At 71.3% G+C, this 57281-nt stretch carries 67 protein-coding genes and 1 pseudogene (1 of these 68 running past the window's edge); 52 read left to right on the forward strand and 16 right to left on the reverse strand.

Going from position 1 to position 57281, the window contains the following annotated elements; genetic code table 11:
• From KV557_RS00005 to KV557_RS00025, 5 genes and pseudogenes are all read right to left on the reverse strand, one after another.
• Positions 1-204: pseudogene (locus KV557_RS00005) on the reverse strand (tyrosine-type recombinase/integrase); the annotation flags it as partial.
• A complete protein-coding gene (locus tag KV557_RS00010) occupies positions 201-671 on the reverse strand; it encodes a hypothetical protein (RefSeq protein ID WP_218197449.1) in 471 nt (156 codons plus the stop codon). The gene KV557_RS00010 and the pseudogene KV557_RS00005, both read right to left, overlap by 4 nt.
• Before the next feature lie 783 nt (positions 672-1454).
• Positions 1455-1637 (reverse strand): hypothetical protein, encoded by a 183-nt coding sequence (locus KV557_RS00015; RefSeq protein ID WP_218197450.1) that lies wholly within the window; start codon positions 1635-1637, stop codon positions 1455-1457.
• Between the two features lie 495 nt (positions 1638-2132).
• The gene (locus KV557_RS00020; RefSeq protein ID WP_218197451.1) at positions 2133-2633 is read right to left on the reverse strand and encodes a hypothetical protein; all 501 of its coding nucleotides are present in this window, start codon (positions 2631-2633) and stop codon (positions 2133-2135) included.
• 25 nt (positions 2634-2658) lie between these two features.
• Complete coding sequence (locus KV557_RS00025; protein ID WP_218197452.1) at positions 2659-3924, reverse strand: S1 family peptidase; 1266 nt, start codon at positions 3922-3924, stop codon at positions 2659-2661.
• Positions 3925-4488: 564 nt separating this feature from the next.
• Here KV557_RS00025 and KV557_RS00030 point away from each other — a divergent pair.
• Positions 4489-5040, forward strand: coding sequence for a hypothetical protein (locus tag KV557_RS00030; RefSeq protein ID WP_218197453.1), 552 nt, complete (start codon positions 4489-4491; stop codon positions 5038-5040).
• Positions 5041-5131: 91 nt separating this feature from the next.
• Positions 5132-5860, forward strand: coding sequence for an HAD family hydrolase (locus KV557_RS00035; protein WP_218197454.1), 729 nt, complete (start codon positions 5132-5134; stop codon positions 5858-5860).
• Positions 5861-6391: 531 nt separating this feature from the next.
• On the opposite strand, the gene KV557_RS00040 is transcribed toward KV557_RS00035, so the two are convergent.
• Entirely contained in the window at positions 6392-8062 is a 1671-nt protein-coding gene (locus tag KV557_RS00040; RefSeq protein WP_218197455.1) for a beta-1,3-glucanase family protein, read from the reverse strand.
• Between the two features lie 267 nt (positions 8063-8329).
• Positions 8330-9205, reverse strand: a complete 876-nt coding sequence (locus tag KV557_RS00045; RefSeq protein ID WP_218197456.1) for an NAD(P)H-binding protein — start codon at positions 9203-9205, stop codon at positions 8330-8332.
• Between the two features lie 93 nt (positions 9206-9298).
• Here KV557_RS00045 and KV557_RS00050 point away from each other — a divergent pair, with 93 nt between their 5' ends.
• On the forward strand, positions 9299-10147 hold the full coding sequence (locus KV557_RS00050) for a LysR family transcriptional regulator (RefSeq protein WP_218197457.1): 849 nt from the start codon (positions 9299-9301) through the stop codon (positions 10145-10147).
• A gap of 201 nt (positions 10148-10348) precedes the next feature.
• Here the strand turns inward: KV557_RS00050 and KV557_RS00055 are convergent, their stop codons facing one another.
• Positions 10349-10522, reverse strand: a complete 174-nt coding sequence (locus tag KV557_RS00055; protein ID WP_218197458.1) for a hypothetical protein — start codon at positions 10520-10522, stop codon at positions 10349-10351.
• Positions 10523-11089: 567 nt separating this feature from the next.
• On the opposite strand from KV557_RS00055, the gene KV557_RS00060 reads away from it, so the two are divergent.
• From KV557_RS00060 to KV557_RS00075, 4 genes are all read left to right on the forward strand, one after another.
• Complete coding sequence (locus KV557_RS00060) at positions 11090-11656, forward strand: hypothetical protein (RefSeq protein ID WP_218197459.1); 567 nt, start codon at positions 11090-11092, stop codon at positions 11654-11656.
• Positions 11657-11784: 128 nt separating this feature from the next.
• On the forward strand, positions 11785-11964 hold the full coding sequence (locus KV557_RS00065; RefSeq protein ID WP_218197460.1) for a hypothetical protein: 180 nt from the start codon (positions 11785-11787) through the stop codon (positions 11962-11964).
• Between the two features lie 109 nt (positions 11965-12073).
• Positions 12074-12214 (forward strand): hypothetical protein, encoded by a 141-nt coding sequence (locus KV557_RS00070; RefSeq protein ID WP_218197461.1) that lies wholly within the window; start codon positions 12074-12076, stop codon positions 12212-12214.
• Between the two features lie 246 nt (positions 12215-12460).
• On the forward strand, positions 12461-13393 hold the full coding sequence (locus KV557_RS00075; protein ID WP_218197462.1) for a DUF6615 family protein: 933 nt from the start codon (positions 12461-12463) through the stop codon (positions 13391-13393).
• Here KV557_RS00075 and KV557_RS00080 read toward each other — a convergent pair.
• The 8 genes from KV557_RS00080 to KV557_RS00110 form a co-directional block, all read right to left on the reverse strand.
• On the reverse strand, positions 13342-13866 hold the full coding sequence (locus KV557_RS00080; protein ID WP_218197463.1) for a hypothetical protein: 525 nt from the start codon (positions 13864-13866) through the stop codon (positions 13342-13344). The two genes, KV557_RS00075 and KV557_RS00080, sit on opposite strands and share 52 nt — an antisense overlap.
• Positions 13867-14635: 769 nt before the next feature.
• Entirely contained in the window at positions 14636-14773 is a 138-nt protein-coding gene (locus tag KV557_RS00085; protein ID WP_218197464.1) for a hypothetical protein, read from the reverse strand.
• 19 nt (positions 14774-14792) lie between these two features.
• Positions 14793-15758 (reverse strand): DUF317 domain-containing protein, encoded by a 966-nt coding sequence (locus KV557_RS00090; RefSeq protein ID WP_218197465.1) that lies wholly within the window; start codon positions 15756-15758, stop codon positions 14793-14795.
• Entirely contained in the window at positions 15692-16105 is a 414-nt protein-coding gene (locus KV557_RS42045) for a DUF317 domain-containing protein (protein ID WP_256176735.1), read from the reverse strand. The genes KV557_RS00090 and KV557_RS42045 overlap by 67 nt, the downstream gene beginning before the upstream one ends.
• A 199-nt stretch (positions 16106-16304) precedes the next feature.
• Positions 16305-16583, reverse strand: coding sequence for a hypothetical protein (locus tag KV557_RS42050; RefSeq protein ID WP_256176736.1), 279 nt, complete (start codon positions 16581-16583; stop codon positions 16305-16307).
• Positions 16573-17340 carry a hypothetical protein gene (locus KV557_RS00100; RefSeq protein WP_218197467.1) on the reverse strand — a complete coding sequence of 256 codons (768 nt, stop codon included), beginning with the start codon at positions 17338-17340 and terminating at the stop codon, positions 16573-16575. Before KV557_RS00100 ends, KV557_RS42050 begins: the two co-directional genes overlap by 11 nt.
• A 62-nt stretch (positions 17341-17402) precedes the next feature.
• Positions 17403-18131 carry a hypothetical protein gene (locus KV557_RS00105; RefSeq protein WP_218197468.1) on the reverse strand — a complete coding sequence of 243 codons (729 nt, stop codon included), beginning with the start codon at positions 18129-18131 and terminating at the stop codon, positions 17403-17405.
• A gap of 170 nt (positions 18132-18301) precedes the next feature.
• Complete coding sequence (locus tag KV557_RS00110; protein WP_256176737.1) at positions 18302-19057, reverse strand: DNA-methyltransferase; 756 nt, start codon at positions 19055-19057, stop codon at positions 18302-18304.
• A gap of 460 nt (positions 19058-19517) precedes the next feature.
• On the opposite strand from KV557_RS00110, the gene KV557_RS00115 reads away from it, so the two are divergent.
• From KV557_RS00115 to KV557_RS00335, 45 genes are all read left to right on the forward strand, one after another.
• Positions 19518-20654, forward strand: coding sequence for a C40 family peptidase (locus KV557_RS00115; RefSeq protein WP_374106573.1), 1137 nt, complete (start codon positions 19518-19520; stop codon positions 20652-20654).
• A 75-nt stretch (positions 20655-20729) separates the two neighbouring features.
• On the forward strand, positions 20730-21047 hold the full coding sequence (locus KV557_RS00120; protein WP_256176738.1) for a DUF6112 family protein: 318 nt from the start codon (positions 20730-20732) through the stop codon (positions 21045-21047).
• The gene (locus KV557_RS00125) at positions 21048-21740 is read left to right on the forward strand and encodes a hypothetical protein (protein WP_218197469.1); all 693 of its coding nucleotides are present in this window, start codon (positions 21048-21050) and stop codon (positions 21738-21740) included. It begins immediately after the preceding gene.
• Between the two features lie 66 nt (positions 21741-21806).
• Positions 21807-23240 (forward strand): SCO6881 family protein, encoded by a 1434-nt coding sequence (locus KV557_RS00130; protein WP_308129694.1) that lies wholly within the window; start codon positions 21807-21809, stop codon positions 23238-23240.
• A gap of 158 nt (positions 23241-23398) precedes the next feature.
• Positions 23399-24859 carry a PrgI family protein gene (locus KV557_RS00135; protein ID WP_218197795.1) on the forward strand — a complete coding sequence of 487 codons (1461 nt, stop codon included), beginning with the start codon at positions 23399-23401 and terminating at the stop codon, positions 24857-24859.
• A gap of 17 nt (positions 24860-24876) precedes the next feature.
• Positions 24877-25311, forward strand: a complete 435-nt coding sequence (locus KV557_RS00140) for a DUF6238 family protein (protein ID WP_218197470.1) — start codon at positions 24877-24879, stop codon at positions 25309-25311.
• A 28-nt stretch (positions 25312-25339) separates the two neighbouring features.
• A complete protein-coding gene (locus KV557_RS00145; protein ID WP_256176739.1) occupies positions 25340-26842 on the forward strand; it encodes an ATP-binding protein in 1503 nt (500 codons plus the stop codon).
• A 104-nt stretch (positions 26843-26946) separates the two neighbouring features.
• Positions 26947-27396, forward strand: coding sequence for a hypothetical protein (locus KV557_RS00150; RefSeq protein WP_218197471.1), 450 nt, complete (start codon positions 26947-26949; stop codon positions 27394-27396).
• Between the two features lie 47 nt (positions 27397-27443).
• A complete protein-coding gene (locus KV557_RS00155; RefSeq protein WP_256176740.1) occupies positions 27444-28289 on the forward strand; it encodes a ParB N-terminal domain-containing protein in 846 nt (281 codons plus the stop codon).
• Positions 28286-28795: a hypothetical protein gene (locus KV557_RS00160; RefSeq protein WP_218197472.1), complete on the forward strand. Its 510-nt coding sequence runs from the start codon at positions 28286-28288 to the stop codon at positions 28793-28795. The genes KV557_RS00155 and KV557_RS00160 overlap by 4 nt, the downstream gene beginning before the upstream one ends.
• Before the next feature lie 48 nt (positions 28796-28843).
• Entirely contained in the window at positions 28844-29500 is a 657-nt protein-coding gene (locus KV557_RS00165) for a hypothetical protein (protein ID WP_218197473.1), read from the forward strand.
• 422 nt (positions 29501-29922) lie between these two features.
• A complete protein-coding gene (locus KV557_RS00170) occupies positions 29923-30192 on the forward strand; it encodes a hypothetical protein (protein WP_218197474.1) in 270 nt (89 codons plus the stop codon).
• Positions 30193-30288: 96 nt separating this feature from the next.
• Positions 30289-30666 (forward strand): hypothetical protein, encoded by a 378-nt coding sequence (locus tag KV557_RS00175; protein ID WP_218197475.1) that lies wholly within the window; start codon positions 30289-30291, stop codon positions 30664-30666.
• Positions 30663-31409, forward strand: coding sequence for a hypothetical protein (locus tag KV557_RS00180; protein ID WP_218197476.1), 747 nt, complete (start codon positions 30663-30665; stop codon positions 31407-31409). The genes KV557_RS00175 and KV557_RS00180 overlap by 4 nt, the downstream gene beginning before the upstream one ends.
• A 40-nt stretch (positions 31410-31449) precedes the next feature.
• Positions 31450-32388 carry a hypothetical protein gene (locus tag KV557_RS00185; RefSeq protein ID WP_218197477.1) on the forward strand — a complete coding sequence of 313 codons (939 nt, stop codon included), beginning with the start codon at positions 31450-31452 and terminating at the stop codon, positions 32386-32388.
• A 198-nt stretch (positions 32389-32586) separates the two neighbouring features.
• Positions 32587-33657, forward strand: a complete 1071-nt coding sequence (locus KV557_RS00190; RefSeq protein WP_218197478.1) for a hypothetical protein — start codon at positions 32587-32589, stop codon at positions 33655-33657.
• Positions 33658-33675: 18 nt separating this feature from the next.
• A complete protein-coding gene (locus KV557_RS00195; protein ID WP_218197479.1) occupies positions 33676-34173 on the forward strand; it encodes a hypothetical protein in 498 nt (165 codons plus the stop codon).
• A gap of 160 nt (positions 34174-34333) precedes the next feature.
• A complete protein-coding gene (locus KV557_RS00200; RefSeq protein WP_218197480.1) occupies positions 34334-34753 on the forward strand; it encodes a hypothetical protein in 420 nt (139 codons plus the stop codon).
• 191 nt (positions 34754-34944) lie between these two features.
• Positions 34945-35238 carry a hypothetical protein gene (locus KV557_RS00205; RefSeq protein WP_218197481.1) on the forward strand — a complete coding sequence of 98 codons (294 nt, stop codon included), beginning with the start codon at positions 34945-34947 and terminating at the stop codon, positions 35236-35238.
• A 186-nt stretch (positions 35239-35424) separates the two neighbouring features.
• The gene (locus KV557_RS00210) at positions 35425-35874 is read left to right on the forward strand and encodes a hypothetical protein (RefSeq protein ID WP_218197482.1); all 450 of its coding nucleotides are present in this window, start codon (positions 35425-35427) and stop codon (positions 35872-35874) included.
• Between the two features lie 117 nt (positions 35875-35991).
• A complete protein-coding gene (locus KV557_RS00215; RefSeq protein WP_218197798.1) occupies positions 35992-37767 on the forward strand; it encodes a type IV secretory system conjugative DNA transfer family protein in 1776 nt (591 codons plus the stop codon).
• Positions 37764-38738: a hypothetical protein gene (locus KV557_RS00220; protein ID WP_256176741.1), complete on the forward strand. Its 975-nt coding sequence runs from the start codon at positions 37764-37766 to the stop codon at positions 38736-38738. Before KV557_RS00215 ends, KV557_RS00220 begins: the two co-directional genes overlap by 4 nt.
• Positions 38739-39074: 336 nt before the next feature.
• Positions 39075-40442, forward strand: a complete 1368-nt coding sequence (locus KV557_RS00225) for a DNA cytosine methyltransferase (protein WP_218197483.1) — start codon at positions 39075-39077, stop codon at positions 40440-40442.
• Between the two features lie 84 nt (positions 40443-40526).
• Positions 40527-41354 carry a hypothetical protein gene (locus tag KV557_RS00230; RefSeq protein ID WP_218197484.1) on the forward strand — a complete coding sequence of 276 codons (828 nt, stop codon included), beginning with the start codon at positions 40527-40529 and terminating at the stop codon, positions 41352-41354.
• Complete coding sequence (locus KV557_RS00235) at positions 41354-42523, forward strand: DnaB-like helicase N-terminal domain-containing protein (protein ID WP_218197485.1); 1170 nt, start codon at positions 41354-41356, stop codon at positions 42521-42523. Before KV557_RS00230 ends, KV557_RS00235 begins: the two co-directional genes overlap by 1 nt.
• 143 nt (positions 42524-42666) lie before the next feature.
• On the forward strand, positions 42667-43482 hold the full coding sequence (locus KV557_RS00240; protein ID WP_218197486.1) for a hypothetical protein: 816 nt from the start codon (positions 42667-42669) through the stop codon (positions 43480-43482).
• A gap of 28 nt (positions 43483-43510) precedes the next feature.
• A complete protein-coding gene (locus KV557_RS00245; protein ID WP_218197487.1) occupies positions 43511-44719 on the forward strand; it encodes a hypothetical protein in 1209 nt (402 codons plus the stop codon).
• Entirely contained in the window at positions 44716-45414 is a 699-nt protein-coding gene (locus KV557_RS00250) for a hypothetical protein (RefSeq protein ID WP_218197488.1), read from the forward strand. The genes KV557_RS00245 and KV557_RS00250 overlap by 4 nt, the downstream gene beginning before the upstream one ends.
• A gap of 63 nt (positions 45415-45477) precedes the next feature.
• Positions 45478-46014, forward strand: a complete 537-nt coding sequence (locus KV557_RS00255; protein ID WP_218197489.1) for a hypothetical protein — start codon at positions 45478-45480, stop codon at positions 46012-46014.
• A gap of 91 nt (positions 46015-46105) precedes the next feature.
• Positions 46106-46624: a hypothetical protein gene (locus KV557_RS00260; protein ID WP_218197490.1), complete on the forward strand. Its 519-nt coding sequence runs from the start codon at positions 46106-46108 to the stop codon at positions 46622-46624.
• A 261-nt stretch (positions 46625-46885) separates the two neighbouring features.
• The gene (locus KV557_RS00265; RefSeq protein WP_218197491.1) at positions 46886-47212 is read left to right on the forward strand and encodes a hypothetical protein; all 327 of its coding nucleotides are present in this window, start codon (positions 46886-46888) and stop codon (positions 47210-47212) included.
• Positions 47213-47265: 53 nt separating this feature from the next.
• Positions 47266-48351: a DNA cytosine methyltransferase gene (locus KV557_RS00270; RefSeq protein WP_308129725.1), complete on the forward strand. Its 1086-nt coding sequence runs from the start codon at positions 47266-47268 to the stop codon at positions 48349-48351.
• A gap of 103 nt (positions 48352-48454) precedes the next feature.
• Entirely contained in the window at positions 48455-49084 is a 630-nt protein-coding gene (locus KV557_RS00275) for a DUF4913 domain-containing protein (protein WP_218197493.1), read from the forward strand.
• A 16-nt stretch (positions 49085-49100) separates the two neighbouring features.
• Positions 49101-49460 carry a hypothetical protein gene (locus KV557_RS00280; RefSeq protein WP_218197494.1) on the forward strand — a complete coding sequence of 120 codons (360 nt, stop codon included), beginning with the start codon at positions 49101-49103 and terminating at the stop codon, positions 49458-49460.
• A 48-nt stretch (positions 49461-49508) separates the two neighbouring features.
• Positions 49509-50444, forward strand: a complete 936-nt coding sequence (locus KV557_RS00285) for a winged helix-turn-helix transcriptional regulator (RefSeq protein ID WP_218197495.1) — start codon at positions 49509-49511, stop codon at positions 50442-50444.
• An 8-nt stretch (positions 50445-50452) separates the two neighbouring features.
• On the forward strand, positions 50453-51310 hold the full coding sequence (locus KV557_RS00290; RefSeq protein ID WP_218197496.1) for a hypothetical protein: 858 nt from the start codon (positions 50453-50455) through the stop codon (positions 51308-51310).
• Complete coding sequence (locus KV557_RS00295; RefSeq protein ID WP_218197497.1) at positions 51307-51756, forward strand: hypothetical protein; 450 nt, start codon at positions 51307-51309, stop codon at positions 51754-51756. Before KV557_RS00290 ends, KV557_RS00295 begins: the two co-directional genes overlap by 4 nt.
• Positions 51757-51834: 78 nt before the next feature.
• A complete protein-coding gene (locus tag KV557_RS00300; protein ID WP_218197498.1) occupies positions 51835-53034 on the forward strand; it encodes an MFS transporter in 1200 nt (399 codons plus the stop codon).
• A complete protein-coding gene (locus KV557_RS00305) occupies positions 53031-53720 on the forward strand; it encodes an HAD family hydrolase (RefSeq protein WP_256176742.1) in 690 nt (229 codons plus the stop codon). The genes KV557_RS00300 and KV557_RS00305 overlap by 4 nt, the downstream gene beginning before the upstream one ends.
• Positions 53717-54487 (forward strand): hypothetical protein, encoded by a 771-nt coding sequence (locus KV557_RS00310; protein ID WP_218197499.1) that lies wholly within the window; start codon positions 53717-53719, stop codon positions 54485-54487. The genes KV557_RS00305 and KV557_RS00310 overlap by 4 nt, the downstream gene beginning before the upstream one ends.
• Positions 54484-55041 (forward strand): hypothetical protein, encoded by a 558-nt coding sequence (locus tag KV557_RS00315; RefSeq protein WP_218197500.1) that lies wholly within the window; start codon positions 54484-54486, stop codon positions 55039-55041. Before KV557_RS00310 ends, KV557_RS00315 begins: the two co-directional genes overlap by 4 nt.
• The gene (locus KV557_RS00320; RefSeq protein WP_218197501.1) at positions 55038-55457 is read left to right on the forward strand and encodes a hypothetical protein; all 420 of its coding nucleotides are present in this window, start codon (positions 55038-55040) and stop codon (positions 55455-55457) included. Before KV557_RS00315 ends, KV557_RS00320 begins: the two co-directional genes overlap by 4 nt.
• Positions 55458-55621: 164 nt before the next feature.
• Entirely contained in the window at positions 55622-56236 is a 615-nt protein-coding gene (locus tag KV557_RS00325) for a hypothetical protein (protein WP_218197502.1), read from the forward strand.
• A gap of 93 nt (positions 56237-56329) precedes the next feature.
• Positions 56330-57115, forward strand: coding sequence for a DUF317 domain-containing protein (locus KV557_RS00330; RefSeq protein ID WP_218197503.1), 786 nt, complete (start codon positions 56330-56332; stop codon positions 57113-57115).
• A 162-nt stretch (positions 57116-57277) separates the two neighbouring features.
• On the forward strand, positions 57278-57281 hold the start of the coding sequence (locus tag KV557_RS00335; protein WP_218197504.1) for a hypothetical protein. It continues 218 nt past the right edge of the window; 4 of the gene's 222 nt are visible here — the first part of the coding sequence; the start codon lies at positions 57278-57280; the stop codon falls past the right edge of the window.

The raw sequence follows: 57281 nt of genomic DNA on the forward strand, positions 1-57281 counted from the left end.
CCGAGCGGTCTCCTCGCTGATGACGAAGTCCCGTGCACTGTAGACCGGTTGAACGAACGGGGAGGGCAGCTCCTGGCCCGCGACCAGCACGGTGTCACGGTTGAAGCCGCTGACGTTCAGGCCCCGGGGCCTGCCGGCGGGGCCCGGCAGGCCCCGGTCGGGGTCGACCAGTTCGCCGTCGAGGACCTCCAGTTCGGTGCTCACCGGATGCCTTCCGTCGCGGTAGGGATATGGGGGTGAGGGCTGTAGGGCACTCGGTGTGGGCCACGGTCGACCTCCCAGCCTCTGCCGTGGTTCACCATCGGCCGGCCGCCGGGGATCGAGGTGTCGGCGAGCCCAGGTTCGGTGGCATGCCCGGCGACGATCAAAGTCAGGCCGGTCGCCGAACTCCGGCCGTACCACGGCGAGTTGTCGGAGGGACCGGGTTCGCCTGGTGCGCTGTGACTGGCGGCCTGCCGTTCGCGCCGGTCCGCCGCCGCCTGGGCGGCGAGTTCGGTGCCCAGCTCATCGATCCGTTTGCCGTACCTGCGCAGTTCGGCGGAGAGCCGTTCGGCCGCTCGCTCGGCCAACTCGGCGCGCGCCTCGGCGCTGGTGACGCGCTGCACAGGTGGGGGGAGGTCGCGGTCGGCGCCGCCGGCGGCGGCGTCCGGAGTCTCGGAGTGCTGGGTCACGCGCTGAACCCCTTCTCGGGAGGATCGCTCTGACAGCTGTTACCTCGTATATCGCAGTTTATACGAGGCTAACGCCCGTTAACGCATGACAGAAGGGCCTGCGGGCGGGTAGCGCGCCTCAAAATCCGGACGCACCATCACAAACCATTCCATAGCACCTACCAATTCTGGTAGGTGCTCCCCACTCCGACGGGGCAGGGGGCGCCAAGGAACGGACATACCATTACGCAAGGCCCATACCACCACCTACGAAATTTCGCATGTGCCCGCGCTGGCCGGAGTGGGCGGCAGGCCGCGGCGAGGACGGTTAGGAGCAGTTGGTCCCAACCGCGTCGGGCCGATGCTTAGCCGGCCGACGCCCGGAAGACTTTCCCGGCATTGCTCCGCGTCGATAATGGCTAAAGTTCCTCAATAGCTATGCGGAAGAATCCTGCTGACGGGATGTTTGCTCCGCGACGTTCGCGGAAGGTACAATCTAACAGCCACCACGAAACAGCTTTCTTTGATCGCCACCATCAAAGCAATCGGGAACAACCACGACGTAAGCGATTGTCAACGTCAGCAGTGTGGAACTGATGATAGATTGATTATCGCGAGTCGATTTCCGATCGAAAGTGAACGGATCTCACCCCATACTCCGGCGCTTCCGCGCCGGACAACGGTGAAGGCCCGCCCGGATCCGAGATGACGCACGGGTTCCGAGCGGGCACTACGGGCCGCGCGAGCGCAGCTGAATCACCGTGGCGGCGCAGCAGGTCTAGCCACCTGCTGCGCCGCGCCTAGTCAGTCCCCGAACGCCCTGACAAGGGCAGTCGCGAACTTCAGGCCTTCGATGAGCAGCTGAACCTTGTCGCCGCGGCGCTCCCCGTCCTCGGGATCGGGTGTCCGGTCGGAACCGCCGTCGCCAGCACGGTCGCGCTGGGGCGACTCGTCGTCCTCACCGGGCCTCCTCATCCACCTGAACATGGAACGCCTCCTTCCAATTTGATTCCGCCCAAACGGGCGCCCGGACGCCGGGGTGCGCCCAGTGCACGGGGAAGGAGCCCAGGAAACCTCCTGGAATGCCGCGAGCGAAAGTCTAACGGCCCATTAGTAGCGATGACAAACGTGCACCCAGGGCCGGGCAAAACATATCGCAGCGATATCGCCAAGCGGCTTCCTGTTCGATGCGGTATCGAATCTAAATTACCGTCGAGTAGTGCGGACTTTTGGCGCGGTTTTAAACCGGCCTTGTGCGCGCGACATCGGCGCGAGACGGGCCGGGGAGTGTGTCTCCGGGTGAGCGTGTCCCTCCACGGACCTGACCGTCAGCCGATGGCTGACGCAGGGGTCGTCGAGCGGGGCCTCGAGGCCGTGGGGTGTGGAAGCCGTACCGGTCGGCCGTCGGCCCCGAGGGTGGCTGGGGGCGGCGGCCGCCGCGTTCGGCTTTCGGGTGAGCCTAGCGGTCGGGGCCCGGGCCGGTCAGCGGGTGTTGCCGTGGACGATCGTGCGACCGGGGTAGTGGGTGGACATGTAGGCGCGGGCGGCCTGGAGGTCACCGACGACACCGACCGTGGTGGTGTGGCCGTCCGGCGCGAGGCCGGTCTGGAACACCTGGAAGCCCGGCTGGTCGATGCCCTGCAGTTCGCCTTCGAGCTGGTAGTCGTGGCCACGCCGGTAGACCAGGTCCGAGGTGATGTGGCCGCGCACGACCTGGGTCTGGCCGGGAAAGCGCTGGTCGAGGGCACGCCGGGCGTCGCCGAGGTCGCCGATGACCTCGACCCTCTGCACCCGGTCGCCGGGGTTGGCCCCGACGGTGTCCACGTGCCAGGTGGCCGGGCCGACGCCGGCCTGGTAGATGGCCTGCTGGAGGTCGGCCAGCTCCTGCCCCCGGGGCCCGCCGGGCTGGGCGGCGGCCGCGCCGCACGCGACGGCCAGAACTCCGAGGGTGGCCAAGAGCCGGCCGGTGAGCGCGACGTCCACGGGGGCGTCCCTTTCTTTCGTGCTGTCAGGCGAGGGAGAGGCCGAACCGGTCGACGACCGGCGAGATCGGGGTGTACAGGACGGTGTCGTAGCAGGTGGTCCTGGTCGACGTGGGGCTGCAGACGGCCTTCTGGCCGCCGCCGGCGACGATGCTTCCTCTGGCCTGCATGTCTTCGCCACCGGTGACGCTGGCGAAGACCGGCCCGCCGCGGTCGCCCTGGGCCACCGCGATGGTGCTGCCATCGGTGCGCTCGGCGACGTCCATGTCCTTGTGCCAGGTTCCCTCGACGCTGGCGGCGTACTCGGTCTTGGTGACCTTCAGGCCGCAATGCACCCCGGACATCGCCCCGCTGTCGCACACCAGTCCGCCGACGGAGTTGTGCCCGGCGCCGACGACGCGCTTGGAGTAGCCGGACGGGTTGTCCCACGCTCCGTCGTAGAAGCGGCCGCTGGGACCGCCGTTGGTGTTGATCACGGTGATGTCGAGCCCGATGTCGGAGTCGGAGGCCGCTCCGATCTCGGTGCCGGTGCCGGTCTTGTAGGTGCCGGAGGTCCCGCAGTGGGCGGCGGTGAGCAGGACGGCGGTCCTGCCGCGCCAGGGGCCGAATCCCGAGGTGCAGAAGGCGTTGCCCGGGGCGGTGAGTTCGGCGCCGGCGCTCCAGGGGCTGGCGTCGCTGTGGCGGGTCGCGGTAGCCATCAGGGCGACCGAGGGGGCGGCGTCGACCGGGACACCGGCGAGCTCGGCTGCGTGCGTGGCGACCTGCTCGCCGGTGAGCGAACGGTGCCGCCGGTCGGTGCCGGGGGTGTAGCTATCGGGGGTATAGGTGACGGATAGCCCGGTGCCGTCCGCGGCGGGTCCGGCCGCGTTCCAGACGGCATCCGCGTCGCCGCGTATGGCGGCCTCGACGAGCCGGTCCCGCGCCTCGCGCAGCTGCCACAGGGTGTAGGGCGTCTGACGGACGGTCGCGGTGATCCCCGGCGGGGTGTGTTCCAGGAGGTCGGTGATGCGCTTGGGCACGTCGCCGTGCCAGTACAGCGTCAGGAGGCCCTGCTGCGGGTCGATGGTGTGCCCGGCGTAGCCGGGCACCGTCGCGCGCCGGTGCCCGGGTACGCCGGTGATGGCGTCGGCGAGCCGCTCCAGCGCCGCCTGACGCCGGAGCACCCCGGGATCCACCACGCCGTCCGGGCGGTGGGCACCGCGTACCGGCGGTGCCGCAGCCGCGTGGGCGGGCACCGCCGTCAGCAGCGCGAGCATGGCGGCCCCGACCAGGGCCGTCCTCCTGATATGCACCCGCCCAGTACCCCACGGCGCGGGCCGCCGCCGCCAGCACACGGCCGCCCTGTCACCCGCCCGGGCGACGACACGGGGGTGGCACTGCGTCGGCGGGTTGCGGCCGTCGTCCCCGGACAAGCGCCGGGGACGACGGCCGCGGTCCATCCTTCGGGCGCAGGGCGCGCCGCTGGGTCAGGTCCGATTGTCCTCGGCTGGGCCTTCGACGTCGGGCCGCTGCTCCTGGTCCCGGTCGGCTGGGCGGTACGGCTGGTCGCCCTGGGCATCGAGGTCGACGATGCGGATCCGGATGTCCGCCGCTACGCCGTCGTGCCGTTGTCGGCGTGGCGGGGCCGAAATGGGCTGCCCGTCGCAACGTGCCGCACCGGGCTTGTCAGCGGCGGGGCTTGGCGGTGACGATCCGCAGCCAGGACTCGGCGCCAGCGGCCTTAGCGGTGTCCCGGTTGGGGTAAGAAGCCGTTGTCGTACCGAACTTGATCGGCGGGTTTCCGCAGTTCAGGCATGATGCCGGCATGGCGAGGCATGCTCGGGCCGTTGGGTTGTCTCGTTGGTGGAGGTGCCGGGATGGCGTCGGTGGTGGGTCTCCTGGAGGAGCGGGAGCTGGCCGCGCGTGAGCGCGTGGAGGAGCTTCGGGAGGTGGCGGACCGGGTACTCGCTGAGCTCGCCGAAGCGGAGACGGCCTGGCACGAGTGGCTGATCGCCCGGCAGCGCGTTGGCGAGGTTCTGTCCGGGCCGCGGCCCGGACAGGCAGGTGAAGCTGGCCAGGGAGCCGGTGAGTCTTCCGGGTCGGGGCCCGCGACGAACGCGCCCGCCGAGGTTCCCCTACCGAGGGCCGCGCGATCGGGCTCGATCGTCCCGGTGTGGCGTCCCGCGCTTTCCATGGACGCGCTCGCTCCCCACTACCAGCGCATCCTGGCTACGCTCACCGAACAAGCATCCGGCGGAACGCCAGTGATGTCCTGTCAGGAGCTCACTGCCGTACTCGGACTGGAGCCGGTTCCGGCAAATGTGGAAGGAGTTCGGTCGAAGATGAAGCGGCTGGCCGACCCGGGCTGGGCCGACGAGCCCACCCCGGGACGGTTCACGCTCGCCACCGGGCCAGCCGGCGGCTCATGAGCATCGTCATCGACCACAACACCATCTGCTCATGCACGGCGGGGCAGCGAATCGTCTCGTCCTCACGTGATCGCCAACGAAAGAGCAACCGATGCAACCGATTGTCCTGTTCGACCTGGACGGCCTTTTGATCGACTCCGAGCCGATCTGGGACGCGGCAAAGCGTGAAGTGTTCGGTCCGCTTGGCCTGCACCTCACAACGGAGATGCAGGCGGCGACGCGCGGGCTGCGGCAAAGGGACATGGTGGCCTATTGGTTCGATCGGGCCACCATTCAAGCCGACCCCGACGAGGTCGAGCAGCGGATCGTGGCCGCCGTGTGCCGTAGGTTGGAGGGAGTGGCGCTGAAGCCCGGTGCCGAACACGCCGTCGCGGCGTGCGCGCGTGCATCGAGGGCGATGGCCGTCGTGTCATCTTCGCCGGAGTCGGTGATTCGGGCTGCGCTCGCGAGCACCGGCCTTGACCGATCTTTCGATGCCGTGTTTTCGGCCGAAGACGACGAACACGGCAAGCCCCACCCGGGCGCCTATCTCCGCGCGGCCGCCGCCCTCGGCGCGTCACCCGGCGAATGCATTGTGATCGAGGACTCGCTCAACGGCGTCCTCGCTGGGGTGTCAGCCCAGATGACGGTCGTCGCCGTTCCCGAGGCCGCTGATCGCTGCGATCCTCGCTTTGCGATTGCCACTCTGGTACTGGAGTCCCTCAAGGATCTCGATCCCTCGGTATTCGGCGCGTATGTGTCCAGGGGGAGCCGGGACGCGACGTGGGCATCGCGTGCTGCGGATCCTCAGCCGTTCCGCGAACCAGATCGTGCTGTATGACGCCCTCGATCGTGGGTTCGGGTCCCCTCGCACCAGCAGCCTGACCAGCCCCCACCGCCAACGAGGTCCGTTCCGCTCCGCGCCCGGACGCTGCCGCCTGCCCGGCTGAGGTTCGATTTTCCGTTCAGCGTCTATGGAGGTGGACCGGCAGTACACCGACACACACGGCGCCTCGATCGAGCAGGTAGACCGGCTGACAGAGCGTCACCGCCGCTCTAGCCTCGGGCTGAAGGAGTGACTAACGACGGTAGCGGTCGGCCCGGCGAGCGGCTGTGCCGCAAGCTAAACCTGGCGGCGGGCCGGACCCGCCTGGTGGGGCTGCTGGAGGAACCGCCGGAGGCGGGGCAGGCACCGCGGGTTCTCGGAGTGGACGAGTTCGCGTTCCGCCGAGGACGTCGGTACGGCACCACTCGGCCGGCGTGAGGTCCACGAGGTCGGGCGCGTAACTGCGTGGCCGGCGCGGCGGGCGCCCGGGATGACGGGGCGTCGGTCGGCCGGACCTGAGCCGGCCGGCCGACGTCGAGCGCGCGCTCAGGTCGCCGAGAAGGTGAACCAGTGGAGGTTGACGAAGTCGGAGGTCGAGCCGATGAAGGTCAGGTAGACGTCGTGCACCCCGGTGACGGAGCCGGACAGGTTGATCGGGACGGTCTGCCAGGACTGCCAGCCGCCGGTGTTGGCCAGGTCGATCTCGGCGAGCTTGGTGCCGGTGGGGCTGCCCAGGCGCACCTCGATGCCGCCGCTGATGCCAGCCGCCGCGCCGGAGGCCAGCCGGGCCAGGAAGCGGCGCGGGGAGCTGCTGCCGAAGTCCAGGCCGGTGTAGCCGAGCCAGCAGCCGGCGTGGATCCAGCCCACGTCCTGGCCGCCGCCGGTGTCGGAGCAGGCCTCGGTCTGGGTGCCGTTGTGGGAGGAGAAGGAGGCCGCCTGGACGGTGCCGTAGGCGCTGACCGTCGAGCCGCCGCCGCCCCCGCCCCCGGGGCCGCCGCCGAAGGTGACGGTCCAGGAGGTGGGCGCCGGGTCCTGCAGGTGGCCGTCGACCGGCGCGCTGCCGGTCGGACCCACGTCGTCGTAGGGGAACGCGTAGCCGGTGCTGGCGTTGGCGTGCACCAGGCGGGCGTAGTGGTTGGTGATCGCGTTCTGGTAGTACTGACCGGCCGTCACCCCGCCGGGCTGCTGGGCGCCGCCGGCCAGCAGCAGCGTGCTGCGGTTGAGCGCGGCGGACAGCCGGGCGGCGACCGCGCCACGGGCGTCCCCGCCGGAGTTGTAGAGCGGACCACTGGCGCAGCTAAAGATGTCGGCGGTGCTCGGCTTGGTGAACGCCACCCCGTCGGTGTTGAGGCCGGTGAAGGTCAGCACGCCGTTGCTGACCGTGCCGCTGAACGAGCCGAAGGCGGGGTTCTGGGTGTCGACGGTCAGCGGCGTGGACTGTAAGCGGGACCAGACCTGGTCCACGTACGGCCCGAAGTAGGTGCCGAAGGAAACCGGCGAGTGGGTGGGGGCGAGCACCCGCAGCACCGTGCCGCCGCCGTCCTTGACCACCAACTGGTCCCAGGGCGCGCCGTCCACCGCGTGTTGGGCGACCAGGCCGTCGGCCACCGCGGTCAGCGCGCCGGCCGGCAGCGGGCTGACCGCCTGGTTGCCGGCCGCGCCGGTGCTCGCCATCGAGACGGGGGCGGCCACCAGGTCGACGTAGCTGATGTTGGCGTAGAGGTTCGCGGCGTTCCAGGTGAACTCGCAGAAGGTCCAGTCGGTCAGCCAGTTGGGGTCACTGGTGCTGAACCCGGGCTCGACCAGGCCGGGCTGGCCGCCGCCCACGGCCGGGTTGACGAAGAACTGGATCTTCTTGCCGGTGCTGAACCAGACCCGGCCGCCGATCACGTACTGGGTGAGGTTGAGCGTCACCCCCGCGCCGCCCGAGGCACCGAGCGGGATCGAGTAGTCGGGAACGGGGGTGAGGTTGCTGCTGGGGTTGGCCAGCGGCTGGAACGCGCCGTCCGGGCCGACGAAGCCGGGTCGGTTCGAGCTGTCGGAGCCGGTCAGGTAGGCGTAGACGGTGTTGCTGCCGGAGGTGTTGCGCAGTGTCAGCGGCAGACTGGGGCCGGCCGCGGTGGCGACCGGGTCGAGCGCGGGCACCAGCAGGGGTGCCCCGAGCAGGGCGGCCGTGGCCGTCCCCGCCGTGGTGAGCAGCGTGCGACGCGAGATCATGGAAGGTCCCGTCAGCAGGAGGCGTGGGAGTCGGCGACGGAGGCCGACCGTCGCGGATGCTGCAGCAGGGTGCCAATATGTCGCCGTGGTCTGTACCAGTCAAGTGCAAGAACTGAAGATGCATCAGAGATCTTGCTGGGCTAATCCTTCAAGGCTTTGATGGTCAGGGCCGCTGCCAGCCATTCGTCGCACGGAACCGGTACCGTGCCCGGGTGACCCGAGCCGGTGTCTTCGTTGGCACGTCGGGACAGACGGCCGCTGCGGTGCTCAGGCCAGAACAGCCGGCCTGAGCACCTCTTCGCACCATTGGCGGAAACCGGTAGGGGACGGCTGCGCGAAGCGGTGCTCGGCCTCGTACGCGCCGTCGATTTGGGCCGCGGCCATGTCGACCAGGCCCTGTGCCCAGGCCTCGCTGGCCCCGCGGCTCAGAGCCGTCTCCTTGTACGCGTCGAGGGGGACCTGTTGGCAGTGGACCGGCCGCTCCAGCACCTCGGACATGATCTGAGCCATGTCGTCGGGGGAGATACGGTCGGGGCTGACCAGCGGGACGCCGTCCTGCCCGCTCCAGGAGTCGTCGAGCAGAAGCCGCGCGGCCGTCGCGGCGATGTCGCGGGTGGCGATCGTCGCGAGCAGCCGGTCCGCCACGGACGGGACGAAGAACGTGCCCTGGTTCCTGATCGTCTCGACCTGCCAGAGCAGGTTCTCCATGAAGGCCGCCGCCCGCAGCGCCCGGAAGCTCACCCCCGTGGACCTGATCAGCTCGTCCTTGGCCACGGACGCCGTCAAGTGCCCGGCGTTCTTCTCGATCCCGGTGCCCATGGTCGATACGGACACGACGCGCTTGACGCCGTGACGGGTGATCGCCTCGCACGCGGGACGGGTCCAGTCCAGGTAGTGGCCTTCGACGCTGTCCGTCCGGGAGTCCGGCGGCACCAGCCAGAACACGCTGTCCGCGCCCGCGAACGCCTCCATGACGACATCGAGGTCGCCGTGCGAGCCGGGGACGACGTCGACCCGCTCGCGCGCCCGAGCGGGAAGCCGGGAAGGGTCACGGGCTATCACGCGGACCGGCTGCTCGCCGTCGAGCAGGTGGTCGAGGATCTGTCGGCCGATCTGGCCGGTGGGAGTGGTGATGACAATCATGGGAGAAGCATCTGATCCGTCCCGGCAGGACGGAAGGATCGCAGGGATCCCGCTTGTTACCCTCAGGGACATACCAACTGGAGGTGCCAGGCCGTGGAGTCCCGCCCGCTGCGCTATTTCGTCGCCGTCGCCGAAGAACTCAACTTCGCCCGCGCAGCAGAACGCCTCGGCATCTCGGCCCCGCCCCTGTCGCGCGCCATCCGCAACCTCGAAGCGGAGCTGGGCGTCACCCTCTTCGAACGCACCACGCACAGCGTCACGCTGACGCCGGCCGGCACCGTACTGCTCGCGGAGGCGCGGACCGCGCTGGACGCCCTGCAGGCGGCCGGGCGCCGTGCACAACGCGCGGCCGAGCCGAAGCTGGTCCTCGCCGTGAAAGCCGACGGCGACGGCGGCCTGCTGGAGTCCATCCTCGCCCGGTACGCCGCCGAACCCGCGGCCGAGCCGGTCGCGATCCGCCTCAGCGGCTGGCGCGACCAGCCCAGCCTGCTGCGCCGGGGCGAAGCCGACGCGGCCCTGATCTACGAACCGTTCGACCGCACCGGCCTCGACACGGAGCCGGTGACTGCCGAACGCCGCCTGGCCGCCCTTCCGGCCCACCACCCGCTGGCCGCCAGGAACCGCATCGCTCTCGCCGACCTCGGTCTGCCGCGCACCGAGCACGACACTCAGGGATGCCTAGCCCGCCACCTCGACACGATCGTCGACCGGTACGCGATCCAGGACCTCGCCCAACTGCTCAAGCTCGTCGAACTCGGAGACATCGTCACCCTGCTCCCGGAATCCGTGTGCACCCGATACCCGCGCCCGGGCATCGCGTACCGCGAGGTCCCGGACGCACCCCCGGCCACCTTGTCGATTGCCTGGCCCCAACAGTCCCGCTCCAGGGCGACCGCGGCGCTGGTCCGCATAGCCACGTCGGTGGGCGGAGCGCACGGATAGGCACCCCGTGAGGAACAAGCACACGTCGAGAGCCTTGACTCCAGGACCCCGGCCAGCATGGTGACGAAGAGTTTGGTCTGGGGATCGTCGGACGCGAGGTCGAAGCCGGACCAGGCACCGGTGGCGATGCGCAAGTGGAGCCCGCGCCGCTGAGGACCTTCCCGCGGACGTTGTGGAACCCTCAGCGGACCCGGGCCGGCGTCAACTTCGCTGCCGGCAGCAGGCTTCCCAAGGACGGCACAGGTCAGCGGTGAAGAGGCGGACCAGCCGGAGCTGGGTGAGGCCGACGATGATCAGCCAGGTCCACAGGTCGGCGGTGTCCGCTGCGCGGAAGTGCGGCGCCGTCCAGCCGGGGTTGCCAAAGACCGCGGCCAACGCATGCACATCGGGGCCATGACCTGACCGCAATCCGATTCACCGTCAGGGAACAACGCGGATGTCCAAGTGCGCACTTGCGCTCTGGCGGGGAGGAAAAACCGCTAACACCACCAGCCTACCAACCTCCCTGGATGGGCGCATCTAACCGAGGCCGGCCTCGCCGACCGGCATAGTCCAGTCACCCACGAAGCAATCAGGGCGCACGTAACAGGCCGCCCACGCACGCCGAACCACCTCAGCGCCGGCCGGACCTACCTCCCCATCGGGGAGGTAGGTCCAAGACACTTCACAACGTCGCGTGCGCCCACACAGGAACAACGAACTCCAGGCAGCCCTCCTGCCCGCCGTCCCCGCTCTGCCCGCCGGGAAGGCCAGCTGAGCACCCCGCCAGCTGCGGAGGCGCCGACACCCGGGCCGAACGGCCCGTCGGCCGACCGGCGAGTCATGGCGCGATGCCATTGGCGAGCATCCCGAAACCCTTGATCGCTAACTCGACGGCCAGAGAGCCAAGTTGAGCGGATAATCGCTCGACTCCGGACAGTGACAGCGCCTACTCTCCGTAGCGTGGCGAAGAAGCGAGGGGTCGCCCCAGACCCCGAGGAAGACCTCGCGGCCGCCATCGTGAACGGTGTGCTCGGCGCCCGCACGGTGGCGGTCGACGACCAGACCGAGCCCGGCATGATCGACGCCTGGCTCGCCCGTCCCGATGAGCCCGACGACACGCGCACGATCGGGCTGGAGATCAGCTCCACAACCGACGGCAAGACCACGGCCATGTGGAAGTCGATCAACAAGCAGTACGACGAGACCGTGATCCCCGGACTCCTCGGCGCCTGGAGAGTCCAGTTCCACCCCGGCGCCCGAATCGGCGGCGCGCCAGCCCAGAAACTCAACGAGCTCCTCAGGGACCTGGAGCAACGTGGGGAGACCCGGGCAAACCTGCGACCCTACGAGGACAAGAACCGGTGGGCTGACGGCCTACCGGCGCCGGAGCACACCGCCGACCTGGGGACGATGAACAGCATCGGCGTCATCTCAGCTGCGCAGATCAGCACCGACCCCGCGCTGGCCGGCCGCATCTTCGCCTCCACCCACACCCACGGCGTCGCTCCCCCACGGCCGAGTACATAAGCCCGTACGTCTCCAGTTTCCTGGCCACGCCGGCGGGCGAGAACAAGGTCAAGAAGCTGGCGGCCGCGCCGGAGGCCCACCTGTTCATCTGGTCGGATCAGTCCCACCTGTCCGTCGGCGTAGCCCTCGTGCACCGGTTCAAGCCGGTCGGCGACCCGGACGTCCCGGACCACATCGGCGACGTCTGGCTGGCGTCCAGGTTCGAGCCGACGGCGGTCTACCGCTGGAGCCGCGGTTCGGGATGGGCGGTCCACGAGGTGCCGAAGGAGCTGCACCAGGTGGCGGAGCCGCGGATCGGCCGCCGGTAGACCGGCGGCCGCCCTGCACCCTACGATGCAGCGGCGACTCGCATAGGACCCCCCGCGGACACGCAACCCCGGGAACCACACCAGCTCGGAGTCCACCATCGGAAGGTGTGTGGGAGATGCAGGCGACCTGGATACGTCTGCCGAGCACCGGGTCCTCCACGCCGTGCGCGATCTCGCCGCCGGCCGCATCACCGTCCTGGTCACCCACAACCTCGCCGACCGGATCCTGGTCATGAGCCCAGTGAGTTGACGATTAATAACTTCAGCCCTTGGTCTTGATGTCGGTCTTGCCGATGAGGTTCGCGAGGTCTGCTGCGGTGGTGCGGTGATCGGTGCAGGGAGAACAGTCAGTCCGGCCGAGGGCCTCCAGGAGGTGTGTTGCAGGTCCGATTGGGCCGATTGCGCCGTCTAACCCACGCAACGCCCCATGCTGACTGCTCAATCATGAAAGAGTGCGGCTGTGGCAATAAAGAGTCTCCGTGACCTGTGCGCGGCCATGGACACCGCAGCGATAGACACTTGGGGGCGCATCGAGTTCGGACGGCGTCCCGGGCGCAGGTTCGACGAGGCGTCCGTCACGGACAACCTGCTCTTCACACTCCAGAACCAAGTCCCTGGACTGCTGACGTACCAGAGCAACCAGGTGCAAGAGCGGGATTCGGGCGCTGACTGGGAGTGGTGGATCGGAGATGACCAGGCGGGCTGGATCTGCCTTCGCATCCAGGCCAAGCGCGTCTACGAGGACAACACCTACCGGATGCTGAAGCACCCAGGAGCGGGGGAAGACGCGTTCCAGTACGACACGTTGATCAAGGGCTGTAACCCTGATCAGGCCCGCTACGCGTTTCACGTCTTTTACAACGGCTGGCCCGAGGGCACCTTCGAGGAAGGAACCTACTGGGCACCACCAGCCCAGTGGAACGCCTGCCCAGGGCTGAGCTCGTACAAGGATTGCAAGCACGCCGAGCCTCGCCACTACGGCTGCGCCATCATCTCTACCCTCGACGTCAAGAAGCTCAGCGAGAGCGATACCACCGCGCCCGCCGCCGCCAGATTCCGCGTGCAGAGGTACCTGTCAGCCGCCGTTCCCTGGTCGTACGCATTTGGTTTCCCGCCCTGGGACCCCAAGCGAGAGGAGGAGCGCTGGCACCCCAGACTGGACCGCGGTGACTGGGTCGACCGCATCCACGGCACGCTCGATGTGCTCACCCGGCGAGGTGGCGCCCCCGGGGCCCGGGACGCCTCCGGGCACCTCGGAGAGATCCCGATCGATCGAGACCAGCGGACCTTCGAGCTTCCGCCGTACGTCGAGGCGATGCGCAGAAGTAGCCCCGGACGATTTGAGCCGACTTCTGAGGACGAGGCGCCTGCCGCGCCTCAGACGGTGATCGTTGAGCGGAAGCCAAAGCGGCCACGGAAGCGGAAGTAAGAGCGCTGCCGCCTACGGCAGGACCCTTTCTCAGGACGTCCGCCGCGAGGGTTGATCTCGCGCGGGCAGGTCAGAACCGCCAGTGACTGGCAACCATGCTGTCGCACCTGGGCTGCGATCCCTGCGCCGACCCGTTGCTGCACGAGCCATCCGAACGCCTGGCGCACCGGTGCGTAAAGGTACGCCTGTACATCTTCCGGCTCTGGCACGCCGGCCACGACGAGCCACTCCCAGACATCCGGCAACTCGGTGTTCGACAAACCCAGCAGGCTGTCCTCGACGCCGCCCTGCCGCTCCACAGGAGCATCGTCGAGCAGGTCTGCGTAGTAGGCCATCACAACCTCCGGCAGCGCCACGTGGCTCAGGCCGGTGGCGGTCAGCCCGGCCTCGAGGTGCCTTCGGTTCGTGCTGGCCATACCGACCGCTGCCTCTTGCGGCGTCATCCCGCGCTGCCGGTTCCAGATGCCGTGCACCAGCACAACTGAGGCCGCTCGTCACTCCCTTGGGTTGGTGGAGCTCCACTGCCCGGAATCGTATCGCCCGACCCGCCTTCGCCTGGCGCCCCTCGAACGGCGTCAGGGCTTGAGCCGGTTGCGGTAGGTGTGCGAGACCGGTGAGCTCGCCATCGCCGAGTGGGTCAACTGATACGACCACCGCCGGCTCCACGGTGAGACAGGCCACGTCCCGGCCGTCGAGTACGAGACCAATTACTACCTGACGACCACAAAACCTATGGGTACAGCCACAATCTGAGATCTCTACTGAACCCGGGGCGGTTCACTCACGAAGCGACCAGGGCGCATGTATAGGCCACCCACGCCCGCCGAACCACCTCAGCGTCGGCTCATTCATCTGCGACAAGGACAGCCGTATAGGCTTTCCACGCCTGCCGAACCGCCTCAGCGTCAGCCGGACTGACCTCTCCATCTGGAAGAGCATCCAAGACACGGCGCAACACAGAATGGGCCTCCTCAAGAGGAGCATTCTGCAATCGAGGGTCTGGTCCGTTACCAGCACAGCGGGCTGGCCGGGCTGATGCCCCGCCAAGCGGAGCCGTTGAGTCACGGTGCGATGAACTAATCAGGGTAATCCTTCTCGCTAGTCCAGCTCGGTGGACGGAGCGGGATTCCGGGGTGGGCGCTGATCTTCCACACGGCCTGGTCGTCCCGCTCGGCCACGACCAGCTGCGGATCGGTGTAGTCCGCTGTGGGTTCAGCGGATCGGCTGCCGGGTCTGGTCGGGTCAGCCGGAGCCGGGTCCGAGCGGCAGCGTGGTCTTCGTGGTGGGCAGGGAGAGGACCATGCGGGCCCGGGCCGCGACGCTTCGCGCCGACGGGCCGGGCGGGCTTCGGGTGTCGAGCGGACAGACGTCGAGGTACACGAGGTGCTCGCTGGTGAGGTCACGTCCGAGACGGGCTACCGGGGTAGGGGCGATCAGCGCGTCGGCGACGGCCGCCACCAGCGGTCGTCCAGACGATGCTCGACGGTCCGTTGACCGACGGGTTCGGCGCGGTCCTGGACGCGGAGCGCAGCCGGGCTGCCGAGCGCTGCAGGTCCAGGGGGCTGGGTGCGGGCGGGGTGATCGGTGTGATCGTGGCAGTCTGCTTGGTGTAGTAGTCGAGCGCGTCGCGGTAGCGGAGGACGGGGTTGGGGTCGAGCATCTCGGTCGCTGTGGCTTGGAGGATGCAAGCGGGTGTACCGCTGCTGAACCGCCCGTACCAGCCCGCCGACTTGATGGTGCCGATGGTGAACCGGCCGTCCTGACTGAGCTGCTCGGAATCAGCACTGTGCTGGAGGCATCGCTGTCGGTAGGTGATGCTCGCCAGGTTGTCCGAAGAGCGCAGCGTGAGGGTGTTTTGCTCGACGCCCTTCGAGGTCCACCCGGCGGCAGCGTAGGGCGTGATCCACTCCAAGGCACCGGCGGTGCGCTCGTCGAGCCAGCCGTCGTCGTCGGAGCGGTACATCCGAGCGAGTTCGGTGGTCACGGCGGTGACGATCTCGATCGGGGTGTTGGCAGAGAAGTTGGCGACCCAACGCGGCTGTGTGAAGGTGTTGAGAGCGACGGCGATCATCCACAGGGTGTCCCAGTCCTGCTCGGGGATGAATCCGATGCGGATCCGGCCGTCCGCTGTCGTGATGTAGAAGTTGCCCAGGTCGTCGTGGTGGCTTTTGGCCTGGGGCAGGTCGCGGACGGGCTGGAGGGCTGGGTCGCCGATGTGCAGGCTGCCGGCCAGGTAGACCGGGTGGACATGGACGTCGCCGTCGACCTCCGTCCAGGGGGGCGGGCTCGGGGTGGTGCTCAGGTCTTTCTCCCTGCTGCTCGGGCTGCGGCTGCCTGTGTTGCGGCTGCAGCCGCGGCGTTCCACCGCGCCACCGGGATGTCGGCCAGTGTGGTGCGCTCGGTGGCGGCCAGGGGCCGTGTCGATCCCGTGTAGGGCCGGATCTCGACCAGGTCCCGGTGCGCGAAGGGGACCTCCGCAAGGCGCCGCACCTGGGGCTGGGGGTCGGTGAGGTGGTCCAGGCCTGCGGTGATCAGACGCGTGGGCGTGTTCCCTAAGAAGTGGGCTGACCACGCCTTGCGAGGGAAGTCGTCGGGGCACCGGGCCCAGAGGGTGACCTCAGCGGGATGGTTCTGGCCATGCGGCTCGTCGTAGTACGCTCCCGCGTCCCACCTGATCAGGCCTGCGGTGGCGTCGGGCGACTGGAACGCCATGCCGCTTGGTGTGCTGACGTCATGCCACCCAGACTCGCGCATCTGGTCCAGCAGCGTGTCGCGGGTGTTCCGTCGCCCCCAGAGGGCTTCGTCCCGTGTTGCGACGCTGCCGTAGGACAGGGCGTGGGACAGACCGCCGGCGACAGCAAGGGCAATCTCACACGGGGTGTCCTGGTCGAAGGTGGCGTGCCAGGCGCGTTCACCTACCGGGGACTCGTATCCGGCGACCGTCCACCGGGGGGTTGCGGTCGCCTGGCTCGTAGTCGAGCTGGATTCGCCCGGTGAGGCAGTCGCTGACCGCGACGCTGGTGTCTCCGCCGTCGCAGGAGTAGCGGGCCCAGCCCCGGTTCTCGGTGAGGAATTCGGCGAACGCCGCATTGGAGGTGTCGAGTTCGCCGGGCCCGGCGAGGTATCCGGGGTTCACCAGGACTTGCTGCTCGGCTTGCGGGGTGCCGGGCCGGGCGTGGTCACCGGCCATGCGCGGGCTCCGGGCGCGGTCGGGTCACCGGGTGGGTGCGCAGGAGGGGGCGGTGGAGCATCGGGATCTGGGAGGCGCGGCGCGTGTAGCGGCCGGGGTCGGTGACGGTGCGCAGGACCGCGAGGACGATGTCGGTGGGAACGGCGAGGCCGAATTCGGCAGTCCACCAGTTCTCTTCGTGGCCTCGTGCTCCGGCGCGTAGGACGAAGCCGACGCGCCCCGGTACGGGATCGTTCTCGGTGTCCCGCAGTTGGAGGGAGGCGGTGCCGTCGGGCGCGAGGAGGGTGGCGGTGCAGCCCCGGGCGCAGTTCGGCGACCAGTTGGCGCGGCCCGCCTCGGCGCGCAGGGCCTCGGCCGTGGCGGCGTGGGCCTCGTGGCTCCACGGCCGCTGCTCGCGCTCGGTGGCGGTGGACTGGTCAAGGGCGAAGGCCAGGCGGCGGGCTGCGGCCATCACCACCTCGGCCGGAGTGCGTACGTCGAAGGCGACGCGCCAGAGGTTGTCGAGGGTGGCGCGTGCGCTCAGTATGATCCAGCGCTCGTCTTCGGCATCCTCGGCGAGGTCGAGTTCGATGCTCGCGGCGTTGCTGTTGTGCCAGGCTACGAGGCCGTCGTCTGCCAGCAGGGACCAGTCCTCACGCTCCTTGGCGAAGGTACAGAGCGTGTCGAACACGGTGTGCTGGTCGCCGGGGCCGGCGAGGTATCCCGGGTAGACGACCATCGGCATGTCGTGGGCGGCGAAATCGGTGTGCGTGGGCATGCGGGCTCCGTTCAGGAGGGTGGGGCGGCCCCGGAGTCCGGGGCCGCCCGGCAGGCAGAGGGTCAGAGCAGGCCAGCGGCGCGCTCGGCCTTGAGGATCTCGGCGATCCGCTGGGCCCGCTTGGACCCGATCGCAAAGCCGCGGGCGCGGACACCGGTGGCGATGGCACGCGGCCCGATCCGGCCGGTCTGCTGGACGACCTCGCGTGCGACGTCGAGGACGGTCTCGAACGGCGCCCCTTCCGGGCCGATCACCGGCTGCGGGTCGGGTGTGGCCGCTTCGGGCACGGCCCCGGTGCTGTCACCGCCCGGCTCGTCGATGTACGCATCGGCCGCCGCCGGAAGGTAGGCGCAGATCCGCCGTGTCAGCGGGTGGCAGGCGGCGGCGATCAGGTGGGCGGGCGTCGCCTGGTCGAACCACGCGCGCCAGCGGCGGCCGGCCGCGTCCCAGCCACGCAGGCGCCACTGCGGGTGGCGGGCACTTGTGCTGAGGTCCAGGTCGAAGGTCGAGGGGCAGCTGCACCCACCGGTGACCGCGCCCGGGCAAGCGATGTTGTCGAGGATGTCACCGGGCTCGGTGATGGCCGGTCCCCGCAGCGCGCGCTGCTGGTCGTAGCGATCGGGCTGGGCGAAGTCGTGGGCAACAGCGCACAGCAGCGCGCCAACCACCTCCTCCGGCACGGTGTCCTCGAACCGTGCGCGCCAGCGGATCGCACCGGTCGGCGTGTCGTAGGCGGCGACGGTCACCGAGGGGTGCTCCCAGCCGGTGTCGGCCGGGATGTGCAGCCGCACCCGCTGGCAGGGGCTGACGAACGCCTCGCTGGCGTCGGGGAGTTGGTGAAGGCTCCAGCCTTCGAAGCAGTCATCCTCCTGCGGCCGGTCGTGGTCGGGCCGCGACGGGGTGGGGCAGGTGCTGGACAGGGAAGAACTCCTGTGGTCGAGGTCGGGAGGGCGAGGGCCGGCTACGCCGGGACCTGGTCGGCTTCCTGCGCGGTGCGCTTGGCCTCGGCCAGACGCTGTTCGGCGATGTCGGCGTAATGGTCGGTCAGCTCCACGCCCAGGAAGGACCGGCCTTCGAGGAGCGCGGCGACGCCGGTCGAGCCGGATCCGGCGGTGAAGTCGAGGACCGTGCCGCCGGGCGGGCAAATCTGCACCAGGTCGCGCATCATGCCCACCGGCTTCTGCGTGATGTGCTGGCGCTTGCTGCCCGAGGGTTGACTGCCCTCAAGCAGGCCGCGCAGGTAGACCGGGTTGCGGTCGCCGTCCATCGCGCCCTTGGAGCCCCACGCGACGAACTCCGCGTTCTGGGTGAAGCGACCCTTCTGCGGACGGGCGGCCGGCTTGTACCAGGGCACGATGCCGCGCCAGGTCCAGCCGCCGGCCTGCAGCGCGTCCGTGGTAGTGGGCAACTGCCTCCAGTCAGTGAAGACGCAGGCGGTGCCGCCGTCCGCGGTCAGCCGGTACGCCTCGGTGAGCAGCTGGCTCAGCCAGAAGCCGTAACTGCGCTGGTCCTTGTTCTCGCCGGGGAAGTCCGCCAGGGCCCGCTTGGATCCGGCGGTCGTGTACTTCTCCTTGGCGCTTCGCCCGACGCGCTCCTGCGTCGTACGCCCACCGCTGTTGTAGGGCGGGTCGCAGATGACGCAGTCGACGGTGCCGCTCGGAAGTTCGGCCAGTCGGGTCAGGGCATCGCCCCGGAGAAGGGTGTAGTCGGTCGTCAAATGTCCTCGCAGGGAGTGGGGGCGTTGGTGCGCGAGATGGCCTCGACTGGGCGGGGATTTCGGTCGAGGCGGCGCATGGAAAGGCCCCGCAGCGCAGAGCACCGCCGAGCCTGGAAACGACCCTAGGATTCGCAATATTGCCTCTGCAAGGACTTCGGCAATTTTCGCAAATATTCGCGAACTCCTTGCACAGGCAATATTCCGGCTCGTAGGTTCGTAAACGTCGCCGCAAGCGCTTCGACCTGGCCGATGGAAGCGGGAACTTCCGCCGGAACGCCAGCTCGCCGCCTTCCCCGCCGCGGCTCCCCACTTATCGCCCCAGCGCCGGGCCGCCTTTCGACGGGCCGCCCCGCGCCGCCACACGATCGGAGATTTCCTTGACGGGACTTCACCTGCCCATGCCCTTTATCGCCTCGCCGGGGCCGCATCGAAGGGAGTCGCTCCGCCTGCGGCAGGCGGTGTGAAGAAGGTTGCCGCCGGTCTCGGCGCCGCCATTCTGCTGGCGCCTTTCGCGCTGATCCTTCCGGTCGCCATGGCTGCGCAGCAGGACGGAGAGTTCGACGGCGGGAGCGGGGCCTGTTCCGGCAGCGGCGGTCCACAGGCTGTGGACACCGCTGCGATCCAGGCGGCGGTCAAGCTGATCCTGTCTGGCGCCGCCGGGCCGACCGCTCCCGTCGCCGGACTGGACCTGCCGAGCGTGCAGATCCCGATGGCCCAGACGATCGTCGCCACCGGCGTCGCCCTCAAGGTGCCGCCGCGCGGCCAGGTGATCGCGCTCGCCACCGCGATGCAGGAGTCGCGGCTGCGGAACCTGTCCAGCGGCGACCGCGACTCGCTCGGGCTGTTCCAGCAGCGCCCTTCCCAAGGGTGGGGCACTGCGGCGCAGTTGCAGGACCCGGTGTACGCATCCACCGCGTTCTACCAGGCACTGCTCAAGGTGTCAGGTTGGCAGGATCTGCCGCTCACCGTCGCGGCGCAGAAGGTCCAGCTCAGCGGGTACCCGGACGCGTACGCGCAGTGGGAGCCGCTGGCGACCGCTCTGCAGCAGGCGATCGGGACAGCGCTCAAGGCCCCAACGGCCAGCGGCGCGACCCCGACTCCGAGCACCTCGCCGAGTTCCTGCACGCCGCCGGGCACCACCACCGACTGGGGCATCATCCCACCGGGCGTACTGCCGACCGGCTACCAGATCCCCACCGACGCCCCGGTGGCCGTGCAGTCCGCCATCCGCTGGGCCCTCGGGCAGTTGAACACCCCCTACCAGTGGGGCGGAAGCTGCACCAACAGCCACGGACCCGATCCGATGGGCCGCTGCGACTGCTCCGCCCTGATGCAGCAGTCCTACAAGGCAGCTGGGATCACGCTCGAACGCACCACCTACGCCCAGGTCACGCAGGGCACGGCCGTCTCGCCCGACCAACTGCGCGCTGGCGACCTGCTGTTCACCGAGCCGGGCCCCAACGGCCCGGAGCACGTGGGCATGTACATCGGCGACGGCCTGGTGGTGCACGCACCGCACACCGGCGACGTCGTGCGCGTCGCCTCGTACAGCTCGTGGAAATCCGGCGTGATCGCGATCCGCCGGGTAGCCCCCTGAGCCCTCTTCCCTTGTCGCGCCAGCGTGGCGCCACTCCGCACCCCAGCGTACCAAAATCCCTCTCTGGAGAACCGTTTGTCGTTGATCCTCGCCGCCCAGGCGGCCACCAACCTCGCGTTCGACCCGGGCGTCGCCCCGGCCGAGGGCGGCCTTCCCGGCCTGAGCGTCCTCAAGCAGGTCGTCTCCTCCATCAACCTGTTCGCAGTGATCGCAACCGTCGGCGCGCTCTGCGTCGCCGGCGTCGTCTGGGCCTGGGGCCACCACAGCGGCAGCCACGGAGCCGAACAGAAGGGCAAGCAGGGCGCCATGGTCAGCGCCGGCGTCGCCCTGCTCCTCGGCGCCGCCAACGGCCTGGTCGCCTTCTTCTCGGCCCTGGGGACGCAGGTCAAGTAAGTGCCCAAGCCCAAGTCCCATGTCTCCGGCGGTGATTCGACGTTCCGCCATCGGCTGCTGATCGGGCTGGGCGTGCTGCTGGTCGTCGGTCTGCTGGCCGGGCTCCTAGCCCGGCTGGCAGGCGGCGGCCACCACACCGACCACCCCACGCCGAGTCCCAGCTCCACCGTTCACCCCACCCTTTCGGCCACCGCCTCGGCCCGCCCGAGCGCCACCGCCACCGAAGCGGGCGCCACCATCGCCCACCCGCCGCACACCACCAGCCCGACCGACTTCGCCGCGGCCTTCGTCGACGCGCTGTGGACCTACGACACCCGGACCACCAACCAGCAGGACTTCGTGAACGGGCTGCGCACCTGGCTCACCCACGAGGCCCAGTACGCGGACGAAGCCTCAGTCGAGGGCCAGGTCCCCGACCCGGCAATGTGGTCGCGTCTGTCCGCCAACGGCCAGACCTCCAAGGCCGCCATCAGCGAGGCACACGTGCCCGACGTCTACTCGCGGGCCATCGCCGCCAACCCGAGCGCGTTCACCGCCGCGTACGTCTACGCCGTCACCGTCACCGGCAAGGTCGAGGTGACATGGGACGGCGGCGGCCGGGGCGCCGAGGACCGCGCGATCACCCTGGCCGTCCAGTGCCGCCCCCAGCAGGACTGCGCACTCGTCGCCATCGCCCCCACCGTCTACCCATAACCACTCCTTCTCTAGGGAGTCCACTTGAGGAGCTGATCACCCATCGGGTTCTGTGATGTCCCTGGCGTGAACTTGATCTGCGGCGGCGCCAGCGCGATCGCCGACTCCATCACCTCCGGCATCGGCAACTGGATTGCGAAAAGCTGCGGCGAACTCGCCGCCTCCGCCGTCGACATGGCCTCGCGGGCCGTCGATGAGACCACCCGGGTCGACCTGAGCGCGGGATGGTTCCGCGACAACTACGGCCTGGTGCTGTCCATCGGCCTCACCATGATCGTCCTCACGTTCATCCTGCAGCTGATGAGGGCCGCGTGGCGGCGAGACGGCCAGGCGCTGGGCCAGGCGGTCACCGCCACCGTCAGCTCAGTCCTCTTCGCGGTCACGGCGATCTCGTTCACCGCGGTCGCCCTGACCGTGGTCGACGCCCTGTCCCGCAGCCTCTTCCAGATCGCCAACGTCTCGATGGCAGACGCCGTCAGGAGAATCGTCAAGGTCGGCGAGCTCGGCGTCATCATCCCGCTCGGCTGGCTCGTGCCGGTGGTCGCCGCACTCGGATGCGCCGTCGGCGCGGTCCTCTACTGGGGCATGATGATCTTCCGGAAGGTGTCGCTGCTCGTGCTCGTCGTCCTGGCCCCGCTGGCCGCAGCCGGCGGGCCCTGGGAACCCACGCGCGATTGGCGCCGCAAGTGGATCGAGGCCACCGCCACCCTGGTCTTCTCCAAGCTAGTGGTTACGATCGTCATGCTGGTCGGCGTGTCCGCGATCGGCCAGAGCGACACCAAGGACGGCATCCAGGCACTCAGCGACATCATCGCCGGTCTCGTGGTGATGGCGCTCGTCCTGTGCGCACCGTTCATGGTCTACAAATTCATCCACTGGGCCGGCGACGGCCAGTCGCACGATCTGCACCGCTCCACCGCCGCCGGACTCCAGACCGCCAGCGCCGCTGCCAAGAAGGCCGGGCAGATGGCCGTGACCGCGGGCTCCGGCGGCGCGGCCGGGGCGTCGGCCGGAGCGGGCGCGGCCGGCGCCAGCCCCGCCGGGCCTTCCCAGGTCCCCGGCATGCAGTCCACCGGCACGGGCCAGGGCGGCGGAGGTGGCGGACCGGAAGGCCCGAGCACCGACACCCTCGCCAAGGCGACGCCCACCTCGTTCAAGTACGGCGAGCCCCAGCGTTCCGGCGGCGGCGACGGCGGCGTGCCGCTGGTCAGCCGCCCCGCCACCGACCGGTCCGACGGCGATCAGGGCCGCGCGCTCATCACCCGCGCCGGCACCTCCGGCACCGGCTCCGGTGCCCCGGCTGCGTCCGGCGGTTCGAGCCCGGCCGCAGACGCCCACACCGCGGCCGGTTCCCCCGGCCTGTCGACGCCGGGGTCTTCTCCCACCCCAACCGGCGGCGGCCCGGACTTCGACCCGGTGATCGCCTCACCCTCCGGACCCGCCGCCTCCGGCGCCGGCACCGGCCAGCGGTTCACCTTTCCGCACCGCTCGCCGTCCTGACGGCCCGCCGGGCATCGCCCGGCCCGCGCTTCCCCTCCGCACCCCGCCGGCAGAAACGTCTCTGCCTCGTCCTGCCGGCGACCACCTGCCGACGTCGGTAGGTGGTCGCCGGCGGGGCCCGGGGTCGCCCTCCCGCCCCCGCACCAAGAGAGCGCCTCCTGAGCACCCCCAGCGAGACCCCCGCCACCATCAAGTTCCCCACCAGAAGCCGCCGGGGCATCCTCCTCGGCCTGACCCTCCCGCAGCTTGTCCTCACCGCGGTCGGCGGCGCCGTCCTGCTTGCCGTCCTGATGACGGTCGGCATCGTCGGAGCGCTCGCCCTCACCCCCTTGTGGGTGCTGCTGGCCGCCGTCGTCGTCTTCCGGATCCGCGGCCGGTCGCTGGCCGAGTGGGCGCCGATCGCCCTGCGCTACTGGCTGCGCCGCACCCGCGGCCAGCTGCTGTGGCTGGCCCGGCCCTCGACCCGCCCCCGCATCGAGGGCCTGCTCCACCTGCCCGGCACCGCCGCCTCGCTGCGCGCCGTCACCTCCCCCGACCGCCGTCTCGGCGCGGTCCACGACCAGCAGCAGGCCACTCTCACCGCCGTCACCCGCGTCAGCAGCCGCGCGTTCGCGCTGCTCGATCCCTCCACGCAGGCCAGCAACGTCACCGGGTGGGGAAGGGCGCTGGCCGCGCTGTCCCGCTCGGGGCAGATCGCCCGCATCCAGGTGATGGAGCGCACCGTCCCGGACTCCGGTGATGCCCTGCAGCGGTACTGGCTGGAGCACGGCCGGCCCAACACGCCGGTCGCAGGCCCGATCTACGAGGACTTGCTCTCCGCCGCCGGTCCGTCCGCCGCGCCCCATGAGGCCTACATCGCCATCGCGCTGGACCTGCGCGCCGCCCGCCGCCTGATCAACCAGGCCGGAGGCGGCCTGGCCGGAGCGTTCGCCGTCCTCCAGCAGCTCACTTCCAGCCTCGACGCCTCCGTCCGCAGCGCGGGGCTGACCCCCGGCGGCTGGCTGACCGCCGGCGAGATCGCGGCCACGGTCCGCACCGCCTACGACCCCGCGGTTCTCGGTGCGCTGGAGCGCTGGTCCGACTCCGGCCGCCCCGAGGCCGATGTCGCCGCCGCCGGTCCGGTCGTGCTGGTCGAGGAGACGGAGAAGATCCGTACCGACTCCGCGCACCACGCCGTCTTCTGGATCGAGCAGTGGCCCCGCACCGAGACATCGGCCGGCTTCCTCCACCAACTCCTCTACTCCTCCGGCGTCCGGCGCACCCTCTCGCTCCTCTACACCCCCCAGCAGCTCGACGCCGCCCTCAAGGACGTCCAGCGCAAGAAGGCGACGATCATCTCGGACGCCGCCGAGCGCGTGCGCCGCGGCCAGGTCGACTCCGAGGCCGACACCGTCGAGTACGCCGACGTCAAGCAGCGCGAGCTGCAGCTCATCGCCGGCCACGCCGACGTCGCCATGACCGGCCTGCTCGTCGTCTCCGCCGACGACGCCGACCAGCTCAGCGCTGCGTGCGCCCAGGTCGAGACCGCCGCCGTCGCCGCCCTGATCGACCTGCGCCGCCTGACGATGCAGCAGGCCGAGGCTTTCACCGCCGCCGCCCTCCCCCTGGCCCGACTCTGACCGCCGAAGGGCACCCCATGCACCACGACGAGACGAACCTGATCGGGTTCGCCACCGCTTCCCTCGCCTGCCACCGCGCCACAGAGCTGACCAGCGACCAGCCGCTGACCCGCGAAGAACTCGACGCTCTGCACGAGCACGTCGTCGCCCTCCACCTCCTGGTCGACCAAGCGACGGTCCGCACCCGCCCCCACGTCGCCACCGAAGGCGCTCACCTCCACAACGGTCGAATCCGGCTGTGGCAGACCGCCGAGCACCTCCACGCCGCCTACCACGCAGCCCCGCGCGACGACGGTCGACTGCCCACCCGCGAGGCGTGCGCGCTGCGGCTACCGGAGGGCGCCCCCGAGCTGACGATCTGCCAGCGCCACCTCAAGACCTCCAAGCGGGTGCGGTACTTCACCACACCCACAGATCTGCAAGCCGTCACCACCGGCATGATCCGTCACTAGCCGACCCGGCGAGAAGAGACCCACCCCCTTGCGCATACGCACCAGCACCAGCGCCAGCGCGCTGTTCACCCCCACCCGCCGTGGCCGCAACGAGCGCCGCCAAGCGCGGCGCGACCTCGCCGCCGCCCAGCGCGAGGCCCGCCTCGCCGATCGGCCCGACCATCGCACCGACACCGCCGTCGACGAACTCGACGAGCGCCCCACCTACCCGGCCGCCGGCCGCCCCGGTCCCGCCTCCGCCCGCGGCGGCAAGCTCAAGCTCCCGCCGCACCGCATGACCACCGCCGTCGCCGCCGGAGCATTCCCCTTCCTCGCCGAAGGCGGACTCGGCGCGGGCGGCATCTACATCGGCCGCGACGTGCACGCCGAAGCCGGATTCTCGTTCGACCCGTTCAGCTTGTACGGCAAGGTCGAGGGGTTTACCAACCCCAACGTGCTGCTCGCCGGCGTGATCGGCATGGGCAAGTCGGCGCTGGCCAAGTCGCTTGCGCTGCGCAGCATCGCGCACGGATACAAGGTCTACATCCCCTGTGACCCCAAGGGGGAATGGAGCGGGGTGGCCGAGGCGCTCGGCGGGCGCACCATTGCGCTCGGCCCCGGGATGAGCGGCAGGCTAAACCCGCTGGACGCCCCGGCCGCCCCCGCCGGAGCCAACCCCACCGACTGGGCGGCAGAGGTCCGCAAGCGACGGCTCCTGCTGCTCGGCGCACTCGCCCGAACCGTGCTCCACCGCGATCTGGCGCCGATGGAGCACACCGCGCTCGATATCGCGCTCGACGAGGTCGTCGCCGACGCCGAGCACGCCCGCCGGGTGCCGCTGCTCGGGGACATCGCCGCGATGCTCGGCAACGCCCGCCGCCTCGACGACGCCCTCGGCGACCCCGCCCGCCGCCTCGGCGCCGCGGCCGAGGACCTCGCCCACGCGCTACGGCGTCTGGTGCAGGGCGACTTGGCCGGCATGTTCGACGCGCCGAGCACCGTGGAGTTCGACCCGAAGGCGCCGATGCTGAGCATCGACCTGTCCCAGCTCGGCTCCGCTGGGGACGACACCGGACTGATCCTGGCCATGACCTGCGCCTCGGCGTGGATGGAGGCCGCGCTGTCGGATCCCGGCGGCGGACGGCGCTGGGTGGTCTACGACGAGGCATGGCGGCTCCTGCGCCACCTGCCGCTGCTCGAACGCATGCAGCAGCAGTGGAAGCTCAGCCGCGGTCTCGGCATCGCCAACCTCCTGGTGATCCACCGCCTGTCCGACCTGCTGTCGGCCGGCGACGCCGGCTCCCGCGGCCGGGCCCTGGCCGAGGGTCTGCTCACCGACTGCGCGACACGCATCATCTACCGCCAGGAGCCCGACCAACTCGCCGCCACCGCAAGCCTGCTGGGTCTCACTGGCGTCGAGACCCAGGCCATCGCCGCGCTGACCCGAGGACGCGGCCTCTACAAGATCGCCGGGCGGAGCTTCGTGGTGCAGCACCTGCTCCACCCCGCCGAGCGCGGCCTCTACGACACCGACAGTCGCATGAAGGCATGAGCTGATCAGCCCCGGCAGCCCAACCCCAAACAGGCTGCGCGACCCCTACCCCACCCCCGCATCCCGCGCGCCAGCGTCTGGGAGCAGAACCGACAGGAACCACGATGAGCACCGACAACGCTAGCCCGCTTCAGCCTCGCGCGACCGGCTTCTGGCTGACTGACCGCGACCTGCGCGCACGACTGCACATGGCCGTCGAAGAGCTCGTTACCATGATCACGCACGCCCTCCGAGACGACGTCAAGCTCGTCGACGCGCTCGAGTCCTTCGCCGCCGAGGAGTGCGGGAACGCCGGTCTGGACGCTTCCTACGTCCCTCTCATCCAGGCCCACGCCGCACACGTCATCGCCAACTGGACGATCGACCAGACCGCCATCGGCCCCCTCGACCTCCAGCTCCTGTTCGGGCTCGACGACTTCGTCAAGCTCCCCGGCAAGGTCCAGTCCGCGCTGCTGGACCAGTACACCGCCGACGAGTCGCAGTGGGAGGACTTCGCGCCCTCGCTCGGCCCCGATCTCTACCTGGACCGCTACGCCGATCTCACGGGCGGCTGACCACCAGAGCAGCGCGCCTTCCCACGGTAACGGCTCCCGACGGAGCCATGACCCCCACATCACCCAAGGACACCATCATCGAGTTCCATCCCACCGCCGCCACATTCCCCATGCTCGACGAAGATGAGCTGCTCGCCCTCGCCGAGGACATCAAGGCGAACGGCCAGTACTACCCGATCATGCTGGATAGCCTCGGCCGCGTCCTCGACGGCCGAAACCGCCTCAGGGCATGCGAGATCGCTGGCGTTGAGCCGCAATTCGCCACCTACGGCGGGTCCACCCCGGTCGCTTATGCCCTCCGGGTCAACATTCGGCGCCGCAACCTAACCAAGGGCCAGAGCGCGATGGTCGCGGCTAAGGCCTGTTCAGATTCCGAACTGGAAGGCTGTTCAAAAAGCGAACTGACCGCCCGTTCAATTTCCGAACAGATCGGCGTCTCGCTTGGACTGGTCGGACAGGCCATGACGGTCGTGCGCCACGCCCCCGGCCTGATCGATCAGGTCATTGCTGGCGCGATGGGCCTGGACGAGGCGTATAAGACCGCGCGCGAGGCCAAGGCGCAGAGGGACTCGGTGGAGAACCAGCTTGCCCGACTCCGCGCGGAGGATCCGGAGCTGGCGGACAAGGTCGTCGAGGGGGTGCTGAGCCTGCCGGCGGCGTGGACGGAGCGCAAGGAGCGCGCGGAGGAGGAGGTCCGGCAGCGCCGGGTGGCCACCCAGTTCCTGTGCGAGGTGGTGCCGCCGCTTGCGCAGGCCCGAGGCACCGACACCGTCAAGCTCTACGATCCGCAGTTCATGCTGACTGGCCGGGCGATCACCAGCGAGGTGATCGAGCAGGCGATGGCCGCGCTGGCCGAGATGGCCGAGGCCTGGCGGGAGCGTGAGGCTGCATGAGTGCGACCGCCGAAGTACGGCTGTGGGAGATCGTCGAGGAAGCCGCCCGTGCCGTAACCGACGATACCGGCCGCTTCCGCAAGGGCGATCTCGAATCCGAGGTTCGCCAGCGGCTCACCGACACCGACCTCGAAGCGCACGTCCAGGCCGCCGCCCTCGACAAGCTCGCGCACGGCCTGGTGCGCGGCTTCGGCGAACGCCGCAGCCCCAACCCCCGCCGCCGGTCCGGCATGTTCCACCCCCAGGGGATCCTCAAGCTGGGTTCCGGGATCTGGGTGTGGATGGAACTCGCCACGCCGACCGACCTCCTGGAGTGGGGCCGACTCTCCACGCGCAACCTGGCCCAGGTGGCGCGCGCCGAGGCCGACCGGCAGGACTACGTCGCCGAGCGCCTCGACGCGTTCCGGATCCATGACGGCCTGCTGCTCGGCCAGTTGGAGCGGATCGTCTTCGGCTACGTCCACGACCAGGACGACGACCCGGACTTCGGCACCGACGAGGAGTAGCCGCGTTGCCCAGTTCCTCGCCCCCAACCCCTCGCTGAACGGAGGACCGTGCCCCCACGCACCATCACCTTCGCCGTCGACCCCGCTCTCGATTCGGTCGCCGCCCTGGCCGTCGACCACTCCAGCCGGCAGTACCTGGAGCAGGCCGGCTTCGTCCGCGACGACGCCACCGGACTGCACCGCCTGCGCCGGGACACCCCCGCGTCCGTCGGCCAGCGGATCTCCGCAGAAGCAGCCCGCCTGCTGACAGCGTCCGGCTACACCGTGCTGCGGCTGTACTCCGAGGACGAGCAGCAGCAGGCCCTCGCGGCCTCTCCGGAGCAAGGGCCTGCGCTGACCCGCGAGCCGGGAACGATCTGGATGCACCACATCGCCTCGGACGTCGCGGCCGGGCACCTCGTCATCCACGCCCGGCTCAGCGTGGCGAGCGGCGAGACCAAACTGCTGGCCAGCTACCCCATGACCGGCAGCGCGGCGATCTTCTCCACCGAGGGCGGCGGCTACTTCGGCCTCACCGAGTACGAAGACCTCGAGACCGCGACGGCCGACTTCGGACACCCGCTGGAGCCGAGCATCCCCTCATCCCCGTCCCGACGAGCGGCAGCGTCCTCACGCACCGCGCCGCTCTCGGCCCCATCCAGGGTGGTCGCCACCGACCGCGTGGACCATTCGCCCGCCACGGCGGGCGCCAGCCACGCACGCTGACGGCCCAGCACACCACTCCCCTTCCTCCCGCCCTTGGAGGGCCCCTGTCTACTCGTTCGGTCATCGCCCGTCCCACCGACACCGGCGGCTACACCGGCATCTACTGCCACTTCGACGGCTACCCCAGCCACCAGCTGCCCCTGCTGCTCACCGCCTACCAGCACCGCTTCGGCGGAGACGCCGAGGCCCTGGCCGCCTACCTCATCGACTCCCCCGCCATCGGCTGGTCGGGTCTCGGCAACGACCTGCTCGAGGGCGCACCCGAGGAGGTACGAAGCGCCGTCGACTACGGGCCCAGCAAACAGTTCGACAGCCACGGCCTCATCACCTCGGATGCGTCGCCGCCCGCGAAGGACATCATCACCAGCGACAACACCTCGGGGCTGGACTGGGCCTATGTCCTGCATCCGCACGGCGTCGAGGTGATCGGACTGTACGAACACGAGCGCGGGCCGGTGGTCCCCTGGTCCACCGATCCGACCTCCCGGTTCAGCGATCACGCCCACCTCTGGGCCCTGGATCGGGGTCTGCCGCTTCAGGCCCCGCCGCCGACCGCCGCTGCGGCGGCGGCCAGGACGACGTCGGGCGCGATCCGCTCCGCTTCGGCCCAGCCCAAGAGCCTGACCGATCCCGGCCAAGCTCCCTCCGCGCCCGTCGCTGCCCAGTCGGCCGCCGTCGGCCGGGCGCGCTGAGCACCCACCCCACCCTCGCTCCAGTCTCCCCGCCCGGCCGCCGGATCCCGGCCAGCCATTTCCGTTGCCCTGCCCCTCGCTTTCTGGAGTTGCCACTTGCCCGCATCGCTCACCCGTCTCGACTCCCGTGTCGAGGCGGCTCTCGGCACCAGCATCGCCGCCCTCCACGCGGAAGAAGCCCGTCTGTCTGCCCAGGCCGCCCGGGTGCTGGACGCCCATCGCACGCTGTCGAAGGCCGAGGCCACCGTTGCCTTCGAGCGCATCCGGCTGCTGATCTGCGCCGACCGCCAGCGGCGGGTCGACGACCAGTTGCTCGCCGACCTCAGCGACCAGCTGGAGGTACTGGAGGACGCCGCGACCGAGCGCGACCAGGCCGAGGCCGATCTGCTGGCGCGCATCAAGGAGCTGCAGCACCGCCCGCAGGTCGCCACCGTGCCGATCGTGGTGTCAGCCGCGCCCACGCGGCACCGGTGACCGTTCCCCGCCACTCCAGGACAGCAGACCTGGCCTTCGGCTGGGACTTCGACTGGGGCGAATTCGTCGTCGCACCACGACACCTGGAACCGGCCGTCAAGGAGATCCTCGACGAAGCCGGCTTCTGGTACCGGGCGGATCCTCTGGGGGCCTGGCACATGCCCCGGTCGGTTCCGATGTTCGAGCAGGCCGATGCTGCTGCGGCTGCGATCGGCCTGCTTGCGGCAGCCGGCAAGCGGGTGCGTAACTGGCACGCGCCGCAGCAGCGATCGGCCGACGTGGTCCGGCACTACGCCTGGCTGACCTCGCAGGCCCCGTTCCCGCACGCCGAGGCGACCTCGGAGGCGGCCTGCGCCGAGGCAGGCCGCCGGTTGAGCAGACTCCAGTCGCCCGACTCCCGGACAGTCACCGAGCTGATCGCGCGGGGCGAGCTGCTGGTGGAGGCGCGGCGCACGTTCGGCGAGGACGAGTGGATGATCGCTTCGGAGCGCGGCAAGCCCGACCACTACCTGGAGCTACGCCACCACCTCCCCCGGCACGAGACGTCCGTCACGGGCGACGTTCCCGAAGCGTTCGCCGGCCACGTCCGCAGGAGCTTTCGGCAGCTCATCCTGCGTGAGACCCGGCCGCCGGCATCCACCCGTGCCCGCGCCGCAGCCCTGACCTCCAGGGCCTTCGCCCCCGGACATTCCCACGACTCCGCGGCCCATACCCCTGCGGCCACGCCCGGTCGGCGGCGCTGACCGAGCCCCTTCACCTCCCATCAGCAAACCGAGGATCTCCTTGTCCGACATCTCCTTCGCGCCGGGCTCGGACGGTGCCATCACCGCCCGGCTCAAGCCCAACTCACCCGACAGTGCGCACCTGCTCCTTGAGCAGAACGGCGCCACCCGCGACCCCGGCACCGGGGAGTACCTGTTCAGTGGGCCGGATGCCGTCGCCCGCGCCGCCCAGGCCGCGTATCTCCTCACGGCGGCCTCCACCGACCCGGCACCCTCCCGCCTGCCGGTGGACGGTGCCGACGTCGTCTTCGCCCGGCACCACAGCGACGGCATCGTCGCGGCGACCGCGACCGACGCCACCGAGGGTCTGGTGCCCGATGTCCTGCGCCAGTTCGGGTTCCGCTACGACGGCTCGGCGCCCGACCGCGATATCTACCTGCCGCCCGGCGGAGCGAGCGAGCGGCAGGCGCTGGTGGCGGCGGCCCGGGCGAGCCTGGTCCTGCAGGGTCTGGGCCTCCAGGTCGCCACCATCGGGCTCGCCACGCCTCCGGCCTCCGCCGACCGGCTGGCCGAAGCCGCCGAGGACCTGGCCCTCGAAACGGTCCACCTGCGCAGCCTCACCGACAGCCGCGACGTGGCCGACGTGCTGGACGTCGCCCTTGACCCGAGGACGGGAGCACTGCCCAACCTCGTCGAACTGCTCAACTCCGCCCAGGCGTTCATCGACCGGCTTCCCCCGGAGCAGGGCGAGATCCTCGGCGCCCAGGTGGGCATCGCAAAGCACCAGGCGGCCAGCCTGTCCGAGACCCTCACCACCGTCCAGGCCGGCCTGGTCGATCTCGGCACCGCCGTCGAGGCGCCGATCGCCACGGCGCGCAGCGTCCGTGCCACTGCGGCGAGCGCCGTGACCGCACGGGGGCTGTCCGCTGGCCCGATCATCCAGGCCGCTCCCGCCGCCCGCGCGATGTCCACCGCCCCCTCCACCGCCGCCACGCTCTAGGAGAGCCGCATCACCGACAGCCCCGCCATCCGTATCGTCCGCCACCCCCAGCACGGCGTCGCCGCCACCGGCCTGGAGCACGCCACCTACCAGCAGAGGCGCCTGCTGGCCGACTACGGCTTCAGCCCCATCCCCGGCACCGCCGACTACGGCTTCGCCGGCGAGACCGACAGCCTGATCCTGCACGCCCGCCAGACGGTGGCGGCCCTGCGCGCCACCGGTGCCGACGTCCGCCCGGACCCGGGATTCGAGTACGACGCCCACCCGGGCTACCCCTCCCCCTCGTCTGTCGCCGCAGGACTCGGCACGAAGATCGTCACTCCCGGGGCCGCCCCGGTGACCCCACCGGCACCCGTGGCGGCCGGGCGCGCCGACGTGGCGGTGGGCACCCACCCCGAGCACGGCATCACCGCCACCAACACCAGCAACAGCCCGGAAGCCGCCCGGCTCCTGGCGAAGGCCGGCTTCTACCGGGTGCCCGACCATCCGACGCTCTTCGCCCTGACCAGGCAGGAGGCGGGTGGGGTGGAGCGGGCCACGGACACCGTGGCGCGGCTGCGCACGGCAGGGCTGAGCGTCGCGGCGGACGCCGCATACGACCCGGAACACGCCCCCGACAATCCCGGCGACCTGTTCAACACCCGCCTGATCAAGATCGCCGCTGATCCACCCGCCAAGGCCGAGGTGGTAGAAGATCCCTTCGCCACCCGGATCATCCCGGCGCCCAAGCAGGCGGATCGCACCAACGCGCCTGCGGCCGGGCTGGATCCCTTCGCCACCCAGCTGCACCCCGCGCCGAAGCACGACGCGGAACGCACCAACGCGCCTGCGGCCGGGCTGGACCCGTTCGCCACCCAGCTGCACCCGGCTCCCGCGAGGGCAGACGCGGACCGTCGGATGGGCGCGCTGCTGAGCAACCGGCAGGCGGCGCTCTCCGCGGTCGAGGAGATCCTGGCCGGGCTCTCCCAGCAGCTGCGCGACGACCCCCAGGCCCTGGATCCCGCCCAGGTGTCTGCCGTGCTGGGGCAGGCCCAGACCACACTCGGCGGCGTCCGCCGCGACCTGGAGACGATCTCCGCGGCGGCCCCCGCCCGCGCGGGACGCCCCGTGCAGGCCGCCCGGCCGGCCGTCTCGCCCGCGCTCGGTGCCCGCGCCCAGGCCGCCACCACCACCAGCCTGCGCCTTGGCCGGGTCACCACTGCCCAGCCCGTCGAAGCCGCCGCCCAGCCCGTCGACCCGCGCCTGGCCTACAGCATCCACACCCGCTGACCGAAGGAACCCGCACTCTTGGCCGTCAACACGCACTACAACGTCACCCACTCCTGCGGGCACGAGGTCGAACACGACCTCACCTCCCGCCCGGCCGACCGACGCGCCGGCTACGCCCGATGGCTCGCTGGCCGGGACTGCACCGACTGCTGGCGCGCACAGCGCGACGGCAACCGCGACGAGGAACGCGCGGCATGGATCGCGGCCCGCCGCGCTGAGGAGCAGGGAGCCGCCGCGTCGTGGGCCGAGCAGTACGGCATGCCGCCCCTGTCCGGCCCCGCGACGATCCTCGCCTGGGGCGAACGCTGCCGCCACCAGCTCGTGACCGCCGCCTACCAGAAGCTCGTCACCGAGGGCGACCTCACCGAGGAGCAGTGGCAGGAGATCGAGGACCGCGCGCGCACCGTCGACCGGGCGGGCTGGTGGGTGGACCAGCGCGAGGCCGCACCCGGCGACCTGCCCGAGCTGCTCGACGCCGCCACCGACGCCGACCGCAGCACCGAGAACCCTTTCTAACGCCGAAGGCACACAGCCGAGCGCCGCCCGCACGCAGTCACCGGGCGCGCTCACCTCAAGCACCGCGCCTCGTCTCCCGCACGTCCACTTCCTCGCCTGCGCCGGCCGAAGCCACCGCCCACCAACCCGCGACGCCGTCCCCAGCGCCTGGCCGGACCCGATGACCATCCCGAAGGAGACCATGCCCCCGAAGATCCCGCAGGTTCAGGCCACCGAAGCCCTGCGCGAAGTCGCCCACCAGATCCGCGGGGCATCCGCCCCCGCCGAGGTCGCCGCCCTGGTGGAGGAGATCATCCGCGACGGCGGCACCCTGGAGGCCCTGTCCGACGTGATCGCCACCGCAAGCCGATGGGTCAAGGACCGCCCCGGCGGCGGATACCTGTGGCAGCCGCTCGGCCTGGCCGCCGATGAGATCTGGCAGGCCGGCGCCGACCTCACCGAAGTGCCCGCGCAGCTGCGCGCCCTGGCCAGCCACCCGGCCCGAATCCGCTCGGCCGCCGTCCGCAACATCGGCGCCGCCTCCGCCGCACCATCCTCGGCGCAGCCTCCACCCGTCCCCACCGCGCGCCACACGCGCTGAACCCTCACCCCAGGAGAAGCCCCATCAGCCTGAACCGCGAACACGTCTTCTGGGAGTCGGCCACCGGCACCTGGTCCGTCGGCTTCTACGACTTCGTCCACACCAAGGACTCCGGTGACCCGGAGTTCGACCACGAGTGGGACGTCGAATACCTCAACAGCTTCTGGTGGGTCTCCACCGGCCACCCGAGCGTGGACGCCGCCGACGCGGAATACCTGCGCAGCGAGCCCAACCACGGCGGCGGCGGAGCCGTCCTGCACTGGCGGCCAGAGAACGAGCAGCGCATCGCCGAACTCGACCGGCTCGCGGCGCAGTACGCCGCCACCCACAAAGCCGCGCCGTCCTCCGCTCAGCCCGCCTGGTCCCTGCCGGGCAACCGCTCCAGCGCGGCGGGACGTACCCGGCTGTGGCCCCCGTCCTCGCGTCCCATCTCCGCTGAGCCGGCGTACGGGAGCGGCGCGGCCGGCCGGGCACGCGGGCGCTGAGGAAACGTTACTTCCCTGATTCCTTCGATCACTCGCTATGCGAGCACCCGCGACCTGCTCGTCTCCGCCCAGCACCACACGCTGCGCCTGCCCGGCCGCCCCCGCGCGAGCATCATCAGCGCCTGGCGCGAGATCTCCGCTCTACCGGCGCCGGGCACCGCCGAACTCGATTCTCTGGTTTCCGAGTTGGATGAATTCCTCCACGTCCACCGTCCAGACCGGGACCGGCGTCCCGGCCGCAGCCGCGACGTCTGGCACTGCACGATCCGCGACCACCCCGATGCGTCGGCTCTGACCGACGCCCAGTGGGCGGCCACCACGCGGCGGGTCCTTGCCGCCACCGGCATCGTCCCCGCCGATGACCCGTCGGCGGGCTGCCGGTGGATCGCGCTGCGACTCGACAGCCACGAGGTGCGGATCATCGCCCCGTTGATGCGCCCCGACGGCACCGTCCCGCCGCTTCACCGCGACCACTCGCTCGCGCACGCGGCCTGCCAGCTCGCCGACCTCGACCACGCCAACGGCCGTCACCGCACGCTGGCCGCCCGCACCCGCCCCGCCCCGGTCGGCGCCCCGCCCGCGCCCGTAGCCCGGTCCTGGGCCCCGGTGAACAGCGTCGCCTCACCGCGTCGCTGACCAACATCTCCCTGGCCCAGGCCACCGGCGCGTGACCACACCGCGCCGCCCGCCCGGCCTTTCCGCAACCCCACGCGCCCCCACCTCGCGCCCGGGTCTTCCCAGCAAGGACTCTCCCTGCCCTCTCCCTCTTCTTCTCCCAAAGCCCCTTCCTCCTCTCCTGGCACCGACGCGCTCCTCTACGCCCTGATCGGTGCCGGCATTGCCCTCGCCGCCTACGGCTCGCTCGCCTGGGTCGGCGGCGACGTCACGAACTACCTGTTCGGCGCTGGCCCTTGGCGGCCGTACCAGCCGATCGTGGCCGCCCTCCACCCCGGACGGCTGTGGCCCGCACTCGGGCCGGCGCAGGTCCAGGTCGGCGCCCGGATCATCCCCGGCCTGCTCTTCGCCCTCCTGGCCGGCATCGCCGCGGGCTGGGTGCTCAAGCGCCGCCGGTCCAAGAGCGCCGGGCTGGCCACCAGCCGCGACCTAGCCGTCCTGCTGCCCAAGGAGGTCACGGCCAAGGCGAAGAGCCTTCGCCCCAGCCTCGCCGGCGCAAAGCCCGGATCGATCAAGCCCGACGACACCGGCATTCTGCTCGGCAACCTCGGCGAGAACGGCCCCGAGGTCCGCACCTCCTGGGAGGACGTCGCCGTCGCCATCATGGCGCCGCGCTCCGGCAAGACGACCTCGCTGGCCGTCCCGTCGATCCTGCGCGCGCCCGGCCCCGTCCTGCTCACCAGTAACAAGGCCGCGGGCGACGCCTACACGGTCACGCTCGATGCCCGCGCAGCGGCCGGGCGGGTGTGGACGATGGACCCGCAGCAGATCGCCCACACCGAGCAGGCGATGTGGTGGGATCCGCTCGCCGACGCCAAGGACCTGCCCGGCGCGAGGCGTCTCGCCCAGCACTTCGTGACCGCGAGCGTGGACGAGGGCGAGCAGGGCGACTTCTGGTCCACGGCCGCCGCCAACACCCTCACCGCGTTGTTCCTGGCGGCCGGCGCGGACGGGCGCCCGATCACCGATGTCCTCGGCTGGCTCGCCCAGCCCGCCGACCGAACCCCGATCGACATCCTCAAGGCCAACCAACTGACTGCCATCGCAGCCCAGTTGCAGGGCACGGTGAGCGGTGCGGTCGAGACCCGCGACGGCATTTTCGAGACCGCGCGCCAGTACGCGGCCTGCCTCCTGGACCCGAAGATCTCCGCCTGGGTCACCCCGAGCGAGACGCTGCCGGAGTTCAAGCCGGCCGACTTCGTCACCCGCCGGGACACCCTGTACCTGCTGTCGAAGGACGGCGGAGGCAGCGCCTCGGCTCTCATCGCCGCCGCCGCCGACTCGGTGATGCGCACTGCGGTCATCCAGGCCGAGCGCGACGGCGGGCGCCTCGACCCGCCGCTGCTCGCCGTGCTCGACGAGGCCGCCAACGTCTGCAAAATCGGCGATCTCCCCGATCTGTACTCGCACTTGGGATCGCGCGGGGTCATCCCGATCACAATCCTGCAGTCCTACCGGCAGGGCCAGCGGGTGTGGGGCGAGGTCGGCATGGACGCCATGTGGTCCGCGGCCACCATCAAGCTCGTCGGATCCGGTATCGACGACGCCGACTTCGCCGACAAGTTGAGCCGCCTCGTCGGCGAGCACGACGTCGAGACGGTCTCGCACTCCACGTCCGAGTCCGGCCGCTCCACCTCGATCTCCATGCGCCAGGAGCGGATCCTGCCCGCCGACCAGATCCGTGCCCTCAAGAAGGGCTCGGCGCTGCTCTTCGCCACCGGCATCAAACCCGCCCTGCTGAGTCTGCGGCCCTGGTACAAGGAGGCCGGCGCCGACGTGATCGGCAAGGCGTCCTCCCGCCAGACCGCGGCGATCACCGAGCGGGCCAAGGCCAAGGCGGAGGTGGCCGCATGAGCCGCCGTCCGACACCGCCGAACCGGCCCTCCTCTACGGCCGGCGCCCGGACCACGACCGCCGCCGAGCCGACCGTGCGCACCCTCTCGCTGGGCGCCGGAGTCCAGTCGACATGTCTACTACTGCTGTCCGCCCTCGGGGAGCTGCCCAAGCTGGACTTCGCCATCTTCGCGGACACCGGATGGGAGCCGAAAAAGGTCTACGAGCACCTCGACCGCGTGGAGCGGGAGATAGCCAAGCCTGCCGGAATTCCCATTCTCCGGGTCTCCTCGGGAAACATCAGGAGCGATGCTCTCGACCCTTCCCACCGCTTCGCCAGCATGCCGCTCTACATCCTCAACCAGGACGGCTCACCTGGGATGACGCGGCGCCAGTGCACCGGTGAATACAAGATCAAGCCCATTAAGCGGCAGGTTCGGAAAATTCTCGGATACTCCTATCCGGAGCGAATACCGGCCGACGTCTTCGCCGAGCAGTGGATCGGCATCAGTACCGATGAGTTCCACCGCGCGAAGGACGCCGACGTTCGGTACACGCGCAACCGGTTCCCTCTGCTCGAACTCGGCCTGTCGCGTGGAGACTGCCTCGGCCTGCTCGCCGAACACGGCCTGGAAAGCACGCCGAAGAGCAGCTGCCTGGGGTGCCCGTACCACGGCAACGCCCAGTGGCGGGCGATCCGCGACGGCGCTCCCGACGAGTGGGCGGACGTCGTCGAGTTCGACGCGCAGATCCGGGCCGGCAACGCCCGGGCCAACGCCGACGGCAGGCCACTGCTCGGCCAGGCCTACCTGCACCGCTCCCGGGTTCCGCTCTCGGAGGCACCCATCGACCGCCTCACGCGCCGAGAGCAGCTCGCCCTTGAGGAGCGGCTCGCCGCCGACGAGGCCGAGTTCGGCCCCGAGGACGGCTGCTCACCGTACTCCTGCCGCAGCGGCGATCCCATCCAGCCCAACCCCGACCAACGGAGCTGACATCCACCAAAGTCCCGGTCACGAGCCGACCCCGCTGGACGTCCCCGCCTGGTTCGCCTCCGGCAAGGCCATCCACGACTATCAGCGCGCCCTGACCCGCTACGCCGCCAGCCAGTCCCAAATCCAGCTGGCCATGCGCGATGCCCAGCGCAGACGCAAGGAGCCCATGGAACCGTCCGGTGCTGCAAACGCTTGCGTCGTGTTCGGCTCCGCCACGGCCCGAGCTAGCGGACGGGGGGAGCGCTGACCTACAAGTACCCTGCCGTCCCGCCGCGCGATTTCCGGCCCCGGCTGTCCACCGCCGGGGACCTCCGGTGGCCCAACCAGGGCCCGCAAATGGGGCCGTGGACCCACGACCGCCTCGTCGCTCTGGCCCACCCCTGGCCGGTGGGGTGGCTGTTCCCCCCGCGCCCCGGCGAACCCGAGCGAGTCGTCAACCTGTTCGCCGGTGCGGGTGGTTGGGAGCAGGGTCTTCGTCTGCTGGACTCCGATGGCTCCGGTTTCGATGTGGTCGGTGTCGAGATCGGATGGGATGCCTCGGCGACGGCGGTCGCGGCGGGGCATCGGCGCATCGTCGCCGACGTGCGGACCCTGGATCCGGCTCACCCCGCGCTGCGGTACGTCGCGGGCCTGACCGTGAGCGCGCCGTGCCAGGTGTGGACGCCAGCGGGCAAGCGCGAGGGCCACCAGGAGCGCAACATCGATCTCCTGCTGGACACGTTCAGCCTGGCGTGCGAGGCCACGTTCGGGCACTGGCACGACAGCGGCGAATGCTGCGACACCGATGACTGCGGGATCTGCTCGGACCCCGAATGGGACGGCTACGGGGGCTTCACCGGCCCGCTGCTGACCTACGACGAGGCCCGCTGCCTGGTGCCCCAGATGACCGACGAGCGCATCGGGCTAATCGCCGAGACACTGATCTGGTCGCTCGCACTCACCGCCCGGTACGACAACCTGCGCTGGCTGGCGATGGAGCAGAGCAGCGCGCTGCCCGAGATCGTGCTGGACGCCCTGCGCGACGAGCTGTACATCGCCGACTGGTGCAGCGCCAAGTACCAGGTCCTGGACGCCGCCGACACTGGTCTCGCCTCGCACCGGCGCCGCGTTTACCTCGTCGCGGGGCGGCACCACTACGTCAACATCCAGGCGATGCAGCCCACCACACCCATCGCTGCGCGGACCGCGGCGCAGGCACTCGGCTGGCCCGAGGGCGTACGCGTCAACACCCGCGGCAACCGGCGTACCAGTGGCGGGAACGAGTGGTCGGCGGACAAGACGGCGCCGGGCATCACCAGCAAGGTCCGCGGCTGGTACTGGGCCGATGACAAGGAACGGCGTTTCACGGTCCCGGAGGCCGCGCTGCTGGTCGGGATGCCTGCCGACTATCCGTGGACCGGTTCGCGCAGCTCCGCCTGTCAGCAGCTCGGAGACATCGTCGCCGTGCCCGAGGCCGCCCGCGTCATCGGCTCGCTCCTGGGCAAACCCTGGGAAGAACCGGTCACCAACTACCTGGATGAGATCTACAGGCCCGAAAACCGGGCCATCGCCGCGCCGGCTGACGGCCCGCCCGTCTCCCGCCGGGCTGCGGCTGCCACCGCCGCCTCCCAGGTGCCGATGTTGCCCGGCCTCGACGACTGGACGCCCGCCACCGTGCCAGCCCGCTCCGCGCCGCCCCAGCAGCTGGCGCCACGTGCCCGCTGACGGTCAGCCAATCAGCGCGGGCACCGTCACCGGCATGACGGCAGTGCGGCTGGCATTCCATCCCCATTTTTGATCAGGAGGCTCGTGGAGAGCGTCGTACAGGCCCTGCGGGGCTGGACCCCTCGTGACCGGCAGACCGCCGCCGCGGTCGAGTACCTGGCCTATGAACCCGAGCTGTTCGAGGTCGTCAGCTCGCATCACGCCGGCATCGACGGCACCCAACAGTTCATCCTGGCCTTCGACCGCCTCACCATCGGCGGACCGCCCGGGCTGCACCGCGCGGTCGCCTTTCACGTCGACCTCGGCCCCCTCGACCACACGTGCCGGGTCCGGCAGCACCGCGCGCCGGCGTTCGCTTGGGCAGGCCACTGGCTGGTGGGCCAGGGCGCCGACCCCCGTGCCGTGGCCGACTACCTTCCCGTTCCGGCCGACCCCTACAACTTCGGGCCGCACGATCAGGTCGAAGGTCTACTCTTCGGCACCGACTACGGGTTCGCCCGGCCCGCCGCCGGGCCGACCCGGCTGATCGAGGAGCGCATCCGCCGCTCGGGCGACCGCTACCGGATCCTGCGCGACGGCCCCGCCTTCGACGCCTGCTCCAACGGCGAGCGCGAGGGCAACTATGTGCTGCTGCACGATCGTTCGGCACGCGCCGTCGGTCGCCGGTTCGTCATCCAGCTGGAGACCATCCGGCTCACGACCGCCACCTACAGCATCACCGAGGGCGGCTTCCCCACTCTGCGACAGGCCAGGGACTGGCTCACCCGGATCGACCGCACAACCGGCACCGCTCCGGCGCTGCCGGCCACCGACCCGGTGACCGGGCTCGCGCCGCCCCAGGTCTCGGCCCCGGTCCGGCCCGTCAGGGAGCCGCACCTGCCTCCGACCGCAACCGCGCGCCGGGGACGCTGATGGTGTCCGGCGGCTCCGGCGGCCTCCAGCTGGAGGCCGAGCAGGCCCTGCTCGGCGCGCTCCTACTCGCACCGCCCCAACTGGACTCGGTGGCCTCGTGGTTGGAGCCCTCACATTTCTACCGCCACGCCCATGCCGCACTGTACGAAGTCCTCCTCGCCCAACGCGCGGCCGGCCATCCAGGCCTGACCGCGAACGCCGACGAGGAGCAGCGGCGGGACTGGGCGCTGGGGGCGATGTCGGTGGCGGCCGAGGCCAGCCGGGGGATGACGCCGGGGTACGGGGGGACGCTGATGGCCGCGTGTCCGGTCTCCAGCCATGCCGGCGCCTACGGCCGGATGGTGCTGGAGGGCGCGATCCGCCGCCGTGTTCACGAACGCGCTCACCGGCTTCAGCACGCCGCCCGAACCGGTTCCTTGGAGGGAGCCCTGGAGTTGACCGGCGAGCTGCGCGAGGCCATCCACGAACTCGCCAGCTCCTGGGGATCGCTGGACGAGCGGCCCCGCCCGCTGCCGGGCCCGTGGCCGCTGGAACTCACCGACGGCGTCCGCGAGAAGACCCTGCAGCACGAGAGCGCGATGCTCTCCTCCGCCACCGCCTCCCCCGACGGCCTGGTCGAGATCACCCGGTGGCTACGACCGGGCGACTTCCTCGACGCCGGACACCGCGCCGTCTACCAGGCACTCGCCGCCCTCGCCCACCGCGCGGAGCCGATCGACCAGCTCACCGTCCTGTGGGAGGCGCAGCACCGCGGGGCCATCGCCTCCGGCACCATCACCGCCGACGGCGTGCGCGCTGTCACCCGCGGCGGATTGACCGGTGATCCGCAGTACTGGGCCGAGCGTGTCCTGCGGGCCTCCCTTCTGCGCCAGAGCGCCGCGTCGGCCGGCGTGGTGCGGCTGCTGGCCGGGGACTCCTCCCTCCCTGGCGCCCGGCTGCTCGGCTCCGCGCTGCACGCGCTCGGCGCCGCCGAGGCCGTGCAGGACCGCTGGCGGACCGCCAACAACATCCCGCGCCGATCCGACCCGCCACCCGCTCCGGCGGTAGCGGCCGAGCGCCGCCGAGCCGCCAGCGTCCGAACCCCCGTCACCGTCCCGAACCCCGGCGCCGCTCCCTCCCCCGCCCGGGAGGCGGCATCGCCCCGAGCCCCCATCAGGAGCACCCGCTGACCGACGACGAACGTCCCGCGCGCCGCCCGGTCGTTCCGGCCGACACCCGCCGTGGCCGCTACAACTGGGAACTGGCCCGCGGCCAGATCGAGGCCTTCGGCGAGAAGAAGAGCCTTCGTGCCTGGGCAGCCGACCCCCGCTGCGTGGTCAAGAAGGAGGCTCTGCGCACCCGGCTGGCCCTCGGCTGGGAGCCGGAGCGGGCCATCGCCACCGACAAGCACGACCAGACGCTGCCCGAGTACACGTTCAACGGGCGGACGATGACCCTGCGCGGCTGGGCGGAGCAGATCGGCACGACCTACCACACGCTCTACAACCGCGTCGTCACCCAGGACCTGAGCATCGGTGACGCCCTCGCCCTCGGACCGGGTTCCGCCCGAGACGACAAGCCGCTGACGGCGTTCGGCGAGACCAAGCCGGTCTACATGTGGGCGGTCGACCCGCGCGCCAACGCCACCGCGACCACGATCTACAAGAGGATCGAGGACGGTTGGAGCGCCCGGCAGGCGATCACCGAGGAGCCCGTCCATCGGCACGGCCTCGGCAGCGGCGCCCCCTGGGCGGCGTTCGGGCGCCGGATGGGCCTGCCGGACTGGGCCCGGCTGAGCGAGGTCCCCGAGCAGACCCTGCGCAACCTGATGGACGGCCACTCCATGACGCTGGAGGACGCCCTCCAGTCGATGGGCTGGCTGCCCGACTGGCACGGCCGTGGTGCCCAGGTCCTCCAGATCCGCGCCTTCGACCTGCGGCCCGGCGACCTGGTCGTCGAGGCGCCCTTGCCTGACGACGGCGAGGAGCAGTTGCTCACTGTGCGGCGATCCAGCGCCGGCCCGGGCTTCGAACGCGCCGCAGCCGCCGCCAGTCGCAGCACCGCGATCCGCTCGGTGCCCGGTTCCATCCCCCGTGCGGCCCGCCTGGCCGAGCCGCCCACTCGCCCGACCTCTGCCCGCTCCCTGTAGATCCTTCAAGGAATCTTCCCTGTCCCCCGTGACCCCACTTCGTCCCCCCGGCCCCCAGGCCACCCGGCTGCGGGCCCAGGCCGACGCCATCGATGAGTTGGCCGCCGCCGTTCCCGGCGCCTATCGCGAGCAGGGCCTGCCGACAGTGGCGGAACTGCTCCCGCTCACCGCCCGCATCGGCGCGCACCACCAGAAGGTGCTGGCTTCGGCTGGCACGTTGGCCGGCACTCCGCTGGCCGACACCTCCCAGCGGGCGCACGCCCGGGTACTCGCCGATGCCGGTGCCCAGGTCGGCCAGGCGCTGGGCACCATCAGCCGCGCCGTCACGATGGCCGCCCGCATCCATGAGGTCGACGGCTTGGGCAGCACCCGCGCGGAAGATGTGCGCGAGCGGGCGGGGCGCGAGCTGAACCTGGCCCTATCCCGTACCCGGCTCGCCCTCACCGAAGCCAGCGACGCCCTGCGCCTCCAGGCCCGGTCCGGCCGCGACACCGCGGCACTGCCCACCCGGCGCAGCACCGCCGCCCTCACCCGCAGCGCCGCCGCAGTCCCGGTTCCGACGCTCACCGGCCGGCCGACCAGCGCCGCGCTACCGCCCGCCCCCGCGCCGATAGCACGCCCCCACCCCGACCCGGAGCCCGCCATCACCCGAGGAACAGCCCAAACACCGCACTACAACAGAGAGTTGACCAAACTCGGCACAGTCTTCTCGCACATCGCGGAGAACCTCGACACCGCCGACACGATGCCCGAGCGCCCCACCATCCCCACCGCCGCAGCCGTGACCGGCGAGTGCGAGAACGCCCTGACCGTGCTGCGGCACTGCTCAACCCGGCTCCGCGACCTCACGGCCACCAGCCAACCCGCCGACCCACTCGGCCTCGCGACCATACGCGCCTTCCGCGCCGGGCGCGCGCACGCCGCCACGCTCCACCGCCACCTAGCCCACGCCCTGGATCTGGCCGTCACCCTCGATGACACCACCCTCCCCGGCAAGGGCGATGCCGAAGGCGCCGAGCGCGAGCGGCGACTCGGCTACCAGGCGCTGTGCGCGGTCGCCGAGGCCCGCAACGCCGCAGTCGGCGCAGCGCGGGAAATCCTGGCGCTGAGCGACCAACTGCCGCCCGCAGCACCGCCGAGGGCAACCCCACCCCGGCGCCCCCGCACCGCCACCGCCGTCACGGCCGCACCTGCGGCCGGGCAGGTTCTGGCCACCGCCGCCGGGCGGCGCCGATGACGGACATCCCCGCGGAGGATGTCCAGCGCCTGACCGACCTGGCCAACGCTCTGGCCGAGATCCGGCGCGATCTGCGGCACACCGCCAGACGCCCGCCCGCCAAAATCCCGGACCTGCTGGCGCAGAACATCACCGCCCTGGCCGACTACGTCGCCATCACATCCCGGATGCGGGCCGAGCTCTCGCACCGCACCGGACCCGCTGTTGCCAACGTGGGTAAGGACTGGGGGCCGACGTTCGCCGCTACCCGGGCGAGCCCCGTCCTGCACAAACTCACCGAGCTGCTGGACAACGCCTGCGACCTCGCCAATCAGGTACGGCCCCGCGACACCAGCCGCTCCCACTTCTACTCGCCCGGCCTGGACGGGCGCGTGGCGCAGCAGTTCGCCGAGGCCGACGAGATGCTCACCCACACGATCAGCACGATCCGCCGGTTCCGCACCGGGCTGGGCCAGGTGCGTCGGCGCGAACTTGACCGCGAGCAGCAGGCTTTGGCCGATCCCACTGGGCCCGCTGCCCGGATGCTGGCCGCCCGCGCCCAGTACCGGCGCCAGCCTCTGGTGATCGTGCCGCAGGGGTTCGCGCAGGAGGCGGCCACCGCGGGCGCGGCATCGCGGCGGGCCGTGGCCTCCAAGGTCGTCTCCCATGCCCCGGCGCCAGATGCCGCCTCCGCCCACGCTCCCGGCCGCCGCTGACCAGCCCTTTCCCCTCCTGATGATCGGAGCGCCCTGAACGACACCGACGCCACCGCGGCGCTGATGCGGTCCCTGGCCGACCGGCTGGAGGCTGTGCGCCACACCCTTCCCGCCGTCGCCGCGGCCGGCCATCCCTCGGAGACCGCGTGGCCGATGACGCACCTGGTGAGCATCGCCGCCGAGGCGAGCGATGAGTACCTGTTCCGTGCGGCCGACCCTGAGGCCGACCGCACGGTACTGGCCGCGTTCACCACCGCTGTATTCCGCACCGGCCAGGGCCTGTCCCTCCTCGCCGACGCCACCGGCCTGCTCCTCGCCCCGGAGCCCCGCCACACCGAAGCAGCCCAGCGCGCCGTCACCCTCGCGGACAACCTCACCCTTGCGATCGAGGAGCTGAACTCCGCCGCCGACCGGCTCACCACCGCGGCCCCCACCCCGGTGGTGCCGCTGCCCACCGACGACCTGGAACGACGACGCGGGGCCCAGTCCTCAGCCTCTGCGGCCCGGTCCCGGATCGTCAGCACCCAGCCGGCGACCGGCGAACAAGCGAAGCCGTCCGCCACCACCGCGCCCGTCATCCCACTGCACCGAGGCCGCTGAACACCTGCAACAGGAGCATCCCCTGCCCGCGAACCACTCCACCGCGTGGGAACTTGCCGCCAAGCTCGACGAGCTGGGGTCATGGCCCACCGTGCCCAACGACGGACCCCTGCCCTCCCCCGGACTGGTCGGTGTGCAGCTGATCGCGCTGCGCGTACTCCACGGCGAACTGACCGACGCCGCCGTGCAGCCCGTCGACCCGTTCGCCGCACCGGATCAGGCCGCCGCCGCCCGGCGCGAGCGGCGGGCCACCACCCGGGCGGTCTCGCTGACGGCCACCGCCCTGCAGCGCATCAGCGAGGTCCTCGAACTCGCCGACGCCCACGAGCACTCGCCGACGCCGATCGCCCGCCAGCACGCCCAGTGGCTGTACCGCGACGCCGGCGAGCAACTGTCCACCGCCGCGCACCACCTGCGCCGCAACACCCCGGCGCCCAGATCCGCCGCCAAGTCCACCCGCCCGGCCGCCCAGGCCGAGGCCAGCCGCCCGTCCCGCGGAACAGCCGCCCGCCTGCGGTCCGTCTTCACCCGCCCCTTCCGCAGCGGCCCAAACGCCGAGAGCCCCGGCCACGGGCCCACCCCCAGCCCCTTCGCGGCCAAGCGGCTCTAAACCCCCACCTGGAGTTCCTTCCTGTCTTCCCCTGACCAGAACCTGCCGACAGCCCTCACCGACGCCGCCGAACGAATACAGGCCGCTCGCTCCGGCCTCGCCGCTCTGCGCCAACCGGACACCCTCCACACGGCGCCCGCACACATCGGGGCGGTGCGCCAGGCCCACCTCGGCATCGTCTCTATCGCCGCGACCCTCACCGCCACCCGCCCTCCCGGCACTGCGCCGCATCCCGCCGGCCTAGCCCTCAGAGATGCCGCGATGGACCTCGCCGAAGCCGACCAGCACCTCGTCGCCCTCGCCCGCGACCTGTGGCGCGACAACGTCACCGGCGTCGCCTACAGCGCCGACAACGCGGCACACCACCGGTCATTGCGCCGGGCCGAACGGGCGCTGGGCCAGGCTGCCGACGGCCTGCGCCAAGCCGCCGATCGCGCCGCCCGACCCACACGCAGCGGTCTGCGGGCCGCCGCAGCGCGCCTGGGCTCGGCCTTCGCGCGGCACCCAACTCCCATACCCATGCCGGCGCCTGGAGCCATCCGTGGCGACGCCCCCGCACCCGCCGCCCCCGGCAGGGGGCCGCGGTGACCGGCCCGCGCATCGGCTCTCTTTGCTCCGGATACGGAGGTCTGGACCTCGGCGTGCAGTCCGTCCTCGGCGGGACGATCGCCTGGCACGCCGACCCGGCCCCCAGTGCCGCCGCCGTCCTCGAGCATCACTGGCCCGGAGTCCCGAATCTGGGTGACATCACCACCGTCGACTTCGCCACGGTCGAGCCGGTGTGCGTCCTCGTCGCGGGCTTCCCGTGCACGGACGTCTCGGTCGCCGGCGGCCGTGCCGGGCTCGCCGAGGGCACCCGCTCCGGCCTGTGGCACACCATCGCCCGCGCCATCTCAATCCTCAAGCCCTGTCTGGTGATTCTGGAAAATGTCCGAGGTCTGCTCTCGACCCCCGCTCGCTCGTCAGCCGATGGCGACGTGGAACCCTGCCCGTGGTGTCTGGGAGACACCGGAGATGAACATCATCTGCGGGCACTCGGTGCCGTACTCGCAGACCTGGCCCGCGCAGGGCTCGATGCAAGGTGGCAGGTGCTACGCGCCTCCGACGTCGGTGCACCTCACAGGAGAGAGCGGGTCTTCATTGCCGCCTGGCCTTCCGACGCCGAGGGCACGGGACTTCAAGGGCCCGGACGCAGGCCGGGAGGACCTGGGCCATGTCATCACGCTGCTGCTCACTCCGACCTCGAACCTGGGCAGCATCGGGGGCTCCCAGCACCCGGACCAAAGGAGAGCGGGCGGGCACGGTCCGAACCTCTCGGACCTCGTGGAGCACCTGCTTCCAACCCCCCGGGCGAGCGACGGCACCAAGGGCGGCCCGAACCAGCGCGGCAGCCGCGGGGATCTGACCCTGCCGAGCGCCGCCGCCCGGCTGCTGCCGACACGGGAGGCAGCCGCTGGGGCGAATACGCCCCCGCCATAGCCCGCTGGGAACGCGTAACGCGCCCGGCGCCCGATCCGGTGGATTCGCGCGGGCGCCTCTCCCCGGCTTTCGTGGAATGGGTCATGGGCCTCGAAAAAGGATGGGTGACGCAGATCACAGGACTTTCCAGGTCGGCCCAGCTCACCGCTCTGGGAAATGGAGTCGTTCCTCAACAAGCCGCGCTGGCAACGGAGTTGCTGACGGCTGGAATTTCTTTGTGCGGAAATCACTGCGCGCCTTCCGCGTGAACTTCCGGCGCCCATACACCACTGGATATTGCCCGAGCAAGGACCTGGTCGGCGGGCAGAGTCGTGCTCGCCGACCGCACCACCGATTCGCTTGGAGCCGCCCTTGTCGACCCATATTCCCGCCGAGCCGCCCGGCCGCCCCGCGGTCACTCCGGAGACCGTGGCCGAGTGGAGCGCCACCCTCGCCCGCCTCCAGGCGGAGCGGGACTCGCTCGCCATCGTGGCCGACCGGCTCGCCGAGGAGCGCGACCAGGCCGAGCCCGCGATGTTGGGTGCCGCCGAGGAGGACTCCGAGGCCGCCGGCTCGCAGAGTGATGCCGACGATCCGGCATCGCTCACCATCCTGGCCTTCGACGACGACGCGCTCGCCGCCGAGGTCGCCACGATGGTGCCGTGGGTGGATCACATCCTGCTCGGCGTCTACGGGCAGGAGATCACCTCCGGGCGGCCGTGGTGCGCCAGTTGGCCCGAGCACGACGAGGCGCTCGCCCGGATCCACCACTGCTGGCTGGCCTGGCAGGAGCTGACCGACTCCCGCTCGGGCGCGACGGGCCCGTCGGTGTGGCAGCGGGACCACTTGGAGCCGCTGCTGCTCAAACTGCGCGCCCCGGACGGGCCGTTCGGCGCGTGCACCACCAATCCGGACCATCCGCACCACCGGCTGCTGCCGCACCCGCCCCACACCGACCCGGCCTCCCTGCCCAAGCCAGGCATCCCCCGCACCTCCGTCTAGACCAAGGACCACGCCCGTGACCGCCGCCGCGCTGTTCGACTTCAACGCACACCCGGCGGCGCTCACTGATCTCGACCGGCTCCCGGGCGACGTGCGGGAAGCCGCCGTCCACCACCTGCGCCGGCTGGTCCGCTGCCAGCAGCGCGGACCTGTCCTGGGCCGGCGCGGCCTGTGGGACCTGACCGGCTGCCGCCGCGTCTACCTGGACCGCGACCGGTGCTGGCGCCTGGTCTACCAGGAGCGCCCGCCCCGACCCGCCTCCCGCTGCGGTGGCGAGATCTACCTGCTGGCCGCCGGTCCCCGCAGCGGCCACCAGGTCTACAACACTGCGGCCCGCCGCCTGCAGCTGCTCGCCGCCGCCCACCGGGCGTCCTGACCCGGCCCTGCCCCAACTGTCCGTCCCCTCACCGTGAAGGACCAGCGCATGCCCACCGCCCCCTCCACCCTCGCCCAGGCCCAGCGGATCCAGAACGCCCTGTCGGTCCTCGGCCCGCAGGACACCATCTCGCTGCTGCGTCTGCTCAAGCGCGCCGACGGCACCCTGCCCAAGCCCGAGCTGGAAGCCAAGTCACTGTGGATGAGCGAGACCCAGATCGACGCCCGGCTCGAGGCGATGGAGGAGGGCGGACTCATCACCCGAAAGCGTGAGGCTGGCGGCTCCTTGGTCTCCCTCACCCGGTCCGGCAGTGAGGCCCTGTACATCCAGATTCCCGTCACCCACTGGGCCTCGGCTCACCAGAGCGTCCCGGAGAGGGGCACCGGCCTGGGCGCCTACACCGAGCAGGCCCTCGCCACACTCAACAAGACACACACCGTCGCCACCATCATGGCCCTGGCCGCCTACGGCGAACCCGCCTATCCCAGCGAGATCGTCGATACTGCGCTGCCCGCCGGCATGGTCGCCGGCAACCTCTACCAGCGCCTCGCCCAGCTGGAGAAAGACGGACTCGTCGAGCGCACCGGCACCCCCCGCAACTACACATACGGGCTGACCAGGGCGGGCAAGGCGCTCTCCGAGCCGCTGGAGGCCATCGGCCGGTGGGCCCAACGACACCTGCCGCCGCCGCCGCCGCGCGCCTCGGTTACCACCCGCCGCACGAACGCGCGCAGCGCCACTGCCGCCCCGGCCCCGCAGCTCGCCGCCATAGCCACGCCCGCCCCCCGGACAGCCCCACTGGCCACGCCCGCGCTGGCCCCGGTCGCTGCCGCGACGGGCGCACCGTCGCCGTCGGCGCAGGCCGCCTCCCGGACCAAGGCCGCCACGATCCGCTCGGTGTCCACGGCGCTGACCTTCAGTCACCAGAGCGCCCCGCAGCCCGCCCCGCTCATCACCAACTCCCCTGCCGCCAAGCGGCACTGAGGACGACCTTGGACACCACCACAACTTCCTTTGCCCGCGACAACACCACCCCCAGGGCGCGCCGTGCCCAAGGCAGCGCGCCCCCGAAGCGGGTCGGCCCGACCCTGCCGAAGACCTGGAAGCGCGGAAGCACCGTCGGCGTCCGGCCCGCCTACCTCGCCCTCGGGAGCCTGACCTCCCTCGTACCGGCCGGCCGCGTCCTGCGCGCAGCGTCCTGGACACGCACCGACCAGGGCCACGTGCAGGCGTACGCCCGGGGCGACATCCAGGTCCTCCTCCACGACGACGCCGAGGGGCTGTACCAGTACGAGGCGCTCACCGCCCGCGGGCTGGACTGGCGGGTGACCTTCAGCTCTCAGACTCCTGACGAGGTCTTGGCCGCGGTGGCCGGATCCCTGGTCGAGGTGGCCGTGATGGCCGAGGACGGCGCTCCCGATCGTGCCGATCTGGATGAGGCCGTCAACTCTCTGGCCGAGGCTGGCTGGGAGGGAGCCGAGTCCCGGGGCGGGGGCGTCACGCGGATCACCGCGCCCGACCGGCTCGCCGAGATCCTGTGCCACCGAAGCAAGCGTGCATGGCTGATCACCGCCGGGGTGGACGGCGAAGGCTGGGAGGCGGAGTTGGTCGGCGACTGCCCCGACCTGCTCATCGAGGCCGTCGTCGGCTCCCTGGCCACCGAGTCCCCGGCCCGCCGCCGCACCGCCGACCTGCCGACGGCGCTGCGCCGTTACCTGGACATCGGCCCGGACCCCTACCGGCCCGACGGCACGCGCCGTACCTCCCTGGCTGTACGCGCCGCCAGTCCCACCGTCCCCGTCGTCACGCCTGCCCACGGCGTACCCGCCCCCGCCCGGAGGAGCCGTTGACCGCCATCGTCCACCACGACGCGACCGCGCTGCTGACCTCCGACCTCCAGGAGGAGTCCGAGCAGATCCAGGCGCTGGCCCGCAGCCTCGACCTGCCGCATCGCGCCCTGGACCCGGCGCGGCTGCTGAGCAGCAACCTGCTGCACGTCTTGGTCCACCTCGCCACCGTCAGCGCCTCGGCCGCGGCCGTAGTCGACGCCGCCGAGATGCCCTCCCCCGTCCATCTGCGCGCCCTGGCCCGGATCGAGTCGGCCCAGCAGTCGATGCTGTCGGCCGGCGGCTCGATGTCGACCGTCCTCGACCAGCTGTCCGTCCCCGACAGCGGCATCACCGACACCGCCGGCCTCGTGCAGGCCGGCCGCCTGCGCGCTTCCGTCCTGCTCACCAGCGCCAGCGCCCACCTCGGCGCAGCCGCCGCCGCCCTGCGCGCCACACCGGCCGGCTAAGACCCCCGCCCACCCGACCGGTCAGGAGACCCCACCGCCCGCATGCCCTCTGCCGCCACCCACCCCCACCGTCCAGCGATGCGCGACGTCCTCGCCCGCCCGCACGTGCCCGCGCTGCTCGTCGGCACCCTTGTGGGCAGACTGCCCACCGCCATGGCACCCCTCGCGCTGCTGCTCGCGGTGCGCTCGGCTGGCGGACCGGTCCTGCTCGGGGCTGCACTCGCCGGCCTGTACGGGCTGGCCAGCGCGGTCGGCCAGCCGCTGCTCGGCCGTCTCGTCGACCGCACCCGCCTGGCACCGGTTGCAGCTCTTGCGGCGTCCGTGGCGTTCGTGGCGTTCACTGTGCTCGCCGTGCTCGACCTGGCCGCAAAGCCGATCACCGCCGGAGCCCTCGCGGTGCTCGCCGGGGCCGCCACCCCTCCGCTGGAGGCAGGCCTGCGCGCGCTGTGGCCGCGCCTGGTCCCCGACCCGGCCGAGCAACAGGTGGCGTACGCCCTCGACAGCGTCAGCCAGGAGATCGTGTTCGTCGCCGGGCCTTTGGCGGCCACCACGCTCTGCCAACTCATCTCGCCCGCTGCGGCGTTGTGGGCATGCGGCATCATCGGGGGATGCGGTGCGGCGGCCGTCGCCACCCGCCCTCCCGCCCGCTGGCCGCCGGTCGGGCGCCGAGAGGTCCACTGGAGCGGGCCTCTGCGCTCGCGCGGCCTGCTGCTCCTGCTCGCGGCGATGTTCTGCCTGGGCGTCAGCCTCGGCGCCTTCAACGTCTTGGCCCTGGCCGTGGCTGACCTGAACGGGACGGGCTGGCTGAGCGGGCTGCTCCCGGCGGCGCTGTCCGCAGGCAGCGTGGCCGGCGGAATCCTCTACACCCGCTCCCCGTGGCCGCTTTCCCTGCCGCGGCAGCTGCTCGCCGCAGCCGGCGGGTACGCGATCTGTCTCGCGCCGCTGCTGTTCGCCACCGTGCCGAAGGCCGCCGTGGCCTTCAGTATCTGCCCCGGCCTGTACCTGGCTCCGCTGCTGACCTGTGCCTTCCTGCTCTGCGACCGCCTGGCTCCCGAGGGCACGGCCACGGAGGCCGCGGCCTGGCTGATCGCGGTCATCGGCGTCGGCCAGGCCCTGGGCACCGCCGTCGCCGGCCGCCTCGCCGTCCACGGCACCACGGCCGTCGCCACCGCGGTCGTGCTCTCCGCCGCGCTGGCCGCCGCCGTGCTCCTGCCGCGCGCAGACCTGCTCAACACCACCCCCACCACCCCCACCATCCCTCTGGAGAAGAGCGCTTGACCCCCCGCACCACCTCTGCCGTCCGGATCGTCTGGGACTGGAACGGCACCGTCCGCGACGATCTCGGCGACCACGTCGCCGCCCTCAACGCCACCCTCCCCACGCTCGGCGGCACGCCGGTCAGCGTGGACACCTACCGCGCCCAGCACCGCGTGCCGATCCGCTCGTTCTACGACCACCTGCTCGGACGGACCATCAGCGACGAGGAGTGGCAGTCCAACGACGCCGCCTTCCTGTCCGTGCTCGACCAGCGCCCGGTGCGGCTGCGTTCGGGCGTCCGCCAGCTGATGATGGGCCTGCGCGCCCGGGGCGTCGGCCAGTCCCTGCTCTCCCTCGCCCCGCACGAGCGGCTGATGCGTGAAGTCCGGCAGGTCGGCATCGCCGGGCTGATGGAGCGCATAGACGGTCGCATCGGACCGTCGGTCGCCAGCAAGGCACCGGCGCTCGCCGCCCACCTCGAGGCGCTCGGCCCCGGCATCGACCCGTCCCGGGTGGTGGTGATCGGCGACAGCGTGGACGACGCGGTGGCCGCCCGGGCGGTCGGCGCCTTCCCGGTGCTGCACACCGGCGGTCTGCACAGCCCCGCGCGCCTGGCCACCGCAGACGCCCCGCTGGTCGACAGCCTCCAGGAAGCCGTCGCGGTCGGGCTCGCCGCGATCGGCGCGAACCGGAACGCCCGCTCGTGACTCAGGCTTCCAAGAGCCCGCCGTCCCACCCGGCCACCCCTTCGACCCGGGTCGGCACCGCGACGGTGCTGCGGACGCTCGGCGTCGAGCGCCTCAGCGCGGTGCCGGGCTGGGACGACGGCGACGACACCCCTCTCGGCCGGGTCAACAGCGAGATCCGCACCGCCGTGCGACGCCTGGACCACGTCCAGGAGCGCCTGGTGGCGCTCGCCCGCACCATCCGCGACGACATGCAGCTGGTCCTCGACGGCAACGACGGCGCCCTGCTGCAGGCCAACGGACTGCTCGCCTCCACCGCGCAGTCCCTGGACACCCTGGCCACACGCCGCGTCGAACTGTACGAGCGGCTGGAGGCACTCACCGGCCTGCACCAAGTCCTCGCCACCACCGCCGCTCCGCCCCCGCAGGCCCCGGCCGAGAAACCGATCAAGCTCAACGACGCTCAGCGGCGGGCTCTTGATGCCGTCGCCCGTGGCCAGGTCACCGTCTCCGAGCACAGCATCCGCCAAGGCCGCCAGGTCACCGCCGACGGCATCCAGCTCCACCCGGCCACGGTGAACTCCCTGATGGAGCGGCGCCTCGCCGACCGAGACCGGAGCACCAGCGTGTTCGTCGGTCAGAAGCTCCGTCTCACCCCGCTCGGCGCCCGCGTCCACGCCGCCCTGGCCGGTACCGCGGCCACGAGCCGGGCGGCGGCACCACTCGAGCAGAACCGCCCGGCCACGGTCAGCGCCCAGCCCGCGCCTTCCACGGAGAGAATCAGATGACCAAGAGCCCCGCGACCGGGCCGGCCCCTGCACCCGTGATCGACGGACGGCCGGCCTTCGCCGGCCGCCAGTTTGTCCTGGAACGGCTCGGCATCGACACCTGGGACCTCCACCGTCTCCACCCCGACCTCGGGGAACTGCGCGCCCTCGGTCGTCATCTCGAAAACATGGCCCGCCAACTCGACAATCTGGACCAGGAACTGCGCCGAACCGCCGCCGGCGCCATCGAACGCCTCACCAAGGTCCGCACCGGCAACCACCGGGACATCCAGCCCCACGGCGTCCTACGCCTCCTCGGCTCAGACCTCGAAACCCTCGGCGCCCGCTACGACCTCGCCGCCGAGCACCTGGGCCACGCCGTGGTCCAGTACCGGGAGGCGACCGAGCGCGCCGCCGCCCGACCGGAGCAACCCCGGTCATTGGCCGCCCGCTCACGCACCTCGACCACCACAGCGACACCCGCCGTCGCCGGCGAGGCGCTCACGCAGGCAGCCACCGGCCGCCAGCCGCCCGCTGCCAAGGCACTGCCTCCGACCCGGGCGCCGCACCGGTGACCATCGGCCCCGAACGGCCGGGCAGCACTGACTTCGGCCTGGCCGGGCTGGAGCCCGCCACCGCGGACGATGCGATCGGCGCCCGGCTCTTGCACCACTGCGGCCTCGACTTCGACGCCCAGCACGGCACGCGCCTCGGGACGAGCACCTACCTCGGCGCCGACGCCGACCGATACCTCGCCGCCCTCATCACCCGCAACCAGCGCGCCGGCACCTACACCGTTCGCGTGCATCGGACGGACACCGCCGCCGAGGGCCGGATCTGGCTGACCGCCCAGACAGCGCCACCACGCACGAGAACACCGGCCAGACGAGCCGCAGCCCTGGCCCGCGGCATCAGCACCACCCCGATCGCAGCCGCACCCTCCACAGCGCCCACCCCGGGCCAGCCTCGCACCACGGCCCGGCGGCGCTGACCCGACCGACGGAGACTCCCATCCCCAACCAATCCGCGAGCGGTGCCGTCGACTTCGGCATCGCCGCGCTCGAACCCCGCGGCGCGTTCAGCGAGCACAACGCCGAGTACCTCGCCGCGATCACCCATGACCTCCTGCCTCTGTCCGACCAGCATGCCGGCGACATGGCCAGCAGCTACTTCGTGCTGTTCGACAGAACGCACATGTGGAACGACATACCGGGCCAGCCGTCCGTCATGGCCGTGCGCGTCGAACGCGATCCCGCAGCACGCCTGTTCGAGATCGACTTCACCTTCCAGCCCCTCGTGGCGATGGCCCAGCGCTGGCTCGTCGACCGCGGCGCCGAGCCCACGCGGTTCACCAACCTCGCGCCCATCACCGCAGCCGACCAGGAGACCGAGCGCGTCGAGGACCTGCTGCGCGCGGCCAGCCCGGACCGCTTCACCGTCCACGACCAATACACCTACGACGCCGAGCCGTACGACACTTGGGTCATCGCCACCGACACTCTCACCGTCGAATCCGACCGGCCGGTGCGGGTCTTTCACGAGCAGCGACAGGTCGACGCGGACACCTACACCCTGCGTGAGGGCCATTTCGCGACCATCGACGACGCTCGGGCATGGACCGCCAGCCCCACCTCCCCTCTCCCGCAGGCCAGCCCGTCCCCCAGCGCCCGCGCGGCAGCCGCCCGCCACACCGCCGCCGCCACCGGGTCGGTGGTGAGCGCCGCGTCGCGGCTCCCGGCACCGGATCCCGGCCGCCACCGCGCCCGCTGACCTCGACGCCGCGGCACGCGCCGCTGCCCACCCCCTTCGCCTCACCCGTCGCCGGCACGCGCCGGGTTCGAACCTGATGGAGCTGCCCACTTCTTGCCCGCCGACGCACCACCCCGATCCGACATCCTCGTCCGCCCTGCCCACCTCGCTGGGCCGGGCGGTATCGACCTCCCCTTCCGCCTCGCCTCCGAGCACGGCTGGCACCGCCCCTTCGACGCCCCAACCGCCCTGGTCCTGATCAGCCCCCAGGAAGGGCTCGCGCTCAACCGGCAGCACCAGCAGTGGAGTTTGACCAGTACAGAGGGATGGACCGTGCGCTTCTGCGACCGCGTCCCCAGCGAAGTCTCCTACGATCTCATCACCGCAGCCCAGGAGGCCGAGGCTGACCCCGCAGCCGCCACCGCGCCGATGACCGGCAACCGGGCCACCGTGCTGCTGCTGAAGTCCGGCTGGTCCGGGTTCAACCGCGACGGGTACCGCCTGGTGGCGGCCCCCGACCGCCGAGCGGCCCTCTCGTGGCCCGAGTCGGCCCCCGACCCCGGCCCCGCTCTGACTGCCGCCGCCGAAACGGGCGTGTGGACTGTCCAGTTCAGCCGCAGCGCCCCTGACCACCTGCTCACCGCTGCCACCGTGGCCCTGCTGCAACCCGTGGCCCGCCAACCTGAGCAGATCCCGGAGCAGTTCCGCGGCCTCGTCCACGCCGGGGCCGTCACTGCCGACCGCACCGAGGACGGTCCGGTCGCCCGCTCCACTGCAGCTCGGGCACGCGGCATCGCCTCGCACCCGGCGCTACGTCACCTTCCGTCACCGGCCCTTCCGCCTCTCGCCACGCACTACAGTCCTGCGGGCCAGGGGCGACGGCAGCCGGATCCGCGCTGACAGCACCACTTAGCACCGCAGGAGCGCTGCCCTGGCCACACTCGACCCCAGGTTCGTCCTCGCGGCCCCAACGTTCCACGGAGGTACGCAATAACCGACGACCGCGCCCCCTCTCAGGGGCCTTCGCCCGTCCACGAGGCGGCGGCGCCAGCAGAGCCGTTCGTGA

This window comes from Kitasatospora aureofaciens, from assembly GCF_019192735.1.
Taxonomy (GTDB): domain Bacteria; phylum Actinomycetota; class Actinomycetes; order Streptomycetales; family Streptomycetaceae; genus Kitasatospora; species Kitasatospora aureofaciens_A.

Coding starts and splice junctions, on each gene's coding strand:
- KV557_RS00075 (WP_218197462.1), top strand. CDS start 12,461: ATGGACACCGCAGCGATAGACACTTGGGGGCGCATCGAGTTCGGACGG.
- KV557_RS00285 (WP_218197495.1), top strand. CDS start 49,509: ATGCCCACCGCCCCCTCCACCCTCGCCCAGGCCCAGCGGATCCAGAAC.
- KV557_RS00140 (WP_218197470.1), top strand. CDS start 24,877: ATGCACCACGACGAGACGAACCTGATCGGGTTCGCCACCGCTTCCCTC.
- KV557_RS00155 (WP_256176740.1), top strand. CDS start 27,444: ATGACCCCCACATCACCCAAGGACACCATCATCGAGTTCCATCCCACC.
- KV557_RS00255 (WP_218197489.1), top strand. CDS start 45,478: ATGCGGTCCCTGGCCGACCGGCTGGAGGCTGTGCGCCACACCCTTCCC.
- KV557_RS00315 (WP_218197500.1), top strand. CDS start 54,484: ATGACCAAGAGCCCCGCGACCGGGCCGGCCCCTGCACCCGTGATCGAC.
- KV557_RS00250 (WP_218197488.1), top strand. CDS start 44,716: ATGACGGACATCCCCGCGGAGGATGTCCAGCGCCTGACCGACCTGGCC.
- KV557_RS00220 (WP_256176741.1), top strand. CDS start 37,764: ATGAGCCGCCGTCCGACACCGCCGAACCGGCCCTCCTCTACGGCCGGC.
- KV557_RS00150 (WP_218197471.1), top strand. CDS start 26,947: ATGAGCACCGACAACGCTAGCCCGCTTCAGCCTCGCGCGACCGGCTTC.
- KV557_RS00265 (WP_218197491.1), top strand. CDS start 46,886: ATGGACCTCGCCGAAGCCGACCAGCACCTCGTCGCCCTCGCCCGCGAC.
- KV557_RS00040 (WP_218197455.1), bottom strand. CDS start 8,062: ATGATCTCGCGTCGCACGCTGCTCACCACGGCGGGGACGGCCACGGCC.
- KV557_RS00100 (WP_218197467.1), bottom strand. CDS start 17,340: ATGCCCACGCACACCGATTTCGCCGCCCACGACATGCCGATGGTCGTC.
- KV557_RS42045 (WP_256176735.1), bottom strand. CDS start 16,105: ATGGCGTTCCAGTCGCCCGACGCCACCGCAGGCCTGATCAGGTGGGAC.
- KV557_RS00160 (WP_218197472.1), top strand. CDS start 28,286: ATGAGTGCGACCGCCGAAGTACGGCTGTGGGAGATCGTCGAGGAAGCC.
- KV557_RS00300 (WP_218197498.1), top strand. CDS start 51,835: ATGCGCGACGTCCTCGCCCGCCCGCACGTGCCCGCGCTGCTCGTCGGC.
- KV557_RS00225 (WP_218197483.1), top strand. CDS start 39,075: ATGGGGCCGTGGACCCACGACCGCCTCGTCGCTCTGGCCCACCCCTGG.
- KV557_RS00200 (WP_218197480.1), top strand. CDS start 34,334: ATGACCATCCCGAAGGAGACCATGCCCCCGAAGATCCCGCAGGTTCAG.
- KV557_RS42050 (WP_256176736.1), bottom strand. CDS start 16,583: ATGGCCGGTGACCACGCCCGGCCCGGCACCCCGCAAGCCGAGCAGCAA.
- KV557_RS00015 (WP_218197450.1), bottom strand. CDS start 1,637: ATGTTCAGGTGGATGAGGAGGCCCGGTGAGGACGACGAGTCGCCCCAG.
- KV557_RS00045 (WP_218197456.1), bottom strand. CDS start 9,205: ATGATTGTCATCACCACTCCCACCGGCCAGATCGGCCGACAGATCCTC.
- KV557_RS00035 (WP_218197454.1), top strand. CDS start 5,132: ATGCAACCGATTGTCCTGTTCGACCTGGACGGCCTTTTGATCGACTCC.
- KV557_RS00325 (WP_218197502.1), top strand. CDS start 55,622: ATGGCCAGCAGCTACTTCGTGCTGTTCGACAGAACGCACATGTGGAAC.
- KV557_RS00235 (WP_218197485.1), top strand. CDS start 41,354: ATGGTGTCCGGCGGCTCCGGCGGCCTCCAGCTGGAGGCCGAGCAGGCC.
- KV557_RS00030 (WP_218197453.1), top strand. CDS start 4,489: ATGGCGTCGGTGGTGGGTCTCCTGGAGGAGCGGGAGCTGGCCGCGCGT.